Below are 57,304 nucleotides of genomic sequence, written 5' to 3' on the forward strand. Positions count from 1 at the left end.
CGCCCCACGTAACCCCAATTAGTCCCTATTGCAGAGTTGAATGCAATTACTCCGAACATGGGGGCAAAGAGATATAGCGACTTGGTGAATAGCTCCGTTCGCTGATTAAACGCGTCTAAAAAGCAAGCAAAGTGCAAATACGCTATGATAGCTATAGACGAGAACAACAGTGGCATCGCCCTTACGACCTCGAATGCCGCAGAGACCTTTTTGACTAACTCCCTTAGGTTGTCTTCGTGGTAGGGAGGCTGCATTTTGGCGTAGATGGTGTTAGGAACCCAATCCGAGAAAAGCCAGAGCCGCAGGGCCTCTGTCCCACCCAGCACTGCCGTGCCCGTAAGCGCCAGGATCACGAAGTCTTTGGTCCGGCGCTCGTATAAAAGCGGTGCAAGGATGAATGCGTAGTAGACCAATGCCTCAAAACGAGTAAGGAGGAACACACTCCCGAAGGCTGCAGCCTGCAACAGATTTGGGCGAAAATATAAATTCCGTACGACCCCAACCCCCGTGAAACACAAGAGCGGCATTTCCATTCCGTTCGCGATTTCGCTCAAAGACATTCCGAGAGCAGCGTAGGTCGAGAGCAACAGGGTCGAGGCGAACTTATCGAGTTTAAGATCCTTGGTTAGCAACCAGATCTGAAGGATCGAAAGGCAGAAGAAGAGCCCCGTCATGCCCTGAGCAACGGCGATGGCAGTAGCAAAGCTCGGCTGGAACAGGGCGACGAACGAATTAGTTAGGAACCACGCGATAGTGGAAAACCCCTCCACCTGTTCCGAAAGCGGCGTCAGTGCGATGCGGCCGGTCGCAGCGAAGGTCTTCGAGTAAGCGAGTGTGATCGCGCCGTCGTCCCATCCCCGTGTTCCGACTAAGAGGACTACAGCCATCGTGATCGCCACCTGCATTGCGATAGGCACTGCGATCGCAATTTTAGTGTTCGAGTTTCGAATCTCACGGTTCATCTCACGCCTGCCATGTCATCGAAAGAGGATCATTGAGGCAGTCCAGGACTAGCGCAGACGATCATGCTGGCGGGGCTCTTTATGGCACCGGCATAACAAGTTAGAGACTTTTTCACCATGAGACCTCAACGTCCATTTAAGTTGGCAGCGGGGGTGCGGATTGGCGATGAACCGAGATCTCAAGGAGTTTCATCGTCTCGAACGATTTTGCTTAGAGCTTGCGGCCGAGGCTTCCGATGATATTGAGCGGGCCGGACTATTGGCAGTTGCTGGCGATCTTCGAGTAGAGTCAGCAGGTTTGTCCCCCACGGCCCCGTCCCAAGAGCAACACTGACAGGTTCTCGCTAATGACGGACTAAGATCGTGGCGAGGCTGGCGCGCGATATGCTTAGGTTCAGCCGCCCCGCCGATCGTGCGGAACGACGCGGTATCGGCCGCAGGGGCCGTTCTTGTCCGACCTTTGCGGCCTTTCTGCTTGTCAGCAGACCTGTGTGAGTTTTGACACACATTCGGGAATATTCGGCAACAACGGAACGGTTGGCGTCGTGCTTTGGATTCGGTGAAGGCCTCAGTCCCATGAGGCAATAGCCTGTCCGGAGGCCCCAGCATCATGCCCCCCGGCCCGATGCTGGGGCCGCCACGGAGCGTGGGGGCTATTTGCAGGCTGGCGTATCTGGCCGCTGTTGAACATAGAATGCGAAAACTGATTTATTGCGGCCGTCGTGCTTCCATGTCCTTGTCAAATATCTGGCTTGGCTGGGGATAAGCAGACATACGCGGCGGCTCACCGGTAGCCCCTGAGATCAGGCGAAGGCCCTTGCGACCGGCGCGGCCTTCAATCCACACGAGGACGCGCAACTGATGCTCACGGGCGACCTGCATCAACGCATCTTCCACGGCCGCACGCGGGGCGTGAGGACCATGAAGGCGGCCCAATGCGAACCGCGTCCCTGCTTCCGGCCAACTTAAACGATCATCAGTTCCACCAAAGCTTTGCTAACCAAACAATCCTTCTGAGAGAAATTGCCCATGGCAGAACCGCTCCTTATGAAACTGGAAATGATTGCTCCTTTAGGTTGAAAGCAAAATGAAGTCGCAACGCCCTTCAAAGACTTCAAAAGCAAAAGCGATCGCGTGAAAAAAGAGACTATTGGCACGTCGGCCGATCCCGGCCTCTGCATCAGGCCTAACGAGACGTTGCACACGTACTCGCCGCTTGCGATCGGCCTAGTGATGGGGGCCGGATTTGCAGGCCTTGGGCTCCGTTACTTCGCCCGGGAGCACGCCACCGACGACGCCATTCAGTTCCTGATCCCGTGGTATGCCTTTGCTCGAGATCACGGTAATGCTGCACTGGCCGAACCTTTCACCAACTACACCCCGGTTTATAGCTATCTCCTGCTGATCGCCGCCCATTTTGATTGGCTGGGACAGCCACTGTCCCTCGTGAAAGCGATCTCGGGAGTATTCGAGCTGGGCTGTGCGCTCGTCGTCGCCCAGATGGTCTGGCGAGCGACAAAGGTACCGTTGCGCGCGTGCGTGGCCTTGTGCGCGGTTTGGCTTGCACCTACGGTGATCTTCAATGGCGCATTGTGGGGGCAGGCCGATTCGATCTGGACCTTCTTCACCCTGGTTTCCGTGGCGCTTTTCATGCGGGACCGAAATGGCGTTGCGCCATTTGCGATGGCGTGTTCTGTGAAGGCTCAGGGCGTGTTCCTGGGACCCTTCGTGCTCGGCATGATGTTGCGCCGCCGGATCCACCTGGCGTGGCTAGCTACCGTTCCCGGAATCTACGTGGTTCTCGCGATACCGGTTCTCGTCGCCGGCAGATCGTTAGTCTCCGTGTTTGCGGTCTATTTGGACCAAGCTCACACATTCAATCGCCTCACCATGAACGCAGCGAACATCTGGGTGTTGGCTGGAGGAATGCCGTACGCGATCGGGGTCGCCGTCGGCATGGTGCTCGCGGCGGCGAGCGGGCTCGCCTTATCGATTTTCATCGCGCGCTCTCAACGGGCGGGGCCGGAGTTTATTCTGCTGGCCGCATGTGTATCGCTTATGCTCATGCCGTATTTGCTCCCGAAGATGCACGAGCGGTACTTCTACGCGTTTGAGCTTGCGTCGATCGCGCTGGCCTGCCTCAATCCGCGCTATTTGCCCTTCGCGGTGATTGCTCAGGTCGACGGCGTGTTATCCTATCTCGCGTTTGAAACCGGAATCGTCCTGGGGGTGCTGCCGGCGGCACTCTGCAACAGCCTTCTCGCGTACTACCTCGTGCTTGATCTTTGGCGGAGCGAACGTCGATTTCGCCTACCGAAGCTAGCCTGGGTCGGCTTCATCGTGTCGGCCGCGGGATTATTCTCCTATCTGGTCTTCGAAGGACCCGGCTGGGACATATCCCCCGTGTACCTGCTCGCCACGGGTCTCGTCACGGCTGCGGCGCTGCGGCTCCTCAAAGACTCGCAACAGGCGCCCACCAGCGGTCAAGAAGCAGCAACGCTCTGATTGAGCAGAAAATTTCTGCTTAGATCTCAAAGCCGACGTCTGCGCCCTTATGAGTACACGCCCTAATATGGCGCAGCCGTTCAATGACGCAGGCTACTTGCCCTTCCAGTTCGGCGTACGCTTGTTGAGGAAGGCATCCATGCCCTCGCGAAAATCTTCGCTCATATAGGCCTTCAGGATCAAGTCCTCGCCCTCTTCGCGCGACAGCGTGCGGCGGATGCGGCGCACCGCTTCCTTGGTCGCTTCCAGCGTGAGCGGCGCGTGGCTGGCGACGAGCTTTGCGGTCTCGTCGGCGCGGCGCTGCAGCGTCTCGACGTCGGGCACGACCTCGTTGAGCAGGCCAAGCGCCAGCGCCTCCGGCGCCTCGACGAGCCGCGCCTTGAAGATCAGATCCTTGGTACGGGCGGGACCCACCAGCGCCACGACGCGGCTGATGTTGGACATCGACAGGCAGTTGCCGAGCGTGCGCGCGATCGGAAAGCCCATCCGCGTCGTCTCGGTGCCGATGCGCAGGTCGCAGCAGGCCGCGATGCCGGCGCCGCCGCCGGTGCAGGCGCCGGCGATGGCCGCGATCACGGGCACGCGGCACTGCTCGAGCGTGCCGAGCACGCGGTCGATGCGGGCCTCGTAGTCGAGCGCGTCCTGCGCGGTCTTGAACGCACGGAACTGGGAAATGTCGGTGCCGGAGGCAAACGCCTTGTCGCCGGCGCCGGTCAGGATCAGCGCCTTGATCGAACGGTCCGCGTTGATCTCCTGGCAGATCTCCGCCATGCGATCATACATGGCGAAGGTCATTGCGTTGCGCGCCTGCGGGCGGTTGAAGGTGATCCGCGCGATGCCGTCCGTGACGGAGTAGAGCAGGTCTTCGTTGGCAGTCGTCGGTGCGTTCATCGCGCGCTCTCGTCTCTTAAGTTCGTCGAGGCCTGCCGAGGCGTTAAGCCACCTGAGCCTTGGTCATCGGCACCGCGTCGCGTCCCTTCAGGACGTCCATGGCCGCCAACACGCCGCCGCTCCGGTGCGGAATTTTTGCCAGATCCAGACCCATCTCGACGCCGGCGAGCGTACCCATCAGCATCAGATCGTTGAAGTGGCCGATATGACCGATGCGGAAGACCTTGCCCTTGACCTTGTTCAGGCCGGTGCCGAGCGACATGTCGAAGTTCTCCAGCACAACCTTGCGGAAGGCGTCGGCGTCGTGGCCATCAGGCACGCGCACGCCGGTCAGCGCAGGCGAGTGCGCAGCCGGGTCGGCGCACTGCGTCTCCAGGCCCCAGACCTTGATCGCGGCGCGTGTCGCCGCGCTGTGGCGCTTGTGGCGGGTCCAGACGTTCTCCAGCCCCTCCTCCTCCAGCATCTTGACCGCTTCGCGCAGGCCATAGAGCAGGTTGGTGGCGGGCGTATAGGGGAAGGTGCCGAGCTTGTTGAAGTTGATGACTTCCTGCCAGTCCCAGTAGGAGCGCATGCCGGGGTTGGCCTTCGCCACGGCCAGCGCCTTGTCCGAGACGGCGTTGAAGCCGAGGCCGGGCGGCAGCATCAGGCCCTTCTGGGAGCCGGCGACCGAGACGTCGATGCCCCAGGCGTCGTGCTCGTATTCCATCGAGCCGAGGCCGGAGATGGTATCGACCATCAGCAGCGCCGGATGTTTGACGCGGTCGAGCAGCTTGCGCACCTCCAGTGGCGGCGTCACGCAGCCGGTCGAGGTCTCGTTGTGCACGACGCAGACGGCCTTGATCGCGTGCTGCTTGTCGGCGGCAAGACGCTTCTCGATCTCCGCAAGGTCGGCGCCGTGGCGCCAGTCGCTCGGGATGAAGTCGACGTCGAACCTGAACTTGTCGGCGATGCCGCGCCACAGCACGGCGAACTGGCCGGTCTCGCACATCAGGAGCTTGTCGCCAGGCGCGAACACGTTGACCATCGCCGCTTCCCAGGCGCCGGTGCCGGACGAGGGGAAGATGACCACGGGCTGCTTGGTGCGGAACACCCGCTGCATCGAGGCAAGAACCGCAAAACCGAGCTCGGCGAACTCCGGACCGCGATGGTCCAGGGTCGGCATGTCCATCGCCCGCAGCACCCGGTCGGGCACGTTGGTCGGTCCTGGAATCTGTAAGAAATGCCTTCCAGTGTGCACGGTCATCGGCGTCCTTCCCGGTCTTTGAGGCTTGTCTCGACGTGAGCGTCGGGAGGCCCGAATTCGGGGCTCCCGCGAGCCGCTCGCATATCACTATTCGCCGGGCTTGTCCCTCGCCCGGCGAGGTCCGTCAATGCCCAAGAAGCAGGGCTCGCTTGCCAAGGGCCGTGACGGGAGGCAAGACGGTGCCGGCGAACAGGCGAAAGCGGACCATGGCGGCGGAAGTGGCTGGAAAATCACCGGAATCGGCTCAAAAGGGCGGCCTGGCGGCACGCCTGGCCCGGGAAATCACCGGTGACGTCCTGTTCGACCGCTTCAGCCGCGGCCGCTACGCCACCGACGCCTCGTTCTACCAGATCGTGCCGGCCGGCGTGGTCGTGCCCAAGACCGTGGACGAGGCCTTGCTGGCACTGGCGATCGCCCGCGACGAGGGCCGCAAGGTCACCCCGCGCGGCGGCGGCACCTCGCAATGCGGCCAGACCGTCAATGACGGGATCGTGGTCGATCTATCGAAACACCTGAACCGCATCCTCTCGCTCGACGTCGAAGGCCGCACCTGCGTGGTCGAGCCCGGCATCGTGCTCGACGATCTCAACCGCCAGCTCAAAAAACATGGCCTGTGGTTCCCGGTCGACGTCTCCACGGCCTCGCGCGCCACCATCGGCGGCATGGCCGGCAACAATTCCTGCGGCGGACGCAGCTTGCGCTACGGCACCATGCGCGACAACACGCTGTCGATGGAGGCCGCCCTCGCCGACGGCACGCTGAGCCGTTACGGCGAGGTCTCGCGCGATCTCTCCGATCTCGACGCCGGCAACAGCGCACGCGCCCTATTCCGCGACATGCTCGATCTCGGCACGCGCGAGGCCGACGAGATCGCCGCGCGCTTTCCAAAAGTGCAGCGCCGCGTCGGCGGCTACAATCTCGATGCGCTGGTGCCGCGCAATGCGCGCAACAACATGGCGCACCTCCTGGTCGGCTCCGAGGGCACGCTGGCCTTCACCACCAAAGTCGAGCTGAAGCTGTGGCCCGTGATCCGCAACAAGGCGCTGGGCGTTTGTCATTTCGGCAGCTTCTACGAGGCGATGGATGCGGCCCAGCATCTCGTCAAGCTGAAGCCGATCGCGGTCGAGCTGGTCGACCGCACCATGCTCGCGCTCGGCCGCGACATCACGATGTTCCGCCCCATTATCTCCACCGCGATCAAGGGCGATCCGGACGCCGTGCTGGTGGTCGAGTTCGCCGAGGAGAACCAGGCCGATAATCTCGTGCGCCTGAAACAGCTCGGTGAGCTCATGGGCGATCTCGGCTTCGGCTGGACCAACGACAAACGCAAATGGGGCGGCGTGGTCGAAATCACCGAGCCTGGATTGCAGAGCGGCATCGCCGATTTCCGCGCCGCCGGCCTCAACGTCATGATGTCGATGAAGCAGGAGGGCAAGCCGGTCTCCTTCGTCGAGGATTGCGCGGTGCCGCTGCCGCACCTCGCCGACTACACCGCACGGCTGAACGAGGTGTTTGCCAAACACGGCACCAGCGGCACGATGTATGCGCACGCCTCCGAGGGCTGCCTGCATGTGCGCCCGGTGCTGAATTTGAAGCTGGAGAAGGACGTCAAGGCGATGCGCGCCATCGCCGAAGAGGCCTTCGCGCTGGTGCGCGAGTACAAGGGCTCGCATTCCGGCGAGCATGGCGACGGCCTGGTGCGCTCCGAGTTTCACGAGACGATGTTCGGCGAACGCCTCGTTGCCGACTTCAGGGAGGTGAAGCAGCGCTTCGATCCCGATGGCGTGCTCAATCCCGGAAAGATCGTCGATGCACCGAAGATGGACGACCGCTCGCTGTTCCGCTTCAAGCCCGACTATCGCGTCGGCGAGCTGAAGACGAAGCTCGACTGGTCGGCTTATCCCGGCGCCGGCGGCGGCTTCCAGGGCGCGGTCGAGATGTGCAACAACAACGGCGCCTGCCGCAAGCTCGAGGGGGGCGTGATGTGCCCGTCCTATCGCGCCACGCGCAACGAGAAGGACGTCACCCGCGGCCGCGCCAACACGCTACGCCTTGCGATTTCGGGCCAGCTCGGCCCGGATGCTTTGTCCTCCGACGAGATGATGGATACGCTGAAACTCTGCGTCTCCTGCAAGGCCTGCCGCCACGAATGCCCGACCGGCGTCGACATGGCCAAGATGAAGATCGAGGTGCTGGCCGCGCGTGCCGCCTCGCACGGCCTGAGATTGCGCGACCGCCTGGTCGGTTATCTCCCGCGCTATGCCGGCCTCGCATCGCGGCTGGCGCCGCTGGCCAATTTGCGCAACCGCAGCCCGCTGCTCCGAAAGCTGTTCGAACGCTTTGCCGGCATCAGCGCGCGCCGCGCCCTGCCCGCCTTCCGCAGCGACGTTTTTGCGCCAGCGGCTGACGTGGTCGGGCCCGTCGATGGCCGTGAGGTCGTGCTGTTCGCCGACACCTTCAATCGCATCTATGAGCGCGAGAACCTCGATGCCGCCCTGCGCGTGCTCGCGGCCGGCGGTTATCGCGTGCATCTGCCGAAGGCGCTGAGCGGCAGCCGCCCGCTCTGCTGCGGCCGCACCTTCCTGTCCGCCGGCCTCGTCGATGAAGCCAGGGTCGAGCTCGATCGGCTGGTCGCTGCCTTTGCGCCCTTTGCCGCGCGCGGCGTGCCGATCGTCGGCCTCGAGCCGAGCTGCCTGTTGACGCTGCGCGACGAGCTCGCCTCGCTGCGCAAGGACAACGACGCCAAGGCGGTCGGCGCGCACGCGCTGACCTTCGAGGAATTTCTGGTGCGCGAGGCCGAGGCCGGCCGGCTGCAATTGCCCCTCGGCACCGTCGCTGAGAAGGCCGTCGTGCACGGCCATTGCCATCAAAAATCCTTCGGCGCCTTCAAGCCGGTCGAGCAGGTGCTGCGGCTCGTCCCGGGCCTTGCGGTCGAGACCATCGAGTCGAGCTGCTGCGGCATGGCCGGCGCGTTCGGCTATGGCGCGGACACCTATGATGCCTCGATCGAGATGGCCGAGCTGTCGCTGCTGCCCGCCGTGCGGCGCGCAGACCTGACGACGCTGGTCGTTGCCGACGGCACCTCCTGCCGCCACCAGATCCATGACGGCACCCAGCGCGAGGCGCTTCACGTCGCGCGCGTGCTGGCGATGAGCCTCGATCGTACCGAGACCAATTCCACCTCAACTGCTGCAAAGGAAACCAGCCATGGCTGACCTCACCCTCGACACCGCCCGCAAGATCCTCGACGCCGCCTTCGCGAAGGCCGGCGAACTCAAGCTGAAGCCGCTGGTCGTCACCATCCTCGACGCGCGCGGCGTGCTCAAGCTCGCGGCGGCGCAGGACGGCACCAGCCTGATGCGCGGCGAGATCGCCCACGGAAAGGCCTATGGCGCGCTCGCCATGGGCATGGGCTCGCGCGCCCTGTTCCAGCGCGCCCAGGAGCAGGCCTTTTTCATTGACGCCGTGAACACCATCGCCAAGGGCGCGCTGGTGCCGGTCCCCGGCGGCGTCCTGATCATGGACGGCGCGACGCTGCTCGGCGCTGTCGGCGTCTCCGGCGATACCTCGGACAATGACGAGGCCTGCGCGGTGGCGGGTATCCAGGCGGCGGGGCTGAAGCCCAACGCGGGGTGACATGCCGTAGGGTGCGTTAGCACTGTGGGCGCGCAAAGCGCGACCCGCAGGGCGTAACCCACCTCTTCTTTCTCTACGGCAGCAGAAGCGGTGGGTTACGCTACGCTAACCCACCCTGCGAGTTGTGTGCGCGGTTGCGCCCCCTCACCTTCCCGTCCAGACCGGCTTCCGCTTCTCGCTGAACGCCTTCAACCCTTCCTTGGCGTCCTCGGTCATTGCCAGCAGCGCGATCTGGCTTTCGGTGTAGGCGATGCTCTCGTCGAATGACATCGAGGCGATGGCGCGCATGGCGTATTTGCCGCGGCGGATCGCGGTCGGGGATTTGTCGACGATGCGGCCGATCAGCCAGTCGACCTTGGCATCGAGCTCGGCGGTGGGCACGACGTAGTTGAGCAGGCCCGCGGCTTGCGCCGCCTTCGCATCGAACGGCTCGCCGGTGAGCGCCCATTCGTTGACGAGGCGCGGCGGCGCGATAGTTTGGAGCAGGCTCAGCACCTGCATCGGGAACACGCCGACCTTCACCTCCGGCAGGCCGAAGACGACGTGATCGGCCGCGACCGCCATGTCGGTCATGCAGAGCAGGCCCATCCCGCCGGCCATGCAAACGCCGCCGACCCGCGCAATCGCCGGTTTGGTGGCGTTCTGTGACAAACGTAACAGATCGGCATAGTCGACATTTGGTTTGGAATGATCCATCGCGAAAGCCGCGCCGGAATTCTGCAGATCGGCGCCCGCGCAGAACGCCTTGTCGCCCGCGCCCGTCAGCACGATGACGCGGACGTCCTTGTCGTCATGTGCGTCGCGATAGCCTTTGGTGATGCCGGCGATGACCTCGCCGTTCAGCGCGTTGCGTTTCTCCGGCCGGTTGATGGTGATCCAGAACGCCTGCCCGCGCTTCTCTGTGATGATTGCTGTGGTGTCGGTCATGATACGCTCGCTTCCTTGCCATCCGTTTTGCAGCCATTTGCGGCAGGACGGGCGGCGCGCGCAAGGGCAATCTGCAACGCCGTGTCACCATAGCGTGTGCGCGCAAATTCGCTTGGCGATTGAATTGAGGGTGACGACCGCTATCCTGACCGGAGATTTTGATCACCGATGAGCCATTTCATGCGCGCCGCGATGATTTCATTGCTGACAGGCATGCTCGCGCTGAGCGCAGCGCCCGCAAGCCACGCGGCCGATGCCGCAAAACTGGCACTGGTTGATCGGCAATGCGAGATATCCCGACAACGAGTTCGTGCTGAACGAGGTCGCCAACGACGCCCAGGACGTCACCGAAGAATTGAAGCGCGACGGTTTCGTCGTCGACCGCCAGAACAATCTCACGGCCGACGCCATGCGGCAGGTGCTGGATCGCTTCTATGCCCGGATCGAACGCGGCGCGGTGGCGCTGATCTTCTTCGACGGTTTTGCCATCCAGTCCAACCGGCAGACCTATTTGCTTCCGGTCGACGCGCAGATCTGGACGGAGCCGGATGTGGCGCGCGACGGCTTCAGCCTTGATGCGATCCTCGCCGAGATGAGCACGCGCGGCGCCGCGATCAAGATCGCGCTGATCGACGCCTCGCGCCGCAACCCGTTCGAACGGCGCTTCCGCCGCTATTCGGCGGGCCTTGCGCCGGCGATCGCGCCGAGCAATTCGCTCGTGCTCTACTCCGCCGCGCTCGGTGCGGTCGCGGCCAGCGGCAAGACCGAGCATGGCCTGTTCGTCGCCGAACTGCTGCGCGAGATGCGCGCGCCGAACGTCAGCGCCGAGCAGGCCCTGACCAACACCAAGAATGGCGTGGTCGCCGCGACCAAGCGCGAGCAGGTGCCGTGGCTGTCGTCCTCGCTGACCACGGAATTCTCGTTCGCAGGTTCGGTGACGCGGCCGCCCGACAACAAGATCGGCGACCTGACCAAGCCGGAGCCCCCGAAACCCGAGCCGCAGAAACCGGTCTGCGAGGTGGCGCAGGCAGAGCCGCCGCCGAGCGCCGACGATCTCGCCAGGGATCCGATCATCGCCGATCTCAGCCGCAAGATCGCGGCGAATGCTAATGATGTCGCCTCGCGCTACAAGCGCGGCCAAGTCTACGCGATCAAGCGCGCCTACGCGCTCGCCATGCAGGATTTCGACGTCGTGATCCGTCGCAATCCTGGGGATGGCGAGGCGCTCAACAATCGCTGCTGGACGCGCGCGGCGACCGGCGATCTGCAGGGTGCGCTCGCCGACTGCAATCTGGCGCTCCAGGTCGATCCCGGATTGAGCGATGCGCTCGACAGCCGCGGGCTCGTCAACCTCAAGCTCGGCCGGACCACTGAGGCGATCAAGGACTACACCGACGCGATCCAGCGCAACCCGCGCTCGTCATCGTCGCTGTTCGGCCGCGGCATCGCCACCCGCAAGAACGGCGGCGACGGCGCCACCGATATCGCACAGGCAAAGTCCATGAACCCGAACATTGCAAAGGAGTTCGCGGGCTACGGCGTCACCGAGTGCAGCCCCTAAGCGGTCGCAGCCTTCCTGATCCAGACCTTGTTGTCGTGGAACGCGGCCCCGCCGATCGGCGCCACGGCTTCGGCTCCGGTCAGCATGTTGATGCCGCGACCGCCGATGTGGTTCTTGTTGGGATGAACGGACTCCGCGATCAGCACGCCGCGCCGCACGCCGTCGAACAGCGTCGCCACCAGCGTGGTCTCGCCGCGGGGGTTGCCGAGCGTCACCGCATCGCCATCGGCGATGTCGAGCGCGGCGGCATCCAGGGGATGGATCATCACGCTCGCCTTGCCCTCGCGCGCCTGCGAGGACGGCGTCTCGTTGAAGGTGGTGTTGAGGAAGCTGCGCGAGGGGCTGGTCGCGAGCCGGAACGGATGGGTCTGGTCCGTGTGCTCGATCACCGCCCAATGGTCCGGCAGATCAGGCATCTTGTCGAAATCGCCCATGGTCACACCGAACGGCGGATGCGCCCAATCGGCCCTGAAGTGGAATTTCCCGTCCGCATGGGCAAAGCCGTCGAGATAATGCGAGGTGCGGAAGTCCGGTTGCAGGTCGCGCCAGATGTCGGCTTCGAGGCCGCCGATGTCGCCGTGGTTGCTCAGCCTCAAGGTCGCGTCGATCAGTTCGCGCGGCGTCATCTCGAAACCCTGATGCCTGGCACCGAGCCGCGGCGCCAGGGCCTGCAACACCTCGTGGTTGGAGCGGCATTCGCCGGGCGGATCGATCAGCTTGGGACCGACCGAGATGTGCTGATGGCCGCCGCCGTAATAGAGGTCGTCGTGCTCCATGAACATGGTCGCCGGCAGCACGATGTCCGCCATTTGCGCCGTCTCGGTCATGAACTGCTCGTGCACCGCGACGAACAGGTCCTCGCGCGCAAAGCCCTGCCTGACCAGCGCCTGCTCCGGCGCCACCGTCATCGGATTGGTGTTCTGGATCAGCATCGCCTTGACCGGCCCCTTGCCGCGCAGGGCCTCGGCATCGCCGGTGAGGATGCGGCCGATCTTGGACTGGTCGAGCGCACGGATGCTCTGGTCGATGGCGTCGTGGCCCTCGATGATGGATTCGTTGAAATGCCACAGCGCGTAATTGTTGAAGAAGGCGCCGCCGCCCTCATACTGCCAGGCGCCGGTCACCGCGGGAATGCAATTTGCCGCGTGCATCTGCGTCGCGCCGTTGCGGCTGCGCGTAAAGCCGTAGCCAAAGCGGAAGAACGTGCGCTTGGTCTCGCCAACCGCTTTCGCGAACGCTTCGATCTCCGCCACCGGCACGCCGCAAATCGCGGACGCCCATTCCGGTGTGCGCGTCTCCAGATGCGCCTCGAGCTCGGCCGGGCAATCCGTGTATTTGTCCAGATAGGCGCGGTCGGCATAGCCGTCGCGGAACAGGACATGCATGACGCCGCAGGCAAAGGCGCCGTCGGTGCCGGGCCGCAGGATGATCTTGATATCAGCCTGCTTCATGGTCTCGTTGTCGTAGATGTCGACCGCAGCAATCTTCGCGCCGCGCTCCTTGCGCGCACGAGAGGCGTGCGTCATCACGTTGACCTGGGTGTTGACGGGATTGGTGCCCCAGATCACGACGAGGTCGGACAGCGCCATCTCGCGCGGATCGACGCCAGCGATCTTGCCGGTGCCGATCGCGAATCCGATGCGCGCGACATTGGCGCAGATGGTCTGATAGAAGCGCGAATATTTCTTCACATGCGTGAGGCGGTTGAGACCGTCGCGCATCACCAGACCCATCGTGCCGGCGTAATAATAGGGCCAGATCGATTCCGCACCGAACTCGCGCTCGGCGGCGTTGAAGCGCTCCGCGATCTCGTCCAGCGCCTCGTCCCAGGAGATGCGCGCGAATTGCCCGGAGCCCTTCGGCCCAACGCGGCGCATCGGAAACGTGACCCGCTCGGGGTGATGGATGCGCTCGGCGTAGCGGGCGACCTTGGCGCAGACGACACCGGCCGTGTAGGTCTGCTTTTTCGAACCGCGGACACGGCCGATGCTGCGGCCTTCGATCACCTCGACATCGAGGGCACAGGCCGAGGGACAATCATGCGGACAGGTCGAATGGCGGATTTCGATTTTGGCGTGCTGGTTCATGTCCCAGTTCGTAACACCAAAATACCAGCCAGCCGAGCGCATTTATCCGGCACGGCCCATGCGATTTCCTCAAAGCGCGCGCCGCGGGTTCCTGCTGCAAGCGCGAAGGCGGCGCGGTCACACCGAAAACCGCGCGATATTCCCTGATACAATTAGCTTTGTGAGCCGTCGACAGTCCGCATTCCCTGCCGCTACAGTGCCGGCCAACAAGAACGATATCAGGGAGGTGGGCATGATCGCCCGAAGATCCGTGCTGGCATTGGCGGCCGGTCTGCTTGCCGCATTCTCCGCAGCCCCCTCATTCGCGCAGGATTATCCCAGCCATTCGGTCCGTATCGTCGTGCCGTTCGGCGCGGGCGGGCCGGCCGACGTCGCCGCCCGGCTGATCGGCAACGTGCTCCAGGAGAGTTTTGGTCAGCCCTTCGTGGTCGAGAACCGCACCGGCGCCGGCGGCGTCATCGGCACCGTGGAAGCTGTGAAGTCGCCGGCCGACGGTTACACGCTGCTGATGATGTCCAACACCCAGACCGCGAATGAATCGCTGCTGACGGCGGACAAACGCAAATACGAGCTGATGCGCGACCTCGCGCCGATCACGCCGGTGAATTATTCCGATCTCGTCATCGTGGTGAACCCGCAGGTCCCGGCGAAGACGCTGGCCGAGTTCGTCGCGCTCGCCAAGGCGCAGCCGGGCAAGCTGAATTACGCCTCCTCGGGCCAGGGCACGCCCTACCACATGGCCGGCGAGCTGTTCAAAGCCATGGCCGGCATCGATGTCGTGCACGTTCCCTATCGCAACAGCGGCGAGGCGCGCAGCGGCGTGATCGGCGGACAAGTGCAGATGATGATCGACGCGGTGCCGGCGATGGCGGCGAACATCGGCGAAAATCAGGTCCGCGCGCTCGCCACGACCGGCAAGCAGCGTTCGACCGTGCTGCCGAATGTGCCGACGGCAGGCGAAGCCGGTGTAGCAGGCTACGAGGCGACCATCTGGCTCGGCCTGATGGCGCCGGCCGGCACGCCGAAGCCCGTGATCGACAAGCTCAATGCAGCCGTCAACGCAATGGTGAAGCGGCCCGACATCGTCAAGCTCTGGACAGAACAGGGCGCCGTGCCCATGTCGATGACGCCGGAACAGTTCGACAAGTTCCTGCGCGGCGACATCGAGAAATGGGCCGACGTCGTCAAGAAATTCGACAAGTCCTGAGGCCTTTAGAGCGAGCATGCCGACCATTCATTTCCGGCTCAACGGCGCAGCCACGGCCGTGGGTGCCGAGCCCAATCAGACGCTGCTCGATGTGCTGCGCGGCCGGCTCGGCCTCACCGGTGCGCATTTCGGCTGCGGCGCCAACGAGTGCGGTGCCTGTTACGTCATGGTCGACGGCCGCGCGATGGCCTCCTGCGACATGCCGTTGTGGTCGGTCGCGGACAAGGACGTCATCACGGTGGAAGGCCTCGGGACAGTGGAGCAGCCGCATCCGCTGCAACGCGCCTTCATCGCCGAACAGGCGATGCAGTGCGGCTACTGCGTATCCGGAATCCTCGTCAGCGCGGCGGCACTCTTGAAGCGCAAGCCGTCCCCGACGGAGGCAGAGGTCAGGGCCGCATTGGATCGCAATCTGTGCCGCTGCGGGTCGCACAACCGCATGGTCCGCGCCGTGTTGCGTGCGGCGGCAGAGATGGCGGCCTCATGAGCTCGCCCTCCCCTGCCCCGAAACTGCTGGTCAGCCTCGTTGCCAATCCGAAGCTGTCGTCCTGGGTGCGGTTCACCGATCACGGCCGTGTGGCAATCTCGCCCGGCAAGGTCGAGATCGGCCAGGGCATCGTCACGGCGCTGGCGCAGATCGCGGCAGACGAACTCGACGTCGAGATCGTCAGGATCGAGATGATCCGCGCCTCGACGGCGACCAGCCCGAATGAAGGTGTTACCTCGGGCAGTCTCTCGATCCAGCAGTCCGGCCGCGCGCTGCGCCAGGTCTGTGCCGAGGTCCGCCAGTGCTTCCTTCGCGCGGCATCGGAACGTCTCGGCGTCGATGTATCGCTGCTCGATATCGATGACGGCACCATCTCGGGTCCCGGCAATGTCAGGACCAGCTATTGGGAGTTGATGGACGAGGTCTCGCTCGACCACGACGCCACCGCAGGCCCGACAGCGAAGAGTGCCGCCGGGCGCACCGTCGCCGGACACTCGGTCCAGCGTGTCGACATTCCCGACAAGGTGTTCGCGCGGCCGCGTTTCATCCACGACCTTGCGCTGCCGGGACTGGTGCACGGACGGGTGCTGCGGCCGGATATCTCGGGCGCCAGATTGATCGCATTCAATGAGGAGGCTGCACGCGCCGTCCCCGGCCTCATTGCGATCGTCCGCGACGGCGGCTTTGCCGGCGTGGTTGCCGACAACGAGGCGGCGGCGGACGCCGCGCTCAAGGCCTTGCGCAAGGGCGCGACATGGTCGGCCGGCGAGCCGCTGCCCGATGAAGACGATCTGGCGGGCTTTTTGAAGAGCCAACCGGTCGAGACCACCGTCATCGACACTAAGGCGGCGGGGCCGGCGGACAAGCCCGCCCAAACGCTCCGCCGGCAATACACCCGCCCCTACATCGCCCACGCCTCGATCGCCCCGTCCTGCGCCATCGCACAATGGGGCGGCGATCGTGTCCATGTCTGGACGCACAGCCAGGGCGTCTATCTGCTGCGCGCCGATCTCGCGATCGTGCTTAAGCTGCCGGCCGAGAACATCGTCGTCGAGCACATCGAGGGCGCCGGCTGCTACGGACACAATGCGGCCGATGACGTCGCGCTGGATGCCGTGCTGCTCGCGAAGGCGGTCGGTGGCCGTCCGGTGCGCGTGCAGTGGTCACGCCACGACGAGATGTCCCACGCGCCCTTTGGGGCGGCGATGGCCATCGAGATCGAGGCCGATCTCGACGCAGGTAACGAGATCGCCGGCTGGCGCCATGCGATCTGGAGCAACGGTCATGCAGCAAGGCCGGGACGCGCGGCGCAGCCGGCGCTGCTCGCGGCAACCGAGATCGCAAATCCCTATCCCCGCATGATCTCGACAAACCCCCCAGCCGCCAATGGCGGCGGCGGTGACCGCAACTCCGTCCCGCTCTATGACTTCCCGGCCTGGACGATCACGAGCCACCGGCTGCTGACCATGCCGGTGCGCACCTCGGCGCTGCGGACGCTTGGCGGGCAAGGCAATGTGTTCGCCATCGAATCCCTGCTCGACGAGATCGCTGCCCTGCGCGGCGAAGATCCGATCGCGTTCCGCCTGCGGCATCTGCGTGACGAGCGGGCCAGGGACGTCATCCGCGCCGCGGCGCGACGTGCCGGATGGAAGCCGCAGAGGCGATCGGGCATCGGTCACGGCATCGGCTTTGCCCGCTACAAGAACACGGGCGCCTATTGCGCCGCGATTGCCGAGATCGAGGGCACCGACGACATCCGCGTCAAGCGGCTGACGCTTGCAGTCGACGTCGGCGAGGCCATCAATCCGGACGGCGTGATCAACCAGATCGAGGGCGGCGCGATCCAGGCCACGAGCTGGGTGCTGAAGGAGCGCGTCCGCTTCGACCGCACCGGCATCACCTCGACATCATGGACTGACTATCCGATCCTGACCTTCAGCGAGGTGCCGGCAGTCGACGTCGAGATCATCCTGCGGCCGGAAATCGAGCCAGTCGGCGCCGGCGAAGCCGCGCATGGCCCGGTGACGGCGGCGATCGCGAATGCAGTTTACGATTGCCTCGGCGCGCGCGTGCGCGACCTGCCGATCACGCGCGACAGGATCATTGCAGCGATGGAGCGTGCGCCTTGACGACAGTGAACGTTTTGAGCGGAGGCGCGGCACAAGGCCTGGTGCATGGCGTCACCGAGGCCTTCAAGGCGCAAACCGGCCTCGGTATCGATGGCGAGTTTGGCGCGGTCGGCGTGATGGCGGACAAGCTGCGCGCAAGCACGCCGGCCGATGTCGTGATCCTGACGCAGGCACTGCTTGCGAGGCTGGCCGAGGAGAAACTCGTCGTCCCCTCCTCGATTACGGATGTCGGCCGGGTCGAGACCGCGCTGGCGGTCCGGAGCCGCGATGCCAAAGTGACGGTGAAGACCGAGGCCGATCTGCGCGAGGTACTGCGCAGCGCCGATGCGATCTACGTCCCTGACACCAAGGCCTCGACCGCGGGACAGCATGTCGCCAAAGTGCTGGACCAGCTCGGCATCGCCTATGAGGTGGCATCGCGCCTCAAGATCTTTCCGAACGGCGCAACCGCGATGCGAGAGCTCGCGGCATCCACAGCGACGCGGCCGATCGGATGCACGCAGGCGACCGAGATCATCGCGACAGACGGCATTGCACTCTCAGGGGCGCTGCCGCCCGGCTGCGAACTCGTGACGATGTACACGGCCGGCGTGACCGCGAGGGCAGCGCATCCGAAAGAGGCGGCCGCGCTGATCGCGTTGCTGACCGGCGCAGATCGGAAGGACCTGCGCCGGCGCGCCGGCTTTACCGGCTAGAGCCGATGACGTCCTATTTGTGCAGCTGGGTGAGGCCTGTCGGTGGGCCGTCGACGGCGGTCCAGCCGCCATCGACGAACATCGTGCTGCCGCTGACATAGCTCGCGGCATCCGAAGCGAGATAAGCCACGGCAGTCGCGACCTCGTCGGCGCTGCTCCAGCGGTTGAACACGGTATGGCCGGCGTAGAGATTATAGATGTCAGGCCGCTGCTTGAACGGGCCGGTCAGCGCGGTTTCGGCGATGCTCGGCGCGATCGCGTTGACGCGCACGCCGGCATGGCCGACCTCGGAGGCAAAGCCCTTCACCAGCAGGCCGATCGCCGCCTTGGTCGAGCCGTAGACGCCGAGGCCCGGCTCGATGGTCACCGCGCGCACCGACGAGCAGGCGATGATGCTGCCGCCCTTCTGTGCGACCATGATGCGGCCGAAGGCCTGGAAGAACCACACCGTGCCCTTGACGTTGAGGTTGAGGACACGGTCGAGATCCTCCTCGGTGTAGTCGAGGATGGTCTTGCGGATGTTGAGACCGGGCGTCGTCACCGCGATGTCGAGCCGGGGAAATTTCTGCATCACGACTTTGGCCAGCGCGTTGACGTCCGCAGCGCTTGCGGCGTCACAGCTGGCTGCTTCGGCCCAGCCGCCGTTGTCGCGAATGCCGGCGGCGGTCGCCTCCGCGGCGTCAAGCGCGCGATCGGCGCAGACAACGCGGGCCCCGAGCCCAGCCAGCGCCTCGGCCGACGATTTGCCGATGCCCGATGCGGCGCCGAGCACCACGGCCGTCTTGCCGGTGAGATCAAAGAGCTTGCGATAGTCAGTCACTGATAGCTTCTCCTGTAGCTGCTAGCCCTTGTAGCCCATCAGCAGGCGGGGCAGCCACAGCGAGAATGCAGGGACGTAGGTCACGAACATCAATGCTGCGATCAGCGCGGCGTAGAACGGCAGGATGGTGCGCATCACCGCGCCCACCGAAATGCCGCCAATGGCGCAGCCCACGAACTGCGTGGTTCCGACCGGCGGGGTGTTCAGACCGAGCGCGCAATTGATCAGCATCAGCATGCCGAACTGCACCGGATCCATGCCCGCCTTCATCGCGATCGGCAGGAAGATCGGGGTGCAGATCAGGATGGTCGCAGCCATGTCCATGAAGGTGCCAAGCACGAACAGGATGATGTTGATGAGCAGGAAGATGACCCAGGGTTGCGAGGACACCTTGCTCATGAGATCGCCGGCGAAGTCGGCGACTTCGTAGAGTCCCATCAGGTATTGGAACATGGTGGAGACGCCGATCAGCAGCAGCACCACGCCCGTCGTCTTCACCGCCTTGGCTGCCGCGCGCAGGAAGTTCGGCAGGGTCATGGTGCGGTAGATGAAGAACGTCAGCAGGATCGTGTAGGTGACCGCGACGGCGGCGGACTCGGTGGCCGTGAAGACGCCGGAGAGAATGCCAGCGAGGATGATGCCGACGATGAGCAGGCCCGGCAGCGCGGCGGCAAAGCAGCGGAACACCTCGGACCAGCCCGGGAACTTGCCGGCGGGATAACCGCGCTTCACCGCGACCGCATAGGCGGCAACCAGCATGCAGATCATCAGCACCATCGCCGGCAAGAGGCCGGCAGCGATCAGCGCGCCGATCGAGACTTTGCCGCCGGCGGCGAGCGCATAGATGATCATGTTGTGGCTGGTCGGCATCAGCGCACCCACCAGCGAGGCGTGGGTGGTGACGTTGACGGCGTAATCGGTGTCGAACCCTTCCTTCTTCATCATCGGGATCATCACCGCGCCCATCGCCGAGACGTCGGCCACGGGCGATCCGGAGACGCCGCCGAACAGGGTGCAGGCGACCACGTTCGACATGCCGAGGCCGCCGCGGATGTGCCCGACGAGATTCTTGGCGAGCTGCACGATCTTGTCGGCAACGCCGCCATGCAGCATCAGCTCACCGCTGAAGACGAAGAACGGGATGGCCAGGAACGAGAAGATGTTCATCCCCGACATCATCTGCTGGAAGATGACGGCGACCGGCAGGCCTTCATAGAGGATGGTGCAGATTGCGGAGAGGCCGATCGCGAAGGCGACGGGGACACCGAGGATCAGGAAGCCAAAGAACGTGGCGCCGAGAATGATCAGTTCCATGAGGGGACGACCTCTTCGCCGCGCAGGAGAGCAATGATGTGTTCAATCGAGAAGGAGACGATCATGACGCCGGAAGCGATCAGCGGCACGTAGCGGATCACCTCAGGCAACCCGAGATTGGGGATATGCACGGTGCCTACCGACGCCCCGAGGATCCAGCCGTTGTAGACCATCGCAACACCGAAAATCGCTACCAGAACGTGGATCACGATCTCGATCTTCTCGCGCACAAGATCCGGAAGCATGACCAGCAGGCTGTCCATGCCGATGTGCCCGGCATCGCGCACGCCGACGGCGGCGCCGATCAGCGTGACGTAGAGGATCAGAACGAGTGCGAGGTTCTCGGTCCAGGTCGGGCTGGAGTTGAGCACGTAACGTCCGAACACCTGGTAGAATACGATGGTGACGATGACGAGCAGCCCGGTCACCGACAGATACATGCCCAGGCGAGCGATGGGGGCATTGATCCGCGACAGCAAGCCAGTCGACGGAGGTCCGGCGACCTCCTGCTCGTGGCTTGCGACGTGTGGGTCTGTCATCGGCGTCTCCTTGCCAGCATCGCCTTGCGAAGATCCGGCGTCGCCCCGCGGCGACACCGGCCCCGGCGCGATGGTCTTACTTGGTGTCCTGGATGCGCTTGACGAGGCCCTTCAGCTTCTCGTCACCGGCGAACTTGTCGTAGACCGGCTTCATCGCATCGACGAACTCCTGCTTTGTGGCGATCGTGACGACCTGAACGCCGGCCGCTTCGACGGTCTTGCGGGAAGCCTGCTCACGCTCGTCCCACAGCTTGCGCATGACCGGCACCGATTCCTTTGCCGCCTTGCGGACCATCGCCTGATCCTCCTTGCTCAGCGTGTCCCAGACCTTCTTGGACATCACGAGGACTTCGGGCGCCAGCGAGTGTTCGGTGACGTTGTAGAACTTGGCGGCCTCGAAATGGCGCGACGACTCGTAGGAGGGCCAGTTGTTCTCGGCGGCGTCCACAAGGCCGGTCTTGAGCGCGGTATAGACCTCGCCATACGGCATCGGCGTCGGGTTGGCGCCAAGGCTCTGGATCATGCCGACCCACAAATCGGACTGCTGGACGCGAATCTTCAGACCCTTCAGGTCCGCGAGCGACTTGACCGGCGCCTTCACGGTATAGATGGACCGGGCGCCGCTATCGTAATAGGCAAGGCCGACCAGGCCCGCCGGCTCCATCGCCGCCAGGATCTCGTCGCCGATCGGCCCGTCGAGGACGGTGCGCATGTGCTGCGTGTCGCGGAAGACGAACGGCAGGCACAATGCGATGGTTTCCGGCACGAAGTTGTTGAGCGGCGACGCGTTGATCCGCATCATGTCGAGCGCGCCGATCTTGAGTTGCTCGATGGTGTCCTTCTCCGAGCCCAGGGCTCCGTTGGGAAACACCTTGACGCCGAGCTTGCCGCCGCTCGCCGTCGCGAGCTGCTTGCCCATGAACTTGACGGCCTCGACGGTCGGATAATCTGCGGGATGGATGTCGGCGGAGCGGAAGTCGCGTGCGGTCGCCAGCGGCGCTGAGAGCACCAATGCAACGGCTGCGATGATACCGGTGAGTGTCTTCATCTAGGCTTCCTCCTGGGTTGATTATGTCGTTGTCGGCAGGCTGCAGGCCGCCTTGGGTCGCTCCCCTTCAGGTGTGAAGTCAAGCGCCAATGTCGTCCCTAGGGCGCGCGGCATTCCATGTCCAAGCCAAATCCGGCATTGATCGATGCAGCAGTTGCATCAATCAATCTGGCGCATTTCGCGTCGTTGTGGAAGCCGGCAGGACGGCTTGCGTCGCCGGCACGTGACTTGACGCGACCAAGAGAGGCCCCTCAAGATGTCCGAAACAGCGGACAATTTCGAAGGAATGCCCATGCCGCGGAAGCTGATCGATATCTCGGTGCCGCTCAGAAACGACGTGACGGCCGATCCGCCGGGCAACCATCCGACCATCCAATACATCGATCACCAGCAGGGCCTGCCGCGCATGCTGCAATTTTTCGAAGGCCTCAAGGCGCAGGATTTGCCCGATGGCCAGGGCTGGGCCGTCGAGCAGGTCTCGCTGTCGACCCATAACGGCACGCATCTCGATGCGCCCTGGCATTTCCATCCGACCATGAACCGCGGCGAGCGGTCATGGACGATCGACGAGGTGCCGCTGGAATGGTGTTTTCAGCCCGGCGTGAAGCTCGACTTCCGGCGTCTGTCCGACGGCTACGTGGCGAGTGCTGAGGACGTCGAGACGGAACTGAAGCGCATCGGGCACACGCTCTCGCCGCTGGAGATCGTGGTCGTCAACACCAGCGCCGGCGCCAAATTCGGCAAGGCCGACTACGTCAATTCCGGCTGCGGCATGGGCTATGAAGCCACCATGTATCTGCTCGAACGCGGCGTGCGGCTGACCGGCACCGACGGCTGGAGCTGGGACGCGCCGTTCCTCTACACCGCGAAGAAATATGCAGAAACAAAAGATGCCGGCCTGATCTGGGAAGGCCACAAGGCGGGACGGCACATCGGCTATTGCCATCTCGAGAAGCTGCACAATCTCGACCAGCTGCCCTCGACCGGCTTCACGGTCTCATGCTTTCCGGTGAAGATCGAACGCGCCTCGGCGGGCTGGACCCGCGCGGTTGCGATCATCGAGGATTAAGACGGCGCCACTACTCGCCGTCGAGGCCGCTCTCGGCGAGTTCGCGCAGCGCGTCCGTATCGAGCACGACGATGGCGCCGTGCTCGAGGCGAACCCAGTTGCGGCCGGCCCAGGCGCGCAATTGCTTGTTGATGCTCTCGCGCGTCATCCCCACCATCTCGCTGATCTCCTGCTGCGTGATGGCGAGCGTGCCGCTGCCGGAGTCGAATTTGCGCTCCTCGGTGAGACCGAGCAGTGCGCTCGCCAACCGGCCCGGCAGATTCTGCAGGATGACCTGTTCGACCTGCTGGCTGGTCCAGCGCAGACGGGCGCAGAGCAGCTCGATGAATTTCATCGCCAGCGCCGGCTGGCTCTTCACGAACGGGAGGAAGTCCCGGCGATCGATGATGTAGAGCTCGCAATTGGTGTTGGCGGTCGCATCGGCCGACCGGGGAGCGCCGTCGAGCACCGCGATCTCGCCAAAGATTTCTCCGGGACCGATCAGATTGAGAATGGCGTTCCGTCCGTCGGGCGACGAGGAGGAAATCTTCACTGTCCCCGTGATCACCGCGAACAGATTGTTGCCGGGATCGCCCTTGGCAGCGATCGTCGCGCCGCGCTTGACGCTGGTGTGCTTGGCGTAGCGGCAAAGCTGATCGAGCGCTTCCGGCTCCAGATCCGCGAAGATCGGGTGCTTGCGCAGGACCGATAGTTTGTTGCCCGCCGACTGTCGGGGGTCGCCGGTCTTGTCCTGAGGCACGCCGCGGGGCTCCTAAGACTGCGAGGCACTGAGGTTCCTGCGTAGTCAACGTTATCAGGCTTTTCAACCGGAAAGCACCCGCGCGTTTTGTGGCAAATGCCGCGAAAAGGCCGCGTTCGAGCCGAAAGCCTGCATCCGAAGGCTGCGCCGATGCGGTCCGGTCGATGCAGAGTTGCAGGCAGCGCAAGCCCGCTTGCGTTGAGGCGCTGGCGACGGCCACGCCGGCCGAGCGTCGGCTGTTGGCGCGTCTGAGCAAATCAAGACCTCAGGAGGTCAGCGCTTGGTAGCCGGACCGAGCCGGCCTGCACTGGTTTGCCGGTCTGCCCAGGCCAGAGCTGCGGCGAATGCGACGAAGATCACGACGACGACAATGGTCACCAGCAACGCGTCAGCAGGCATTATCCCCTCCCGATAGTCTGGGGCATTATTTTGCTGCAGCAGGCCGGCGTCATTGATCGAGATCAAAAACGTCGGAACGTTGCGGACGGGCTATCAGGCTGCGGCCAGCGCCTCGGCACGGGCAGGATCGAGCAGGCTGATGCCGCCGTGAATGATCTCGATCACGCCGTGACGCTCCAGCTTGGTGAAGGTGCGACTGACGGTTTCGATGGTCAGGCCGAGATAGTCGGCGATGTCCTGACGGCTCATCGGAAGCGGGACCGTGTCGGACAGCCCCTTGAGCGCGACCTGCCGTTCCCGCCAGCCGAGCAGGAAGGTCGCGACCTTCTCGTCGGCGGACCGGCGGCCGAGCAGGACCATATGGTCGCGTGCCTGGCTCAATTCGCGGATGGCCAGCTCGTTGATCCGCCTGAGCAGAAGCGGCCGGTCTTCGATGAAACGGCCGAAGGGCGCCTTGGCGAACTGGCACACGGTTACCGCGCCGATCGCATCGGCCGAAAAATTGTGCCGGCCGGAGATGTTCATCCCCAGGAAATCGCCGGGCAAGGCAAAACCGACGATCTGCCGCCGGCCGTCGGGCAGCAGCTTGTACAGCCGCATGACGCCTTCGAGGAGATTGTAGAACGAGGTCGTCATGTCCTCCTCGGAGAACACGGTCTCGCCGGAGTCAAAATGAACGCGGCGTCCGAGATGCTCGAATTCCCTGAGTTCGGCCGCGTCCAGCGACGAACAAACCGCCGCGCCGCGTACGGCGCAATCGCTGCAAAAATGCCCGTTCGGCTCAATCGTGACCACGGAAGGCTTCATCCACCGCTCCCCGCGCCGGCTGCTCCCGACACCTGGCCGAGTCCACCGCGCGGGTGCATTTTACTGCACTGCGCCAGAGCCAATTGACAGAGATCAAATCTGAGTGGCATCCCCGTCATATTCTGCTTGCAGAGTTCGACGGGAATCACTGTCCATGCTGCAAGCCGCCCTGCGTCACGGCCTGATTGGGCTGCTTCTGCTTACGCCTGCTCTGGCGGCCCCGACCGCCGAACAACGCGGCAAGGGCTTCGCACGGGCCAATTGCGCACGCTGTCACGCGATCGACCGCATCTCCCGCAGCCCGCTCGAGGGCGCGCCTCCGCTGCGCACGCTGCACCAGCGTTATCCGATCGAGACCCTTGGTGAGGCGCTGGCCGAAGGGATCTACACCGGTCACGACGACATGCCGGCCTTCGAGCTCAGTCCGGACCAGATCCACGATCTCCTGTCCTACCTGAAGACGCTGGAATAGACGGCGTCACACTGCCTGCACGCTCCACCCGATCAGCTCCTTGGCGATGCTGGCAAAGGCTGCATCGAAGGCGGCGACTGCAGCGGCCGGCTCGACCTTGTCGAGCTTTTCGCTGGTCTCGACCAGGCGGGATGCCACCGCCTTGCCGTTCTTGTCGACGATCCGCGCCGACAGTTCGATCTCCACCCGTGTCTCGCCCTCCGTGGCGATCCGAAAGCGCCTGACGTCGATCAGGAGCTGGTAATCCGCCTGACCGAGGTCGCTCGTGCGTAGCGGGGCGTGGGCGATGTCGTAATTCTCAAAACTGTCGATCAGGCGTGCCTGCACCAATTTCGGAATGCTGTCGGCCCAGAGAAAGTCGGCAAAGCCCGGCCTGTCCCCGACGGGCGCGAACAGCATGCGCTGGGTCTGCAGCATTGCGACCGCGGTCGGCTCGGGAATGGCCAGGGAGGCGGAGAGCGTCTTGCCGGCCGGCCCGAGATTCTTCGGCGTGCGCAGGTCGTAGGTGATTTTTTGCGCGGGCGTCCCGCCGCCGGTCATCTTCTCCAGGCCCGCAATGATGCCGTCGAGCTTGCCGGTGTTGCGCGCCAGGCCGTCGGAGAACGTCTTGAAATTCGCGATGGTGTCCTTCAGCGGGCCGGAATTGTCCTGAAGCACCGTGTCGACCCGCCGCAGCGCATCGCGCGCCGCTTGCGTCATGCTCTGGCCGGCACCGGCCTCCGCGATCAAGGTCACGGGCTCGCCTGCTTTGGCGACGATCGCGCCACCCTCCAACGTCACCACCGGCACGCCGGTGAGGCCCTGGAATTCGAGGCCGACCCTGGTGTCGGAACGCACCGGCGTGGCGGTCGCAACCGAGATCGTCGCATTGACGAAGCGCGGGTTATCAGGCGCGAGCCCGAGCTGGGTCACCTCACCGACACGGATGCCGTTGAACAGCACGCCGGCGCCGACCAGCAGGCCCGGGACCGGCCCCTGGAATTGCACGTGGTAGTTCGTGCGCGGCCCGATGCCGCCGGTGTTGTTCAGCCAATAGACGAAGCCGAACACCGCGAGGATCGCGGCCAGCACGAAACTGCCGATCAGCACGTAGGGAGCGCGGGTTTCCATGTCTCATCTCATCTCGTGTTGCAGCATCTGCGAGCGCTTGCCGTGGAAATAGGCGCGCACCCAGGGATGCTCGGATTGCAGCAATTCGCGCATCGGGCCGATCGCCACGATCTTGCCGTCGGCGAGCGCGGCGACGCGGTCGCAGACCGTGGTCAGGCTGGCAAGGTCGTGGGTCACCATGAACACGGTCAGCCCCAGCGTCTTCTGCAGCGTCGTGATCAGCGCGTCGAAATCGCCGGCGGCGATCGGATCGAGGCCGGAGGTCGGCTCGTCCAGGAACAGGATCGGCGGATCGAGCGCGAGCGCGCGCGCCAGCGCCACGCGCTTGGTCATGCCGCCCGACAGCTCCGCCGGATATTTGCCCGCGTCCTGGGCGCGCAAGCCGACCATCTCGAGCTTGGCGATCGCGATCTCGTCCATCAGCTCCTGCGACAGGACGAGATTTTCGCGTAAGGGAAACTGGACGTTCTGGCGGACCGTCAGCGAGGAGAACAGCGCGCCCTGCTGGAACAGGATGCCCCATGTCGTGGCTGCGCCGCGGCCGTGGCCGCCGGTGGGCTGTCCCATGACCTCGATGGTCCCGCCCTGGCGCGGGATGAGGCCGATGATGGTGCGCATCAGCACCGACTTGCCGCCGCCGGACGCCCCCACCAGCCCGAGGATCTCGCCCCGGCGAACGTCGAGCGACAAATGGTCGAGCACGGTCTGGCGGCCGAATCCGACCACGAGGTCACGGACGCGGATCGCGAACTCGTCCTGCGATACGTCCATCGTCACATTCCGATCGAGGCAAAGAAGATCGCGAACAGGCCGTCGAGCACGATCACCAGGAAGATCGACTTCACCACCGACGTCGTGGTCTGCCGCCCGAGCGACTCCGCGCTGCCCTTGACGCGCAGTCCCTCGCTGCAGGCCACGATCCCGATCACCAGCGCCATGAACGGCGCTTTCAGGATGCCCACCTCGAAATGGGTGACTGAGATCGCCTCATGCAGCCGGGCGATGTAGATCGCCGGCCCCATGTCGCCATAGAACTGCGCGACGAGACCGCCGCCATAGAGCGCGGCGACCGATCCGATGAAGGTGAGGATCGGCAGCGCAATGACGAGGGCCGCAACGCGCGGCAGGATCAGGACGTCGACGGGATCGAGCCCCATGGTCGAGAGCGCGTCGATCTCCTCGCGCATCTTCATCGAGCCGAGCTCGGCGGTGTAGGCGCTTCCCGACCGTCCCGCGACCATGATGGCGACGATCAGTACGCCGAGCTCGCGCAGCACCAGGATGCCGACCATGTCGACGGTGTAGGACTCCGCGCCGAACCTGCGGAAGTGGAAGAAGCCCTGCTGTGCGATGATGGCGCCGATCAGGAAGGTGATCAGCGCGACGATGGGGATCGCCTGCCACCCGATGCGGTAGAGCTGATAAACCAGCGAGGTCAGCCGCAGCGAACGCGGCCGGCGCAGCACGCCTATCACGGCCATGAACAATGCGCCGAGCATCTGGAGGAAGATCGTGACGTCTTCCCGCGCGTCGGCCGTGGACTTGCCGAGGTCGCCCAGCCTCGCCAGCACCGGATTGAGCGCAGCCGTCGGGGCCGGCGTGTGGCGGTTGACCTGGCGCACCTCATCCAGCAGCCCGCTGAAATGATCGGCGACGCCGACGAATTCGGCCGATCTGCCCGATGTTGCGGCCCTGCGCGACAGCTTTTCCAGGACCCAGGCACCGAGCGTGTCGAGCGCACTGACGCCCGACATGTCCAGGGTGACGACGCGCGAGCGATCGACGTCCTCACCGACCGAGCGGGACAATGTCTCCAGCGTGACCACATTCGCGGCGGTCCAGGGCCCTTCAGGGCGCAGGTTCAGCGCGTCGCCGGACGGCGTCGCGAGCAACAGCGGTTCGTGGTTCACGCTTCCACCTCATCGGGACAATCGGTCCCCATTCAGACGGTATTTCTAGGCCAGCATATGGCGGCCGGCTTGACCTGTCTCAAGATGCGGACGGCGGCCACCGCTTGAGGCAAATCAAGCGCGAACGCGTAGGCGAGCCTTAGGCTCGCTTCCATTCAATGGGGATACGAGTCCATGTTCGACAGCGACAGGATGAGCGAAGAATTGCGGGCGCTGAAGGTTGACGTCACACGCTTGCTGAGCACCGCCGGCGAGGAAATGTTCGAGAGCTCGAAGGACCGCGCCGAGGCGCTCGCCGATCAGATCAGGGCCGCGCTGACCGAGCTCGGCGAGACCGTGGACGAAGAGCAGGCGCAGCTTCAGGGTCTCATTGCGGAGCGTCCGATCACCTCGCTCGCCTCCGCCTTCGCGCTCGGCGTCGTTGTCGGCTTCATGCTGAGGAGACACTAGGTGAATACCGAGAATGTGGTCAAACATCTGCGCGCGTTGTGGCGCACCGACAGGATCATCGCGGACATCAGGCTGCGCCATCTGCTTGTTGGCCTCGGCTTGCGTGCCTTTGCGGCCCTGATCGCGGCGTTCGGGCTTCTGATGCTGGAGCTGTCAGCCTATTTCGCGCTGGTCCAGATCTGGAGCGCGATTGCCGCGGCGGCCATCCTCGGCGCCGTCAATTTCGCCATCGCGGCCGCTCTCTTCGCAATCGCCGGCCGCGCTCCGTCAGGCCGGGATATCGAGCTTGCCAACGAAATCCACGACACCTCCATCGAGGCCCTGCAGCTCGAGGCGCGCGCGCTCCAGACCCAGGTGTCGGGCGCGGTGCATCATCCGCTCAGCACGATCGTGCCGGTGCTGGTGCCGCTGATCGCGATCATCATCAGGAACCTGCGGACGTCCTCCAAGACGTCCGCCTCAGCGAATTCGGCTGAAGCGCGCTCCTGAAGCAGGCGCGCTCAGAGCTTTAATTTGACGTCGCAGATATCGGGCTCGGCCGGATCGGGCTTGACCTCGAAGCCGAGCTGCCGGCACATTTCGAGCATCACGGTGTTCTCCTTGAGCACGTCGCCCGAGATGACTTTCAGCCCCTCCGACCTGGCGTAGTTGATGATGAGCTGCATGAGCGCCCAGCCGAGCCCCCTGCCCTTGAGGTCGGACCGCAGCAGGATCGCGTATTCGCCGCTCTCGTAGATCGAATCCGAATGGAGCCGGACCACGCCGACCATTTCGCCGGTGGCCTCGTCGAAGGCGATGAAGGCCATCGCGCGCGCATAATCGAGCTGGGTCAGGCGCGCGATGAACTCGTGGGTGAACTCCTTCATCGGCGCGAAGAAGCGCAAGCGAAGGTCGTGCGGCGTGACGTGACGCAGGAATTCGTGGATGGTCGGCTCGTCCTCGGGGCGCATCGGCCGCACGAAGATGCGCCAGTCGTCCTTGAGCCTGAGGCGGCGCTCCCATTGCGACGGATAGGCGCGAACGGCGAAATTGGCAGGGCCTGAGCCGACAAACTTTCGTTGCGGCGGCCCGACCGCGACGCGGGCGTCGACCGCGGTCACGCCGGTTTCGTCCGCCAGCAGCGGATTGATGTCGAATTCGCGGATCTCGGGAATGTCGGCCGCCATCTGCGCCAGCTTGACCAGCACCATGGCGACGGCGTCCTGCTTGACCGCCGGCACATCACGATAGGCCTTTAGCAGCCGCGACACGCGCGTGCGGTCGATCAAATCGCGAGCGAGCTGCAAATCCAGCGGCGGCAGCGCCAGCGCCTTGTCGTTGATGATCTCCACCGCCGTGCCGCCACGGCCGAACACCACGACGGTGCCGAACGTGGGATCGTCGGCGAGGCCCAGGATCAGCTCGCGCGCCTTCGCCTTGACGACCATCGCCTGGACGATGACCCCGCCGATGCGGGCCTCGGGCCGCAGCTTTCTCGCCCGGGCGAGAATGTCGGAGGTGGCCGCTCGCACGGCCTCGGGCGTCGTCAGATTGAGCACGACGCCGCCGACATCGGATTTGTGGATGATGTCCCGCGACATGATCTTCAGCACCACGGTGCCGCCCTGCGCGAAGATTTCCTTCGCATAAGCCACCGCCTGCTCGACATCGGTTGCCGCATAGGTAGGCACCATCGCGATGTCGTAGGCCTCGAGCAGGTGCTTGATCTCGACCGGCTCGAGCCATTCACGGCCGTCCGCAATCGCGGCGGTGACGATCTGCCTCGCCCCCCGGGCATCCGGCACAAACGTATCGGGCATCGCGGGAGGAATCTGGCTCAGCTCCTCCACCACTTCGCGGTGCCTGACCAGATGCATGAAGCCGCGCACCGCGTCGTCCTCGGTCGGATAGTTCGGCACGCCGGCCCCGGAAAGGGCCTGAATGATGTGCTGATCGGCCCCGACCCAGGCGGCCAGCACGGGCTTGGCCCATCGGCGGTGCTGCTCGCGATATTTCCCGACGATCTCGGTCACGGTCGTGGCGATCTCGGCGGCCGAGGCGATCGCCGTTTGCACGTTGAGAACCAGGACCGCATCATTGTCGCGATCGGCCAGCAGCACCTCCAGCACCGCCGCGTAGCGCGAGGCGTCAGCATCGCCCACGATGTCGACGGGATTTGCACCGGACCAGGTCGGCGGCAGGGCCGCATCGAGCGTCTTGCGCGCCTCCGCAGAGATGGTCGCCGGGATTCCGCCGAGTTCGACCAATCGATCGACGGCGAGGACGCCGATGCCGCCACCGTTGGTCAGGATGGCGAGACGCTTTCCCGTCGGCGATTCGACGCGGCCGAGCGTCTCGGCGCAATCGAACAGCTCACGCAGATCTGAGACGCGCAGGACACCAGCGCGGCGGAACGCCGCGTCATAGACCGCGTCCGCGCCGGCGAGCGCGCCGGTATGCGTGGCGGCCGCCTTCGCGCCCTGCGCCATGCGCCCCGACTTCACCACGACGACGGGCTTCACGCGCGCGGCGGCGCGCGCTGCCGACATGAACTTGCGCGCATCCTTGATGGATTCGATGTAGAGCAGGATCGCGCGGGTCTTGTGATCCATCGCGAAATAGTCAAGCAGATCGGCGATGTCGACGTCGATCTGATCGCCGATCGAGACGATGCCGGAAAAGCCGACGCCGCGCTGCGCAGCCCAGTCGACCATGCCGGCAGCGATCGCGCCCGATTGCGAGATCAACGCGAGGCTGCCTGCCCCCGGCATGTGTGCGGCAAAGCTGGCATTCAGGCTGACCCCCGGCATCATGATGCCGAGGCAGTTCGGTCCGATCAGCCGCATGCCGTATTTGCGGGCCGCCGCGATTGCAGCCTCGTGCAGAGATCCCGGTCCGTGGCCGAGCCCGGCGGAGACGATCAGCGCGCCTGCCGATCCGCGACGGCCGGCCTGGTCGATGATACCGGGAATCTCGCGCGCCGGCGCCGTGATGACCACAAGCTCGGGCACGAAGTCCAACCCGTCCAGATTTTTCACCGCCGCGACGCCGCCGATTTCGGCATGGCGTGGATTGACAAGGCCGAAGCGCCCCTTGAATTCGGCCTTGTGAATGTTCTCCAGAACGGCGCGTCCGACGGAGACCGGACGGGCGCTCGCGCCGACGAGCGCAACTGAACGCGGCGCCAGCAGATTGTTGAGGCGATAGGTTGACATGAAAGCAAATGCGCCGGGTCAGCGGCGGTTCCGATGGTTGACGATCAAGCCGGGAAAATGGCGAGCCTAGTGCGAGATCATAACCCAGCAGGGTGGCTGGCCAATGACGGTCTTTGTCACACCGCCCCAGACGATCTCGTTCAGGCGTGAATGATGGTAGGCGCCCATCACGATCGCATCCATGCCATGGGAATTCGCCCAGCTTCCCAGTACCTTGCCGATCGAGCTGCCGTTGCCGTTCACCGTTTCGAACGAGGCATAGACCCCGTGTTCCCTGAGATGGTCGACGAGAGCCGCGCCGGATTGCACGACTGCGTCATCCCTGTCCTGCGTTACTGTCACCACACGGACCACGCTGGCAGCCTGAAGAATCGGCAAGGCATCGCCGACCGCACGCGCAGCACGGGCAGAATGATCCCAGGCGATCATGACGTTCTCGAATTCCGGCCGCAACTGCTCCGCATGCTGCTCCGGGCAGAGCAGCAGCGGCCGTCCGCATTCGAACAGGAGAGTTTCGATGATGTGCTCCGTTCGGCTGTCGTGCGGCTTCACGGGAAACAGCGTGAGATCGCTGAAGCGGGCATGCTCGGCCAGGATCGCCGCGATCTGGTCAGCCGGCACCTTGCCCGTTCGGCTCTGGGCGCGGATGTTGGCGCGGGACGCCGCATTGGTGAAGGCATTGAGGAGCTGCTGCGTGTCGTCCGCCTCACGCGAACTGCCGGCCTCCGCGGAATCGCGATCATGAGGCAGCATCACCTTCGGCCGCTCGAAAACGTCTTCCTCGAGCGCAAGCGCCGTGATCCTGGCGCCGAGGTCGGCGGCGACGGCCACACATTTCTCGATCGCAATCAGGGCCGGTCCGCGGGGCTGGCCGACAAGCGGCAGAAAGACATCCTTGATGGGCATCGGGATTCTCCTTGGGCGTCAGAATACGCCCGCGTTCGTCCGGATGCTTGATCCTAGTCAAGCCAAGGGAACCTCGTCCAGTTCACCAGTAACAGGTGTTAACCGACGTCAAGGACTGGCCGCGATCTGCTGCTAAGGGTTACCTTGGTTGGCGGACGGGCCGCCTTCCGACGCATCTGGATGTGCCAGCGGGAATGACAGACGATTCTGCGACCCAGGACCGGACTTTGCGGCGCTCTCCGATTCGGGCAGGCATCCGGGCGTGAAGCGGGTCGACACGCACGCAGCTTCGGTCTTTCTCGAAGGCAAGCGAGCGCTGAAGATCAAGCGGGCTGTGCAGTTTCCCTTCCTCGACTATTCGACGCTCGAGAAGCGCAAGGCAGCATGCGAGGAGGAGATCCGGATCAACCGGCCGCTGGCGCCGCAGATCTATCATCGCGTCGTGGCGATCACGGAAGAGCCGGACGGCTCGGTGCAGGTCGACGGACCCGGCCGGCCGATCGAGTATGCGGTGGAGATGACACGCTTCGACGAAAATCGGACGCTCGATCATCTGGCAAAGGCCGGTCCGCTGGATGCGAAGCTGGCTTCGGCTGCCGCCGACGCGATCGTGGCTTCCCACGGCGCGGCGACACGCGCGGACGGCGAAGCATGGGTCGCCTCCATCCCCGGCCTGATCGACGGCAACGGTCACGGTCTGCGGGCCGGCGGTCATTTCAATGCGGCAGACATCGACAAGCTCGGCAAAGCCTCCCACGAGGCATTCCTGCGTGTTCGTCCGCTGCTCGCAGAGCGCGGCTGTCAGGGCTTCGTGCGCCGCTGCCATGGCGATCTGCATCTCGCAAACATCGTTCTGATCGATGACCGGCCGGTGCTGTTCGACGCCATCGAGTTCGATGCGCAGATGGCAACCGTCGACGTGCTCTACGATCTCGCATTCACGCTGATGGACCTGTTGCACCACGATCAGCCAAATGCGGCCAACATCGTCCTGAACCGCTATCTCGCCGCGACGCCGGCCGACAATCTCGACGCGCTCTCGACCCTGCCGCTGTTGATGTCCATCCGGGCGGCGATCCGCGCCCAGGTGGCCCTGGCACGGCTGAAGCCGCCGCATTCCGATGCCGCCGGCATCCTGGATGAGGCGGAGCGTTATTTTGAGCTCGCGGGGATGCTGATCCATCCCGCCGCTCCGCGCCTGATTGCGGTCGGCGGATTGTCAGGCACCGGCAAGACCGTCCTGGCGAATGCACTCGCGCCCGTCGTCGCACCGCCCCCGGGGGCCGTCGTGCTGCGCAGCGACCTCGTCCGCAAGCAGATGTTCGGGGTCGAGGACACGCACCGCCTGCCGCCGTCCGCCTACACGCCGGAGCACGCGGCCCGCGTCTACGACACGCTGGCTCAGCACGCCCGGCGGGTGCTGGCGCAGGGCCATTCGGCGATCATCGACGGCGTGTTCGCCCGCGAGGACGAACGGGACGCGATCGCCGCACTGGCGCGGGAGCGCAAGGTGCCGCTGAACGGCCTGTTCCTGGTTGCGGACCTCGCGACCCGGCAGATGCGGATCGGAGGCCGCCGGGGAGACGCATCCGACGCCACACAGGAGGTTGCTGCGCAGCAAGAGCACTATAATATCGGTCACGTCGGCTGGGCGACCATCGATGCATCCGGGACACAAGAGCAGACGCTCCAGAACTGCCGGGACGCCATCGCTGAAAGCAAATAAGGCAATCTGATTGGCGCGGGCAAAGATGGCGCGACCCACCACGACCTCGACGGCCGCTCGCGCCACGCCGGCGGCGAGGCGCAATGCCCTGCCCGGCCGCCTCAGCCCCGGCATGGCCTGCGATACGGCGTTCCGCATCATCGCGCGCCGTCACCTCGATGCCGTACTCGCCCAGCATGACGGCACCTGCCGCGGCGATCCCGACGCGCTGCATCAGATCCGGATCGCGTTGACGCATCTGCGAACTGCCATCCGCTTCTTCTCGCCGATGGTCGACGACGCCCTGCGCCCGAAGGTCTGGGCCGAACTGAAATGGCTGAATGGCCAGCTCGGCATGGTGCGGGATCTCGACGTGGCGATCGAGCGGATCGTCGCCGAGAGTGGCGACGATCTTGCGGTGGTTGCCGAGCTTCAGCATTGGGACGAAAAGCGCGCCGAGAGCCACCGCCTGCTGGCGCGTGCGCTGCAATCCGCGCGGTATCGCCGCCTTGTCGAGCAGACCTCGATCTGGATCGAGCGCGGCCCCTGGTCGACCCGGCGCAGCAAGGAAGCCATGCGATTGCGCCGCTGCACGCTCGCCGACCACGCCACGGAGCGGCTGACCGAGTGGGAGACGACGCTGCTCAAGAAGGCGCGAAAACTCCGCAAGCTCGACGTCGAGAAACGACACAAGCTGCGGATTCTCAACAAGCGGCTGACCTATTCGATCGGGTCGCTCCAGGACCTGTTCGCCGAGGAATCGCTGACGAAACAGAAATCGATCCTCAAGAAATTGCGCAAGGCGCAACGGTCGCTCGGACGATTGAACGACGATGCACGGGGACGAGCGCTGGCGGCCTCATTGAACGGCGCCGGCCTCGAAGCCAGCAATCGATTCCACAACCGCAGGCGCGAAAAGAAGCTGCTGCGGACGGCATCAATGGCCTACCGCAAACTGGACAAGACCAAACCCTTCCGCTCCTCGGACCTCGCACCGAATTCCGAGCCGGAGGTTTAAGTGTGGACGTAGTCCCCCGGCGCATCGGGCAGGCCGGGAGCGTCTCCAAGCCCGATCGACGGCGGATCGCAGGGCGCACCGGAGCGCGCCGCCAGCCATTTGATCCATTCCGGCCACCACGACCCCTGGACGCGCGGAGCCAGCTTCAGCCATTCGTCCGCACCGACATACGGCGCGTCCTCGGCCTTGCTCAGCACTTGATAGCTGTGGCCGGGCTCGTCGGGAGGCGCGACGACGCCGGCATTGTGGCCGCCACTGGTCAACAGGAAGGTCACGTCGGCATCGACCTGATAGTGGATCTTGTAGACCGATCGCCACGGCGCCACGTGATCGGCCAGCGTGCCGACCACGAACATCGGGGCGTGAATATCGGACAGCGAAACGTTCCTGCCGCCGACGTGATAGCGCCCGCCGGCCAGATCGTTGTCGAGGAACAGCTTTCGCAGATATTCCGAATGCATGCGATAAGGCAGCCGCGTTGCGTCCGCGTTCCACGCCATCAGATCGTTCAGTGGCGCGCCCTCGCCCATCAGATAGTCATGTGACAGACGCGACCAGATCAGTTCGTTGGAGCGCAGCAGCTGGAAGGCGCCGGCCATCTGGGTCGTGTCGAGATAGCCGCGCTGCCACATCATGTCTTCGAGAAAGGCGACCTGGCTCTCGTTGATGAAAAGCGTCAGCTCTCCGGCCTCGGTGAAGTCAGTCTGGGCGGCAAGGAGAGTAACGGTGCCAAGGCGCTTGTCACCGTCGCGCTCCATCGCGGCGGCAGCGATCGACAGCAATGTACCTCCCAGACAATAGCCGAGCGCATGGGTCTTCCGACCCGGCATGACGCGGCCGATCATGTCCAGCGCCGCCATGACCCCCAGCCTGCGATAGTCGTCGAAGGCGAGATCCCGATCCGTCGCATCCGGGTTGCGCCAGGAGATCGCGAACACGGTGAAACCCTGACCGGTCAGATATTTGACCAGCGAGTTCTGCGGCGAGAGATCGAGGATGTAGTACTTCATGATCCAGGCCGGCACGATCAGGATCGGTTCGGGTCTCACCTGCGCAGTGGTCGGATGATACTGGATCAGCTCGATCAGCTCGTTACGGTGAACGACCTTGCCGGGCGAAGCCGCCACCGACTTGCCGACCACAAACTGCTCGCCGTCCGCCGCTTTCGACGTGGAGAGCAAGCGCATCAGGTCGCTGCACCAGTTCTGCCATCCAAAAACGAAATTCTCGCCGCCACTCTGGAACGCCTTCTCCAGCACCTTCGGATTGGTCGCCGCGAAATTCGACGGCGCCAGCATGTCGAGCATCTGGCGCATCGAGAACTCGACGATGGCCTGATTTGCGTGCGACACGCCGCGCACGCCGGTCGTGGCATCGTGCCACCAGCGCTCTCCGAGCAGAAACGCCTGCGCCAGCAGATTGAACGGCGCGGTCTCCCATTGCGGTCCGCTGAAACGGCGATCCCGTCCCTGCGGCTGGATCACGGACCACGGCTTTTGCTCCGGCGATGCTGCATGCGCGGCGGCTTCGGCCAGCCGGCCGGCGTCACGCAGGACGTTGCGGGACATTTCCAGCTGGCGCTGCGGCGCCGCAGCCAGATGCGAGCTCCAGTCGAGCCAGGCCAGCGACAAGGCCAGCGGCGAAATTCCGCCGGTGAATCGCGCCAGCATCGCGTGAAATGCGCGGTCGAGCGGATATGGCTCCAATGCAGGCGGAGGATCGGCGGCGGCAGGCACTCCTGCGGGTGTTTCGGGGCTCACCGACGAGGCTTCGGGAGCAGCGACGGGATTGACGGGAAGAGCCTGCGCCGCCGGCTCTTCGGCCCGTGGAAGGATCTGCACGACGCTCATGACTCAATGTTCCCGAGGGCTTCTGATTTACGTCGGCAGCAGGATATGGCGAGGTTTCGCAGAGGCGTTGAGCTGCATCAAATCCGGAGCGCGGATCACGATTGCTTAATCGGGACGGACGGGCTTCGTCCAATTGACCTGAGTCAAGCCGCACCCCGATGCCCGAGCTAGTTTTCGGCGCATCGAAATTCGATAGAGCCAGCGGAGTTGTCCATGCGCGCCCACCAGATCATGACCCGGTCGGTCATCTCGGTCACCCCCGACACCAGCATCGTCGAGGCGGCAAATATCATGCTGAAGCGGCATGTCAGCGGTCTCACGGTGGTCGACGATACCGGCAAGCTGGTCGGCGTCGTGTCGGAAGGAGATTTCATCCGCCGAAGCGAAATCGGCACCGGGCGCAAGCGCGGCCGCTGGTTGCGGTTCGTCCTCGGTCCGGGCAAATCCGCCAGCGACTTCGTCCACGAGCACGGCCGCAAGGTCGCGGAGGTGATGACCGACACGGTCGTCACCATCACGGAGGACACCGCGCTCGCAGAGATCGTCGACCTCATGGAGCGGAACAACGTGAAGCGGCTTCCGGTGGTGCGCGGCGACAAGGTCGTCGGGATCGTATCCCGTGCCAATCTGCTGCAGGCTGTGGCGGGGCTCGCGCGCGAAGTGCGGGATCCGACGGCGGACGACGACCACATTCGCAGCCGCATCATCGACACCATGGAGAAGAACGACTGGTGCCCGTTCGGGCTGAACGTCATCGTCCGCGACGGCATCGTTCACCTCAGCGGCGTCATCACCGAAGAGCGCACGCGGCAGGCGGCGGTCGTCGCAGCGGAGAACGTCGATGGCGTGAAGAAGGTGCACGACCATCTGTGCTGGGTCGACACCATGTCGGGCGTCTATCTGAACTCGCCCGAGGACGACGAGCTCGCCAAGGCAAGCTAGCAAGACAAGCTAGCAAGGCAAGCTGACAAGGCGAGCTGAACCAGACGCGATTCAGCGCGGAATGACGGCGGTGGCCTCGATCTCGACGCGCGCCGCCTTCTCCACGAGGCGCACCACCTGCACCAGCGCCATCGCCGGGTAATTTGCGCCGAAGATGGCACGGTAGACCTTGCCGAGCTCCTTCAGGTTGGACAGGTACTCGTCCATGTCGACGACGTACCAGGTCAACCGCACGAGGTGCTCGGGCCTCGCGCCTGCCTCGGCCAGGATCGCGGCGATGTTGCTCAAGGTCTGCCCTACCTGTGCGACAAAGCCGTCGGCAAGACGCTCCTCGGCATCCCAGCCGATCACCCCGCCGGTGACGACGATGCGCCCCTCAGCGGCCATGCCATTGGCATAGCCCTTCGGCATCGGCCACCCCGACGGCTGGAGCACCTGCACCCGCGAACGGGTGTCATCATCGGCTGCTGTCGGCAGCACCGCGAGTTGCGGGCCTTTCGGCGTCGTCACGGACAATTCTTCATCCTCTTCTCATTCCGCCGCGACGCCTGAGGACGTTGCGGCAGCCTGCGCCAGTTGCCGCAGGGCAAAGCGCTTCAATTTTCCGGTCTCGGTCTTGGGGAGTTGTGTCACGAATTCGATGGCACGCGGATATTTGTACGGCGCGATCTCGCGTTTGACATGTTCCTGCAACTCGGTCACGAGCTGAGCGTCCGGCGTCACGCCGGGCGTCGCGACGACATAGGCCTTCACGATCATGCCGCGCGCCTCGTCGAGGGCGCCGACCACGCCGCACTCGGCGACCGCCGGATGCGTGAGCAGCGCCGCCTCGACGTCGGTACCCGCGATATTGTAGCCGGCCGACACGATCATGTCGTCGGAGCGCGACTGGTACCAGAAATAGCCGTCGCTATCCATCAGGTAGGTGTCGCCGGTGATATTCCAGCCGTTCTGGACGTATTTGCGCTGCCGCTCGTCGGCGAGATAGCGGCAACCTGTCGGCCCGCGCACCGCGAGGTTTCCCATCGTGCCCGGCGGCAAATCGTGGCCGTCATCGTCGACGATCTTGGCCTCATAGCCCGGCACGGGCTTGCCCGTTGCGCCGGGACGGATCTCGTCCTCGGTCGCGCTGATGAAGATGTGCAGCAATTCAGTCGAGCCAATGCCATCCATCAGCTTGATCCCCGTCGCTTTGAGCCAGGCGTCGAAGGTCGGCTTGGGCAGCGTCTCGCCTGCGGAAACACATTTGCGAAGCGAGGAGATGTCGCGGCCAGGCAGCTTGCCGATCATCGCCCGGTAAGCGGTCGGCGCCGTGAAGCAGACCGTGGTCTTGTATTGCTCGATCGCCGTCAGCATGTCGTCGGGCGTCGTCTTCTCCAGCACCACGAAAGAGGCGCCGATATGCATCGGAAACAGCACACCGCCGAAGCCGAACGTGAACGCGAGCGGCGCCGAGCCGACGAAGCGATCCTTCTGTTCGGCTCGCAGGATGTTGCGCGCATAGCCGTCGCAGACCGCGAGCATGTCGCGGTGGAAATGCATGGTGCCCTTGGGATCGCCTGTCGTGCCGGACGTAAAGGCGATCAGACAGACGTCGTCGGAGGCGGTATCGATGGCCTTGAACTCCGGGCTCGCGTCGGCGCCGAGCGCTTCGAGCGAGTCCGCCGCGCCATTGCCCCAATAAACTACTCGCTTGAGAATTGGCGCCGCAACCTTCGCCTTCTCCATCTCCTCGGCGAGCTTTCCGTCGCACAGCGCCAGCGCAATCTCCGCCTTCTGAATCGGATAGGACAGCTCCTTGGCGCGCAAGAGCGGCATCGTGGCCACGACAATGCCGCCGGCCTTGATGACTGCGAGATAGGTCGCGACCATCATCGGGTTGTTGGCCGAGCGCAATAGCACACGCCCGCCGGGGATGAGACCGAGCTTGTCGACCAGCACGTTGGCGATGCGGTTCACCAGCGCTTGCAGCTCGCGATAGGTGTAACTGACGGCGGGACTGACGACGCAGGGAGCCTCGCCATGTCCCTGCTCGACCCAGCGATCGAGGAAATAACTGACGCAGTTCAATCGCGGCGGATAGCGCAGCTCCGGCCGCGTGAAGATGAACTCCGGCCAGAGCTCGCGTGGCGGCAGATGCTGCCGCGCAAACGTATCGACATGGGCCGTCGCAGCGTTGCCGTCATGCGAGCCCGACACTTGAATCTTGGCGGCGTTGGCCATCGCACGCTCCTTTCAGCATGGATTGCACCCGGCAGCACGATCTGGGAAACATTTTAGGCTTAAAACAATTTGGCGCAATAGCGGATTTTGGGCACCCCGTGCTTTTTCCTGCGGCAAAAGGGATTGGGCGGCGGTTCTTACGGCCGGCGGCGCGCGGCCGATTTCTGCGCCGACGCCTTGGTCTTGGCGAGCAGCCGCATCAATTCGCGCACATCCTTCGGCGAGAGGTCGGCGAAGAGATCGGCGATCCAGGTCTCGTGCTCCGCAGCCATCTTGCGGAACTCGGCGCGACCGAGTTTCGTGAGACGGATCACCTGGACCCGGCGATCCGTCTCGGAGGTCCGACGATCGAGATGGCCGGATTCCACGAGGCGCTCGACGAGGCCGGTGACATTGCCGTTGGACACCATCATCCGCTTGGAGACATCGGACAGCGTCATGCCGTCAGGCGCCTTGTCGAGCTGAGCCATCAGATCAAAGCGGGGCAGCGTGACGTCGAACCGCTGCCGCAGCCGGCCGCGAACCTCGCCCTCGATCAGGGTGGTGCAGGTCAGAAGGCGCAGCCACAGCCGAAGCTCGTCGGCATGGTCTTCCGGCGTTTCGACGGCCTTGGTCTCGGAATCGAGCATCTCGGTGCGTTCACTCTCGGCGGGCATTGGCGCCGGCACGGATTCCCCAACATTTTGAGCTTCAAATAAATCGACGCCGGCCGCAAGTCAAAAGCTGCAACAATCGACCGCACGCTACTTTCTTTAGGCTTCAAATAATTGGCGCGCCGCTTGCATGCGCCGCTGCCGCGGGATGACGACACTTTGAGCGCTGCTTGCCGCGGCCGCCATCATCGGCATAAGCTTGGATTGGAGCACGCGGCTTGCGGCGCAAGCCTTGATGTCACGAGGGACAGATTATGAGAATGCAATCGACCTTGGCCGCAACCGCCTTGCTGCTCGGCACTGCCGTAACCCCTGCCTTGGCGCAGGAGAAGATCAAGCTGGGGGTGATCGTGACCCTGTCGGGACCCGCCGCAGCGCTTGGCCAGCAGGTTCGCGACGGCTTTGCGCTCGCCGTAAAGGACCTCGGCAGCAAGATGGGCGGCCGTGACGTCGAGGTCGTCGTGGTTGATGACGAACTGAAGCCAGACGCGGCGGTGACCAAGGTCAAGGGTCTGCTCGAACGCGACAAGGTCGACTTCGTGGTCGGCCCGATCTTCTCCAACATCCTGCAGGCGATCCACCGGCCCGTGACGGAATCGAAGATCTTTCTGATCAGCCCCAACGCGGGCCCGTCGACCTTTGCCGGCAAGGACTGCAACCCGTTCTTCTATGTGACCTCGTATCAGAACGATCAGGTGCACGAGATCCTCGGCAAGGTCGCGCAGGATCGCGGCTACAAGCGCATGTACCTGATGGTGCCGAACTATCAGGCCGGCAAGGATTCGGTGGCGGGCTTCAAGCTCGACTACAAGGGCGAGATCGTCGAGGAATCCTACATGCCGCTGAACACGCTGGACTTCCAGCCGGAGCTTTCCAAGATCTCCTCGCAGAAGCCCGATGCGCTCTTCACGTTCATGCCCGGCGGCCTCGGCGTCAATCTCGTCAAGCAATACCGGCAGGCCGGCCTCGCCGACAGCATTCCGGTGCTCTCGGCGTTTACGGTGGATGAATCGACCTTGCCGGCGCAGCAGGACGCGGCCGTCGGCATGTTCGGCGGCGCCAACTGGGCGCCCAATCTCGACAATCCCCAGAATAAGAAGTTCGTCGCGTCCTATGAAGCCGCCTATAACGTCGTGCCCGGCACCTACGCCTTCCAGGCTTACGACGCCGCGATGCTGATCGACAGCGCGGTCAAGGCCGTGAAGGGCGATCTGTCGAACAAGGACGCGGTCGGGACTGCACTGAAGAAGGCCGACTTCACCTCGCTGCGCGGCGCCTTCAAGTTCAACACCAACGGCTATCCGATCCAGGATTTTTATCTGACCAAGGTCGCCAAGCGTCCGGACGGCAAGTTCCAGACGGAGATCGTGCAGAAGGTCTTCGAGAATTACGGCGACCGCTATGCCAAGGATTGCAAGGCGGCGAACTGAGCCGAGCGTCGCGTCAAGGGAGGACTTCAATGAGCACCGAAATCACCGGCATCACGCGGGCCAACGAGGGAATCCAGGGCATTTCCTGGAACATCCTCGGTCAAACCTACGTGCCGAAGAGCAAGACCGAGCACAGTTTCTCCTGGCATGCGACCTTGCCGCCGGGCACGTTCGTGCCGCCGCATATTCATCCCGACCAGGATGAATATCTCTACATGCTGGAGGGCAAGCTCGACTTCATGCTGGGCAATTCGGAGTCGCAGGCCACCGCCGGCGACCTGATCCGCCTCGGCATGGGTGTGCCGCACGGCATCTTCAACAAGTCGGAGCAGACCGCAAAAGTGCTGTTCTGGGTGTCTCCGACCAAAAAGCTGTTCGACCTGTTCTGGGGCCTTCACAACATGAAGGAGCAGAAGCCGGAGGACGTGGTGGCGATGGCCGCCGAGTTCAACATCCACTTCCTGCCGCCGCCGCCCGGCGCTGGCTAGCGGCAGATCTCAAGCGCGCACCGCCGCGAGCCCCGGCACGGCGGCGAAACCCGCCTTAGTGGCGTAGCCGCGCACGATGGCCTCGCGCTGGGAATAGCTCAGCACGTTGTCGACATTGTCGAATCCATCAGGGGCGAGCTGCTCGACGGCGTCGATGACGCCCTCAGGGCCGCCGCGCCGGTTTGAGCGCACGATATCAGCCGTCATCGGCAGGCGCTTCTTCTCGTATTCGAGCAGCGCCTGGCGCGGATGCTCTGCGCGCACCAATGCGTCCGCAAGGCAGCGCGCATCGAGGATCGCCTGCGAGGCGCCGTTGGAGCCGACCGGATACATGGGGTGCGCGGCGTCGCCGAGCAGCGTGACGCGTCCGGATGACCAATAGGGCAAGGGATCGCGGTCGCAGGTCGGATATTCGTAGAATTCGGGCGTCGCCGAGATCAGGCTTTTGACGTCGACATAAGGCACCGAGAAGCGAACGACATGCGGCATCAGCTCCTCGCGGCGGCCCGGCCGAGACCAGTCTTCCTTCCGCGGCGGTGGCGCATTGCCCTCGCCCACCTTCACCAGCACCGCCCAGTTGGTCAGGCGGCTCGCCGGGCTCGATCCCTCCGCGATCGGATAGATCACCACCTTGGCATTGAGGCCGCCGGCCACGATCATGGATTTGCCGGTGAGGAACAGCGGCCAGTCGCGTGCACCGCGCCACAGCATCAAGCCGTTCCAGCACGGCGGCCCCTCGTTCGGGAACAGTGTGTCGCGAACCCGGGAATGAATGCCATCGGCGCCGATCAGGATGTCGCCGCGCGCGGTGTGGACATGCGCGCCGGCACGATCGAAAAAGTAAGCGGTGACGCCGCCCTCGTCCTGCGTGAAGGCGCCGAGGCGGCAGCCGGTGTGAATCGCCTCGTGCCCGAGCCGCTCCTCGACGGCGCGATGGATGACGCCCTGGAGCCGGCCCCGATGAATCGAGAATTGGGGCACGTCGTGACCGGCGTCGATGCCGCGGGCTTCGCGCCAGACCTCCTGGCCGTGGCGGTTGAGATAGTAAAGCTGGTCGGTGCGGATCGCGACATCGTCGAGCTTCTGGAGCAGGCCGAGTCCGGCAAGCTCGCGCATGGCATGCGGCAGCGTATTGATGCCGACGCCGAGCTCACGAATGGTGTCAGCTTGCTCGAATATCTCGCATCCGATGCCACGCGAACGCAGCATCAGCGCCGTGGTGAGGCCACCGATGCCGCCACCGACGATAATCGCCTTCATCGCCCTTACTCCACTCGAAACATGCCAGGCAATGAGGTTAACGTCGCACGGGCGGTTACTCCGCCGCAAGCGGCTTTGTCGCCTCCGCCTTGAGCTCGGCCCGGGTCTTGGGCTTAGCCTTAATGCGCAGCTCCTCCAGATCCTGCCGATCGCGGACGCTGTTGCGGAAAATCTGATCCATTCCGGGCAGATATTGCGGCGGGCAGAACGCGTCCTTTGCCCCGTACCAGGCCGCCGCCCTCATGGTGAAGAACGGATCGACCAGATGCGGCCGCCCAAGGGCCACGAGATCCGCCCGGCCAGCGGCCAGGATGGTGTTGGCCTGGTCCGCGGTCGTGATGTTGCCAACGCACATCGTGGCGACGCGCGCCTCGTTGCGGACCTGGTCAGAGAATGGCGTCTGGAACATGCGGCCGTAGATCGGCTGTGAATCACGGACGGTCTGCCCGGTCGAGACGTCGACCAGATCGACCCCCGCTTCGGCGAAGGCGCGCGCAACCGCCACCGCATCGTCGCCGGTGATACCGCCGTCAGCCCAATCGGTCGCGGAGATACGTACCGACATCGGCTTGTGCGACGGCCAGACCGCGCGGAGCGCCTCGAATATCTCGCGCGGGAAACGCAGACGGTTGTCGAGCGAGCCGCCGTATTCGTCCGTCCTGGTGTTCGTCAGCGGCGAGATGAAGCTGGCGAGCAGATAGCCGTGGGCGCAGTGCAGCTCCAGCATGTCGAAGCCGCAGCGCTCGCCGCGCTCAGCCGACGCAACGAAAGCGTCACGCACCGCGGTCATGCCGGCGCGATCAAGCTCGCGCGGCACCTGGCTATCGGGAAAATAGGGAAGCGGCGATGCGGAGAACACGTCCCAGCCGCCTTCGTCCAGCGGGCGATCCATGCCGTCCCACATCAGCTTGGTCGCGCCCTTGCGGCCGGCATGGCCGAGTTGCAGGCAGATTTTCGCGGCCGAATTGCCGTGGACGAAATCCACGATGCGCCGCCACGCCGCCTCCTGCTCGTCGTTCCACAGGCCGGCGCAGCCCGGCGTGATCCGGGCGTCGCGGCTGACGCAGGTCATCTCCGTGAAGATCAGGCCGGCGCCACCGATCGCGCGCGATCCGTAATGCACGAGATGGAAGTCGGTCGGCACGCCCTCCTTGGCCGAATACATGCACATCGGCGACATGACGGCGCGGTTGGCGATCTCCATCTCGCGCAGCCGGAACGGCTGGAACAGCGGCACTGCCGGCTTTTTGGTGTCGACGTCAAAGCCGCTGTCGCGAACCTGTTTGGCAAATGACTTCTCGACCTCGGCCACGAAATCGGGCGCGCGGAGCTTGAGATTGTCATAGGTGATCGCCTTCGAGCGCGTCATCACGCCGAAGGCAAACTGCACGGGATCAAAATCCCAGAAGCGGTCGACATGCTCGAACCAGACCAGCGAGACGTCGGCAGCATGCTGCGTCTTCTCGACTTCCTCACGGCGGCCATGCTCGTAGACATCAAGCGCCGCCTTGATGCTGGGAGCGTTCTGCATCGCTTCGGCCAGCGCAATCGCGTCTTCCATCGCGAGCTTGGTGCCGGAGCCGATGGAAAAATGCGCGCTCGCCTTGGCATCGCCGAGCAGCACCATGTTGTCCTTGACCCAGCGCTTGCTGCGGATCATCGGGAAATTGCGCCACATCGAACGGTTGATGAGCAGCTTGTGTCCATCGAGGAACCAGCCAAAAATCTCGGCCATCCGCGCGGCGGACTGCGTCTCGTCCAGCCCCGTGAGGCCAGCCCGCTCGAACGTCTGCGGATCGGTCTCGAAGATCCAGGTCGAGTGTCCGGCCTCATACTGATAGGCGTGGGCGATGAACGGCCCCCACTCGGTCTCCTGGAAGATGAAGGTGAAGGCATCGAGCGGCTTGGTCGAGCCCATCCAGGCGAACTTGTTGGAGCGGAGGTCGACCTCCGGCTGGAAATGACCGATGTATTTCTCGCGGAATCGGCTGTTGATGCCGTCGGAGATCAGGATGAGATCGGCATCGGCGAAGCGGGATTCGTCGTCGACATCCACTTCGAAATGCAGGACGACGCCGAGCTCGCGGGCCCGCTCCTGAAGGATCAGGAGCAGCTTGCGCCGCGAGCAACCGCAAAAGCCGTTACCGCCGACCCGGTGGACCGTGCCGCGAAAATGCACGGCAATGTCGTCCCAGTAGGCGAATTCCTGGGTGATGCGGCGATAGCTCGGCAGATCGTGTTTTTCGAAATTATCCAGCGTGGCATCCGAGAACACCACGCCGAAGCCGAAGGTGTCGTCGGCTCGATTGCGCTCATACACCGTGATGTCGGCGCCCGGGCGCTGCTTCTTGAGCAGGATCGCAGCGTAAAGACCCGCAGGTCCGCCACCGATGATCGCGACTTTCATGGGAGCCTCGCCAATTCACCCGGCCATGAAACTATTTTAAGCCTAAAATAATTTCGCGCAAGTCCCCCGTTGCTGGCCGGCTCGGACAAAGACGCCGTTTAGTCGCCCCTGAAGACCGGCTTGACCTTGTTGGCGAAGGCCTCGAAGGCGCGCTCGAAATCGGCCGTGGTCATGCACAGGGCCTGGGCAACGGCTTCCGCCTCGATCGCCTCCTCCACCGACATGGCCCATTCCATCGCCAGCATCCGCTTGGTCATGGTGTTGGCGAAGGTCGGCCCTTCCGCGATCTGCTTGGCCAGGACCTGCGCCTGGGGCAGCACCTGCTCCGACGTCACGATGCGGCTGAAGAAGCCCCAGCGCTCGCCCTCCTCCGCGGTCATGAACCGGCCGGTGTAAAGCAGCTCGGAGGCGCGGGACTGCCCGATGATCCGCGGCAGGATCGCGCAGGCGCCCATGTCGCAACCGGCAAGGCCCACCTTGTTGAACAGGAACGCAACCTTGGTCCCGCTCGCCGCGAGGCGCATGTCCGAGGCCATGGCGACGATCGCACCGGCCCCGGCACAGATGCCCTCGACCGCGGCTATGATCGGCTGCGGGCAGGCGCGCATCGCCTTGACGAGGTCGCCGGTCATCCGCGTGAACGCCGTCAGCCCCTTGGTGTCCATCTTTACCAGCGGGCCGATGATCTCGAACACGTCACCACCGGACGAGAAATTGCCCCCGGCGCCGGTGACGACGATGGATTTGACCTCGTCGTCGAACGCGCAAGCGCGGAAGAAATCGGTCAGTTCCCGGTAGCTTTCAAACGTCAGCGGATTCTTTCGTTCGGGCCGGTTGAGCGTGACCGTCGCGACGCCGTCGACCACCGCCAGCACGAAGTGCTGCGGCGAATAGTCCGCGAGCGGAATGGTGACGGGATTTGCTGGTCTGCTCATGCGATCTCCTTGGCTTCGTTGTTCCGCGCCTGCGCCATTCAGGCTAGACCTCGCCCCCGGCCACGGCAATCGCCTGCCCGGTAATCGCGCCGGCGCCCGCGCCGCACAACCAGAGCACCGCGTCTGCCACTTCCTGAGGCGCGATCAGGCGTCCTTGCGGATTGTGTTTCGCGAGCTCAGCGATCGCCTGCTCGCGACTACGCCCCGTCTTGTTCATGATGTTCTCGATGCTGCTCGCGACGAGATCGGTGTCGGTAAAGCCGGGACACACCGCGTTCACGGTGACATTGCTTCCGGCCATCTCGATGGCAAGGGAACGCACCAGACCGATCACGGCATGCTTGGCCGCGCTGTATGCGCTGACATAGGCGTAGCCCTTTAACCCCGCCGTCGACGCGACCGCGACAATTCGGCCATAGGGACGATCTTTCATGCCCGGCAGCACAGCACGGACGGCGTGGACCACGCCCATGAAATTGACATCCATCATGCGCGCAAAAAGAGCGGCGTCCGACTTCGCGAATGGCGCCGATTCGGCGCTTCCTGCGTTGGCAATCAGGATATCAATCGGCTGCCGCGCGCTGGCCTCGCTAATAGCGGCCTTCAACGACGCTTCGTCCGAAACATCGGCGACGGCCGCAAAATGCGCGGCGCCGGCGTCGACCACCTCTGCGAGGCTCGCCGCATTCCGGCCAAGCACCGTCACGATGGCCCCGGCACTGACGAGAGACGCCGCGATCGCGCGGCCGATGCCGCGGCCACCACCGGTCACCAGTGCGTGCGGCGAGTGCGGCAATCCGGACATGCGCTAGCTCCCTCGGATCCAATGATCGTTCCTCCGATATATTTTAACCTTCAAATTTTTGCAACGAAAGCGGCGCTCGCCACCTCAAACGTAACGGCACGAGAGGGCGGCCCGAAAATTGCTTTAAGTATAAAATTATCGCTTCCCATCCCCCACAGGCCTGTTAGCATCAAGGGCCAAGCAAAAGGATGTCGCGTGTCGCAGCCTGCGCCAATGATAACAAAGGACGGACGCTTCGCCTACGAAGCCGCGGGCGATCCGAATGCGATACCTCTGATTTTCCTGCATGGCATCGGCGGCGCAGCGCGGGCCTGGCGGCGGCAACTTGCCACGTTCGGTGACCGCTTCCGCGCGATCGCATGGGATATGCCGGGTTACGGCAGATCGGCACCGCTCGCCAGCGTCAGCATCGCTGCCCTGGCTGAGGCGCTCCAGCAATTCATCGAACAACTCGGCGCAGCCAGACCCATTCTGGTCGGTCACTCGATCGGCGGCATGATCGTGCAGAAGTGGCTGGTGCAGTCGCCAAAGCTGGCACGCGCGGTCGTGCTGGCGCAGACCAGCCCAGCCTTCGGCAAGGCCGATGGCGACTGGCAGAAATCGTTTATCGCTGCGCGGCTCGGGCCGCTTGATCGCGGGGAGACGATGAAATCGCTGGCGCCGTCGCTGGTGAAGGAGCTTGTCGGCGACGATCCCGATCCGAACGGGATGGAGCTTGCATGCGAATGCATGGGGAGCGTGCCCGAGGCAAGCTATCGCGCCATGATGCTGGCTCTCATCGGCTTCGACCAGCGCAGCACACTCAAGGACATCTCCGTCCCCACGCTGTTGCTGTCGGGTTCCAAGGACAACAATGCGCCCGCGCCGATGATGGCAAAGACGGCGAGCTACATTCCCTCGTCCGAATATGTCGAGCTCCCCGGCGTTGGCCATCTCGCCAACCTCGAGCGCCCCGAGGCCTTTGACGAGGCCCTCGGCCGGTTCCTGAACTCTCCCGCAACGTAAGGTGACTGCGCAATGACCATGCAAGTCAGCAAGACGATCGGCACGACCGACAAGGTTGCACTGGATGCGCCGATCTTCGATCCCGTTGCATTCCGCCTCAGCGACGAGCAGGCCGGCATCATCACCCGCGCAAGGGAGATCGGCCAAACCGTGTTCGCCGCTCGCGCCGCCACATACGATCGCGAGGCTACCTTTCCGATCGAGAATTATCGCGACCTGCACCGCGTCGGCCTGCTCGGCATTGCCGTGCCCAAGAAACACGGCGGGCTCGGCGCGAACTATCAGACCTATGCTTTGGCGGCCGCCGAGATCGGCCGCTATTGCGGCGCGACCGCGCTGACCTGGAACATGCACGTGTGCTCGACCCTGTGGTCGGGGCCTCTCGCCGACGACCTCGACATGGACGCAGATACCCGCGCCGAGCACGAGCGGCGTCGCGCAGTCCACTACAAGCGCATCGTCGAGGACGGCGCGATCTACTCGCAACCCTTCTCCGAGGGTGGAGCGGCCGCCGCAGGCGGTGTCGCCTTCGGCACGGAAGCAAGGCCGGTCGAGGGCGGCTGGATCGTCAACGGCAAGAAGATTTTTGCATCGCTCTCTGGTCACGCCGACTATTACGGCGTGCTCTGCACCGAGATTGAGGAAGGCGAGAAGGCGTCGCGCCGCAACACGCTTTACCTCGCGATCTCAGCCAAGTCCGAAGGCGTCTCGGTCGTCGGCGACTGGGACCCGCTCGGCATGCGCGGAACGGTATCACGCACGCTCCTGTTCAAGGACGTGTTCGTGCCGAACGACTCTGCACTGATGCCGCGCGGCGTCTATTTCCAGGCCGCGATGCGCTGGCCGCACATGTTCCTGACGTTGTCGCCGACCTATATGGGCCTGGCGCAAGCCGCCTATGATTTCACCGTACGTTATCTGCGCGGCGAAGTGCCGGGCATGCCGCCGGTCAAGCGCCGGATGTATCCGACCAAGCAGATCGCGGTCGCGCAGATGCTGATCAAGCTCGAACAGATCAAGGCGATCTGGTTTCAGGCAGTCACCGAAGCCTGCGCCAATCCGAGCAAGGAGCAGGTGCTGCGGGCCTATGCCGCGCAATATTCGGTGATGGAAGGCGCCAACGAGCTCGCTGCGCTGGCGATCCGCACCTGCGGCGGTCAGGCCATGCTTCGATCGCTGCCGCTGGAGCGAATCTATCGCGATAGCCGCTGCGGCTCGCTCATGTTGCCCTGGACCGCCGAGCTCTGCCTCGACCGGATCGGACGCGAGGCGCTGTATGAGACCGGCGAGACGGACGACTGACGGTGGACCTCTGCAGTCTGATCGATCGCAATGCGGCGTTCGCGCCAGACAAGACAGCCATTGCCTTCGAAGGCGAACGGCTGAGCTATGCGGCGTTCGCCGCGCGTATCGAACGCACCGCGACGGCATTGAAGCAGGAGCTCGGCGTCGGCCGCGGCGACCGCGTCGCCATTCTGAGCCTGAACCGGCCGGACTATCTGGTTCTGCTTTATTCCTGCGCGCGGCTAGGCGCGATACTGGTACCGCTGAACTGGCGGCTCGCGGTCGCCGAGCAGCTCTTCATTCTCACCGATGCAGGCGCCAAGGTGCTGGTGCTCGAACGGGCCTTCGAGGGCGTTCTCCCCGAGCTTGCGCCGGGGACGTCCGTCGTCGGCCTCGACTTCACGCCATCTCGCGGCACGACATTCGAAAGCCTGCTCGCGCGCAGTGACGGCACCAGCCGAAATCCGCACACAGATCTCTCCTGCCCGCTGCTGATCGTCTACACATCGGGAACAACCGGGCGGCCGAAAGGCGCGGTGCTGCGCCAGGAGGCGCTGTTCTGGAACGGCGTCATGAGCCAGCACATGCACAACATGACGTCCGATGACCACGTGCTGACCGTGCTGCCATTCTTCCACGTCGGCGGCCTCAACATCCAGACCACGCCGGCGCTGCAGCTTGGCGCGACCGTCTCGGTCCACGCGCGCTTCACGCCGGATACGGCGCTCGCGACCATCGAACAGGAGCGGCCGACACTCACGGTCATGGTGCCTGCGATCATCCAGGCGGTGAGCGAGCATCCTGCCTGGGCGGCCACTGATCTTTCGTCACTCAAGGCCGTCGCCACCGGCTCGACCATCGTGCCTCCGCATCTGATTGAGCGTTTCGTCGCCCGCGATGTGCCGGTGCTTCAGGTCTACGGCTCGACGGAAACCTGCCCGATCGCCGTCTACACGCGGCTCGGCGGTGACCTTTCGCGGGCAGGATCGACTGGCCTTGCCGGCCTGTGCTGCGAGGCAAAAATCATCGACCAGGCTGGCAACGAAGTGCCTGCGGGCACGCCGGGCGAGATCGCGGTGTGCGGACCCAACGTGTTCTTCGAATATTGGGGCAATACGGACGCCACGCGCGATGCGTTGCGCGACGGCTGGTATCGCACCGGCGACATCGGCCTGTGCGACGCCGACGGCTATTTCTGGGTCCGCGACCGCAAGAAGAACTTGATCATTTCAGGCGGGGAAAACGTCTATCCGGCCGAGGTCGAGCGCGTCCTGCTCGAACATCCCGATGTCAGCGAATGCGCCGTGATCGGCCGGCCGGACCCGCGCTGGGACGAGGTTCCGATTGCTTATGTGATCCGCAGATCCGGCTCCCGGCTCGAAGCGGATGAGCTCAGAAGGCACGTCCAGGCGCAACTGGCCCGCTATAAGGTGCCGCGCGACATCGTCTTCGTCACCGACCTGCCGCGCACCGCGCTGGGCAAGGTCCAGCATTTTCTGCTGAAGCAGCTCGATGCGCAGTCCCGCGCGCAAGGAGAAGCATCTTGAAGATTGCAGTTCTGGGTGGGGGAAACGGCTCTTTCGCGGCCGCCGGCGATTTTGCGCTGTCGGCGCATGAAGTGCGGCTCTGGCGCCGCGATGCCGATCAGGTCGCGGCACATCGCGCCGCCGGCTCGCGCATCCTGGTCAAGGATCACAACGGCCGCCACGACGTGAAGCTCGCGCTGGTCACGACCGACATCGCCGAAGCTGTCAACGGCACCGAGCTGATCCTGTGCCCCGCGCCTGCCTTCGCACAAACCGATATCGCTCGCCTGCTCGCGCCGCATCTGCGGGACGGTCAGGTCGTCTTTCTGCCGCCAGCGACATTCGGCTCGATGATCTTCGCAGAGGCCGCGCGGGAAGCTGGGAACCAGGCCAAGGCAAGCTTTGCCGAAACCGGCACACTGCCGTGGCTCACCCGCAAGCACGGACCGTTCGAAGTCGCGATCACCATCCGCGCCAAGCGGCTTCCGGTGGGCGTATTCCCGCTCGACCACGCACCGCACGCACTCGACGTGATCGGACGCGCTTTCCCCGATGCGATCGAGCCGTGCGGAGACGCGCTGTCCGGTGCGCTGATGAATGCCGGCCCGATCATCCATCCGCCGCTGATTGTGATGAATGCCGGCCCAATCGAGCATTTCGAGCGCTGGGACATTCACAAGGAAGGCACACAGGCCGCGATCCGCCGGGTGACCGACGCGCTCGACGCGGAACGCATCGCGGTGCGCGAAGCGCTCGGTTACGGCGCACCGCATTTCCCGCTCGCTCATCACTATGCGAAAGAGGGCGAGATCTGGATGTATGGCCGCGGCTCGCATGACCGGCTGACGGATTCAGGGGACTGGCGCGAACGGATCGTGCTGACCGAGCACCGCTACATGCGCGAGGACCTGCGGCTTGGGCTGTCGCTGCTGGTTTCCGTCGCCGGCCTGGCGGGTGTGGCCACGCCGCTGGCCAAAGCGTTCCTGTCGATCGGCGGCGCGGTCTGCGGCGAGGATTTTGCGCAAGGTGGCCGAACGCTCGAGACGCTGGGACTCGCTAATCTCAGCAAGGCTGAATTGCAGACGCTGCTTCGCAATGGATTTTGACTGATGACCAATCGCGCCAATATCGTCTGTCTGGGGGCTGGCCGGATGGGGCGCGGCATCGCCGTCGCGTTTGCCTACGCTGGCCATCAGGTCACAATGATCGACGTCAAGGCCCGTAGCGCAGAAGATTTCGCCAAGCTTGAGGCCGACGCGCTCGGCGAGGTCACGAAGACCTTTGCCAGCCTGTCCAAGCTGGGGCTGCTGACGGAGGCCGATGTCGATCCACTCATCGCGCGCGTTTCGGTGGTGCCCGCCAGCCAGAGCGAGGCAGCGCTCTCCGACGCCGGAATGGTTTTCGAGGGAGTTCCGGAGGTCGTCGAGCTCAAGCGCGAGGTGCTTGGGTCAGCCTCACGGCAGGTCCGACCCGACACGATCATGGCATCGACGACGTCGACCATCCTCGTCGATGATCTCTCCGGCGCGATCGTGAATCCTCGCCGCTTCCTCAACGTGCATTGGCTCAACCCAGCCTATCTGATCCCGCTGGTCGAGGTTTCGCCCGGCAGAGCCACCGATCCCGCCATCGTCGCGGAGGTCAAGAGGCTGCTCGAAGACATCGGCAAGGTACCGGTGGTCTGTGCGGCGACGCCCGGGTTCATCGTTCCGCGTATCCAAGCGCTGGCGATGAACGAGGCCGCACGCATGGTCGAGGAGGGCGTCGCCAGCGCCGAGGAGATCGACAAGGCGATCCGCTACGGTTTTGGCTTCCGCTACGCCGTGCTCGGACTGCTCGAATTCATCGACTGGGGTGGCGGCGATATCTTGTACTACGCCAGTCGCTATCTCGAAGGCGCGCTCGGCAGCGACCGCTACCGCGCGCCGGACGTCATCTCACGCAACATGCATGAAGGCCGGATCGGCTTGCGCACGGGTGCCGGCTTTCTCGACTATTCGGGCATGGACGTTGACGCCTATCGCGTAAAGCGGCTTCAAGCCATGGTGGACCTGCTGCGGCACTTCGACCTGGCTCGCCCACCCGTGCTCGACCGCAGTTAGCCGAAGACGTCCTGCAACACGCCTTCGCGGACGACCGCAACGCCATCGAGCTCGATGGTCGTTCCCATCATCGGCAGATCGAAATGCCCCGCCGTGTAGCGGCCGGCGAATTCGTTCGCGCCGGTCGAGAACAGGAAATTGCCGGAGACGGCCCGAATCTCGGTGCCGTTGGTGTCGCGCTGATCATACATCGACAGCGCTTCATAACGCGCGCCGGGGTTCATGCCGAAACCAACATGCGAGACGGCATAGGCCTCGCGATCGCCCCACGCAGCGAGATAGGCACGCATCATCGCGGCATCCGTGCCCTCGCCTTCCAGCTCGACGACATAATCGTCCTTCAGCGTCATCTTCACCGGCGAGGTCAGATAGCGTTTGAAGGTCAGGTTGATGTCGCCCGGCGCCATCACCAGCGTGCCGTTGATGGTCCCGCTCTTGGGGAAGCTGACGACGATTCCACCAGGCCAATGCGCCAGCGTGCCGGGCTTGTCGGTCCAGCCCCACACACCAACCGTGGAGGCGCCGACCATATCGACATCGAGCGCCGTGCCGGCCTTCGACGTCACCCGCATCCGCTTGGTCCCGCGCAACATCTTGGCCGCCGCACGGACGCGCTTCTCGAGCGCGGGATCCGGCACCATCCGCTCCAGCGCTTCGGGATGCTCGTTCGAGATCACCAGGATCCGCGCGCCGGCCTTGAGGATCTCCGGCGTCTCCACCGCGTGCATCAGGCCCTCGATGGTGCAATCCACCACGAAACCGGCCTGCTGAAGCGCGGTGATGACCGGTCCAAGCTTCTGGATCGCTTCGCTCGCCCCCGTTGAGCGAACCGGAACGATATTGCGGTTGCGCGGTGTCGGCATCACCACGTGAAAGGGCCGTGCGCCCATGCGCAGCAGCGCGAGCTCCGCCAGATGCACATTCAACGCACGCGACTGGGTTTCCGAGAGGATCGCCGCGGTATCGCCGGCCTTGACGGCGCAACGTTCAAAGATCTCGCAAAATGCGTCGATCCATTTTGCCTCGATGCGATCAGCCAGCATGGTTCACTCCCGGTCTTCTGGTTTCTTGTCAGTTCATGCCTCGGGAAAGCCTCGCAACAGGTACGAGCGCAGCGCCCCGAGCAGGCCATTCAAGATCAGGCCCAGCAGCGAGATCGTGATCAGCGGCACGAACATGTCGACGGCCTGGAAGGTTCGCGCCGCGGTCACGAGCGCGTGCCCCAATCCGTCCGTCGACGTGATCATCTCGGCCAGAAACACCACGATGCAGGAAATGACAAGCCCGATCCGGCATCCGGTCAAGATCGACGGCATCGCCGCCGGCAGCACCACCTTGAAGAGGATTTCGTAGCGCGACGTTCCCGCCGCCATCGCCGACCAGATCAGCTTCTGTTCGACAGTCGACGCGCCGTAATAGGTCGAGAGCAGAATGGGAAAGAGCGCGTCCGCGGCCACCAATGTGATCTTCGACCCGTGGCCGAATCCAAGCAACAGCAGGAGTGCCGGATAGAGCGCGACCTTGGGCAGCGGGGCCAATACGCGGACGATCGGCCGAACCACGGCATTGATCGCCGGACTGGCGGCGGCGGCAATGCCGACACTGACACCCAGCACGACCGCAATCGCGAAGCCTGCAAACAGCCGGATCAGGGTTGCGACGATCTCCTGCTGAAACGTCCACGTCACGAGTTGCTGGAGCAGCCGACTGAAGACGAAGCCCGGCGGCGGCAGCAAGACCGCGGGCGCGAAGCCGAATGACACCAGGCCTTGCCACAACGCGATGACCAGCACGATCGGGGCAATGCCGAGAAGGACGTTTGCGGACAGAAGGCGCGACATCACGAGAAGCTCAGCGGCATGTCGAACTGCGGCTCGGACCAACGCACGAGCCTGGCACGAACCCTTTCAAAAATAGCGTCGAGGCAGATTCCCATCGCACCCACGATGATGATCATCGCAAAGACGGTGTCGTATTGGCCCATGTCGAGCGCATTGAACAGGATGTTGCCGGCGCCGGACTGGCGGGCGATCATCTCGCTGGTGATCATCGTGATCAGCGCCAGCACCAGTCCCGTGCGGCAACCGGTCAGGATCTCCGGCAGCGCCGCGGGCAACACGATCCGCACCAGGCGCTGTGCCGGCGAAAGCCCCATCGCGGCACCTGACCACAGCATCTTCTCTTCGACAGCCTTGGCACCCTCGAAGCTGTGATAGATCACGGGGAGGCTGACGCCCAGGAAGATCACCAATGTCTTGGTGATGTCGCCGACGCCAAGCCAAAGCATGATGATCGGCATCAGGGCGGCCTTCGGCACCGGATAAATCACCATCAGGAGCGGATTGAAAAAGGCCGCGACACCGCGGCTGCGTCCCATCAACAGGCCTAGCGGAATCGAAACCAGCACCGCCACACCGAACCCGAGCGCCATGCGGCGAAGCGAGGCCAGGATGTTGATCAGGGATTCCTTATCGCCGAGAATATCCGGAATTGCCCTGATCGCCTCGGTTGCCGTCGGGAAGCTGTCGTTCTTGAGCGCAAGCGACGCAACCTGCCACAGCGCT

The 57,304-nt window shown here is 64.2% G+C and carries 49 protein-coding genes and 1 pseudogene (2 of these 50 running past the window's edge); 22 read left to right on the forward strand and 28 right to left on the reverse strand.

Annotation, left to right across the window (positions count from 1 at the left end; genetic code table 11):
- On the reverse strand, positions 1-962 hold the 5' portion of the coding sequence (locus RAD04_RS22215) for a hypothetical protein (RefSeq protein ID WP_461625463.1). It extends 712 nt beyond the left edge of the window; 962 of the gene's 1,674 nt are visible here — the first part of the coding sequence; it begins with the start codon at positions 960-962; its stop codon lies off the left edge, out of view.
- 1,134 nt (positions 963-2,096) lie between these two features.
- Here RAD04_RS22215 and RAD04_RS22220 point away from each other — a divergent pair.
- Entirely contained in the window at positions 2,097-3,467 is a 1,371-nt protein-coding gene (locus RAD04_RS22220) for a hypothetical protein (RefSeq protein ID WP_461625464.1), read from the forward strand.
- Positions 3,468-3,560: 93 nt separating this feature from the next.
- Here the strand turns inward: RAD04_RS22220 and RAD04_RS22225 are convergent, their stop codons facing one another.
- Together RAD04_RS22225 and RAD04_RS22230 are read right to left on the reverse strand one after the other, a co-directional pair.
- Positions 3,561-4,358 carry an enoyl-CoA hydratase/isomerase family protein gene (locus RAD04_RS22225; RefSeq protein ID WP_461625465.1) on the reverse strand — a complete coding sequence of 266 codons (798 nt, stop codon included), beginning with the start codon at positions 4,356-4,358 and terminating at the stop codon, positions 3,561-3,563.
- A gap of 43 nt (positions 4,359-4,401) precedes the next feature.
- Positions 4,402-5,601, reverse strand: coding sequence for a pyridoxal-phosphate-dependent aminotransferase family protein (locus tag RAD04_RS22230; protein WP_461625466.1), 1,200 nt, complete (start codon positions 5,599-5,601; stop codon positions 4,402-4,404).
- Between the two features lie 206 nt (positions 5,602-5,807).
- Between RAD04_RS22230 and RAD04_RS22235 the strand changes: the two genes are divergently transcribed.
- Together RAD04_RS22235 and RAD04_RS22240 are read left to right on the forward strand one after the other, a co-directional pair.
- Complete coding sequence (locus RAD04_RS22235; RefSeq protein ID WP_461625467.1) at positions 5,808-8,816, forward strand: FAD-binding and (Fe-S)-binding domain-containing protein; 3,009 nt, start codon at positions 5,808-5,810, stop codon at positions 8,814-8,816.
- On the forward strand, positions 8,809-9,237 hold the full coding sequence (locus tag RAD04_RS22240; protein WP_018319272.1) for a GlcG/HbpS family heme-binding protein: 429 nt from the start codon (positions 8,809-8,811) through the stop codon (positions 9,235-9,237). The genes RAD04_RS22235 and RAD04_RS22240 overlap by 8 nt, the downstream gene beginning before the upstream one ends.
- Before the next feature lie 144 nt (positions 9,238-9,381).
- On the opposite strand, the gene RAD04_RS22245 is transcribed toward RAD04_RS22240, so the two are convergent.
- Positions 9,382-10,164: an enoyl-CoA hydratase/isomerase family protein gene (locus tag RAD04_RS22245; protein ID WP_461620727.1), complete on the reverse strand. Its 783-nt coding sequence runs from the start codon at positions 10,162-10,164 to the stop codon at positions 9,382-9,384.
- 253 nt (positions 10,165-10,417) lie between these two features.
- Between RAD04_RS22245 and RAD04_RS22250 the strand changes: the two genes are divergently transcribed.
- Positions 10,418-11,725, forward strand: coding sequence for a caspase family protein (locus RAD04_RS22250; RefSeq protein ID WP_461625468.1), 1,308 nt, complete (start codon positions 10,418-10,420; stop codon positions 11,723-11,725).
- Here RAD04_RS22250 and RAD04_RS22255 read toward each other — a convergent pair.
- Positions 11,722-13,812, reverse strand: coding sequence for a molybdopterin oxidoreductase family protein (locus RAD04_RS22255; protein WP_461625469.1), 2,091 nt, complete (start codon positions 13,810-13,812; stop codon positions 11,722-11,724). The genes RAD04_RS22250 and RAD04_RS22255 overlap by 4 nt on opposite strands.
- 232 nt (positions 13,813-14,044) lie before the next feature.
- Between RAD04_RS22255 and RAD04_RS22260 the strand changes: the two genes are divergently transcribed.
- Genes RAD04_RS22260 through RAD04_RS22275 form a run of 4 tightly spaced genes read left to right on the forward strand, consistent with a single transcriptional unit; the run spans position 14,045 to position 18,330 of the window.
- Complete coding sequence (locus RAD04_RS22260; RefSeq protein WP_461625470.1) at positions 14,045-15,019, forward strand: tripartite tricarboxylate transporter substrate binding protein; 975 nt, start codon at positions 14,045-14,047, stop codon at positions 15,017-15,019.
- Between the two features lie 16 nt (positions 15,020-15,035).
- Positions 15,036-15,506, forward strand: coding sequence for a (2Fe-2S)-binding protein (locus tag RAD04_RS22265; RefSeq protein ID WP_461625471.1), 471 nt, complete (start codon positions 15,036-15,038; stop codon positions 15,504-15,506).
- Complete coding sequence (locus RAD04_RS22270) at positions 15,503-17,635, forward strand: xanthine dehydrogenase family protein molybdopterin-binding subunit (RefSeq protein ID WP_461625472.1); 2,133 nt, start codon at positions 15,503-15,505, stop codon at positions 17,633-17,635. The genes RAD04_RS22265 and RAD04_RS22270 overlap by 4 nt, the downstream gene beginning before the upstream one ends.
- Positions 17,632-18,330 (forward strand): molybdate ABC transporter substrate-binding protein, encoded by a 699-nt coding sequence (locus RAD04_RS22275; RefSeq protein WP_461625473.1) that lies wholly within the window; start codon positions 17,632-17,634, stop codon positions 18,328-18,330. Before RAD04_RS22270 ends, RAD04_RS22275 begins: the two co-directional genes overlap by 4 nt.
- Before the next feature lie 13 nt (positions 18,331-18,343).
- Here RAD04_RS22275 and RAD04_RS22280 read toward each other — a convergent pair whose 3' ends face one another.
- The 4 genes from RAD04_RS22280 to RAD04_RS22295 all read right to left on the reverse strand — a co-directional run bounded on the left by RAD04_RS22280 (position 18,344) and on the right by RAD04_RS22295 (position 22,051).
- Complete coding sequence (locus tag RAD04_RS22280; protein ID WP_461625474.1) at positions 18,344-19,150, reverse strand: SDR family NAD(P)-dependent oxidoreductase; 807 nt, start codon at positions 19,148-19,150, stop codon at positions 18,344-18,346.
- A gap of 21 nt (positions 19,151-19,171) precedes the next feature.
- Positions 19,172-20,464 (reverse strand): TRAP transporter large permease, encoded by a 1,293-nt coding sequence (locus RAD04_RS22285; RefSeq protein WP_461625475.1) that lies wholly within the window; start codon positions 20,462-20,464, stop codon positions 19,172-19,174.
- Positions 20,455-21,003 carry a TRAP transporter small permease gene (locus tag RAD04_RS22290; RefSeq protein ID WP_461625476.1) on the reverse strand — a complete coding sequence of 183 codons (549 nt, stop codon included), beginning with the start codon at positions 21,001-21,003 and terminating at the stop codon, positions 20,455-20,457. Before RAD04_RS22290 ends, RAD04_RS22285 begins: the two co-directional genes overlap by 10 nt.
- Before the next feature lie 76 nt (positions 21,004-21,079).
- A complete protein-coding gene (locus RAD04_RS22295; RefSeq protein WP_461625477.1) occupies positions 21,080-22,051 on the reverse strand; it encodes a TRAP transporter substrate-binding protein in 972 nt (323 codons plus the stop codon).
- A 292-nt stretch (positions 22,052-22,343) separates the two neighbouring features.
- Here RAD04_RS22295 and RAD04_RS22300 point away from each other — a divergent pair, with 292 nt between their 5' ends.
- On the forward strand, positions 22,344-23,120 hold the full coding sequence (locus RAD04_RS22300) for a cyclase family protein (protein WP_461625478.1): 777 nt from the start codon (positions 22,344-22,346) through the stop codon (positions 23,118-23,120).
- 10 nt (positions 23,121-23,130) lie between these two features.
- Here the strand turns inward: RAD04_RS22300 and RAD04_RS22305 are convergent, their stop codons facing one another.
- From RAD04_RS22305 to RAD04_RS22315, 3 genes are all read right to left on the reverse strand, one after another.
- The gene (locus RAD04_RS22305) at positions 23,131-23,859 is read right to left on the reverse strand and encodes a Crp/Fnr family transcriptional regulator (RefSeq protein WP_461625479.1); all 729 of its coding nucleotides are present in this window, start codon (positions 23,857-23,859) and stop codon (positions 23,131-23,133) included.
- 273 nt (positions 23,860-24,132) lie between these two features.
- Positions 24,133-24,258, reverse strand: coding sequence for a hypothetical protein (locus RAD04_RS22310; protein WP_461625480.1), 126 nt, complete (start codon positions 24,256-24,258; stop codon positions 24,133-24,135).
- 93 nt (positions 24,259-24,351) lie between these two features.
- Positions 24,352-25,065, reverse strand: coding sequence for a helix-turn-helix domain-containing protein (locus RAD04_RS22315; protein WP_461625481.1), 714 nt, complete (start codon positions 25,063-25,065; stop codon positions 24,352-24,354).
- Positions 25,066-25,219: 154 nt separating this feature from the next.
- Between RAD04_RS22315 and RAD04_RS22320 the strand changes: the two genes are divergently transcribed.
- The gene (locus RAD04_RS22320) at positions 25,220-25,537 is read left to right on the forward strand and encodes a c-type cytochrome (protein ID WP_461625482.1); all 318 of its coding nucleotides are present in this window, start codon (positions 25,220-25,222) and stop codon (positions 25,535-25,537) included.
- Between the two features lie 6 nt (positions 25,538-25,543).
- Here the strand turns inward: RAD04_RS22320 and RAD04_RS22325 are convergent, their stop codons facing one another.
- Genes RAD04_RS22325 through RAD04_RS22335 form a run of 3 tightly spaced genes read right to left on the reverse strand, consistent with a single transcriptional unit; the run spans position 25,544 to position 28,557 of the window.
- Positions 25,544-26,647 carry an ABC-type transport auxiliary lipoprotein family protein gene (locus tag RAD04_RS22325; RefSeq protein ID WP_461625483.1) on the reverse strand — a complete coding sequence of 368 codons (1,104 nt, stop codon included), beginning with the start codon at positions 26,645-26,647 and terminating at the stop codon, positions 25,544-25,546.
- A 3-nt stretch (positions 26,648-26,650) separates the two neighbouring features.
- Positions 26,651-27,418 (reverse strand): ABC transporter ATP-binding protein, encoded by a 768-nt coding sequence (locus RAD04_RS22330; protein WP_461625484.1) that lies wholly within the window; start codon positions 27,416-27,418, stop codon positions 26,651-26,653.
- 2 nt (positions 27,419-27,420) lie between these two features.
- Positions 27,421-28,557 (reverse strand): ABC transporter permease, encoded by a 1,137-nt coding sequence (locus tag RAD04_RS22335; protein ID WP_461625485.1) that lies wholly within the window; start codon positions 28,555-28,557, stop codon positions 27,421-27,423.
- A 174-nt stretch (positions 28,558-28,731) separates the two neighbouring features.
- On the opposite strand from RAD04_RS22335, the gene RAD04_RS22340 reads away from it, so the two are divergent.
- Both RAD04_RS22340 and RAD04_RS22345 read left to right on the forward strand, forming a co-directional pair.
- Positions 28,732-29,007, forward strand: a complete 276-nt coding sequence (locus RAD04_RS22340) for a hypothetical protein (RefSeq protein WP_092260902.1) — start codon at positions 28,732-28,734, stop codon at positions 29,005-29,007.
- A complete protein-coding gene (locus RAD04_RS22345; RefSeq protein WP_461625486.1) occupies positions 29,008-29,496 on the forward strand; it encodes a phage holin family protein in 489 nt (162 codons plus the stop codon).
- Between the two features lie 11 nt (positions 29,497-29,507).
- Here the strand turns inward: RAD04_RS22345 and RAD04_RS22350 are convergent, their stop codons facing one another.
- Both RAD04_RS22350 and RAD04_RS22355 read right to left on the reverse strand, forming a co-directional pair.
- Positions 29,508-32,201: a bifunctional acetate--CoA ligase family protein/GNAT family N-acetyltransferase gene (locus RAD04_RS22350; protein ID WP_461625487.1), complete on the reverse strand. Its 2,694-nt coding sequence runs from the start codon at positions 32,199-32,201 to the stop codon at positions 29,508-29,510.
- Between the two features lie 66 nt (positions 32,202-32,267).
- A complete protein-coding gene (locus RAD04_RS22355) occupies positions 32,268-33,107 on the reverse strand; it encodes a universal stress protein (protein ID WP_461625488.1) in 840 nt (279 codons plus the stop codon).
- A gap of 194 nt (positions 33,108-33,301) precedes the next feature.
- Here RAD04_RS22355 and RAD04_RS22360 point away from each other — a divergent pair.
- A pseudogene (locus tag RAD04_RS22360) lies at positions 33,302-34,833 on the forward strand (bifunctional aminoglycoside phosphotransferase/ATP-binding protein).
- 25 nt (positions 34,834-34,858) lie between these two features.
- A complete protein-coding gene (locus RAD04_RS22365; protein WP_461625489.1) occupies positions 34,859-35,830 on the forward strand; it encodes a CHAD domain-containing protein in 972 nt (323 codons plus the stop codon).
- On the opposite strand, the gene RAD04_RS22370 is transcribed toward RAD04_RS22365, so the two are convergent.
- On the reverse strand, positions 35,827-37,680 hold the full coding sequence (locus RAD04_RS22370; protein ID WP_461625490.1) for a PHA/PHB synthase family protein: 1,854 nt from the start codon (positions 37,678-37,680) through the stop codon (positions 35,827-35,829). The two genes, RAD04_RS22365 and RAD04_RS22370, sit on opposite strands and share 4 nt — an antisense overlap.
- 213 nt (positions 37,681-37,893) lie before the next feature.
- On the opposite strand from RAD04_RS22370, the gene RAD04_RS22375 reads away from it, so the two are divergent.
- Positions 37,894-38,622: a CBS domain-containing protein gene (locus RAD04_RS22375; RefSeq protein ID WP_461625491.1), complete on the forward strand. Its 729-nt coding sequence runs from the start codon at positions 37,894-37,896 to the stop codon at positions 38,620-38,622.
- A gap of 51 nt (positions 38,623-38,673) precedes the next feature.
- Here the strand turns inward: RAD04_RS22375 and RAD04_RS22380 are convergent, their stop codons facing one another.
- The 3 genes from RAD04_RS22380 to RAD04_RS22390 all read right to left on the reverse strand — a co-directional run bounded on the left by RAD04_RS22380 (position 38,674) and on the right by RAD04_RS22390 (position 41,501).
- Complete coding sequence (locus RAD04_RS22380; protein ID WP_461625492.1) at positions 38,674-39,132, reverse strand: RidA family protein; 459 nt, start codon at positions 39,130-39,132, stop codon at positions 38,674-38,676.
- Positions 39,133-39,153: 21 nt separating this feature from the next.
- Positions 39,154-40,845, reverse strand: coding sequence for a benzoate-CoA ligase family protein (locus tag RAD04_RS22385; RefSeq protein WP_461625493.1), 1,692 nt, complete (start codon positions 40,843-40,845; stop codon positions 39,154-39,156).
- Between the two features lie 137 nt (positions 40,846-40,982).
- Positions 40,983-41,501, reverse strand: a complete 519-nt coding sequence (locus RAD04_RS22390) for a MarR family winged helix-turn-helix transcriptional regulator (protein WP_018319244.1) — start codon at positions 41,499-41,501, stop codon at positions 40,983-40,985.
- A 251-nt stretch (positions 41,502-41,752) separates the two neighbouring features.
- Here RAD04_RS22390 and RAD04_RS22395 point away from each other — a divergent pair, with 251 nt between their 5' ends.
- The gene (locus tag RAD04_RS22395; RefSeq protein WP_461625494.1) at positions 41,753-42,928 is read left to right on the forward strand and encodes an ABC transporter substrate-binding protein; all 1,176 of its coding nucleotides are present in this window, start codon (positions 41,753-41,755) and stop codon (positions 42,926-42,928) included.
- Positions 42,929-42,957: 29 nt separating this feature from the next.
- Positions 42,958-43,416 (forward strand): cupin domain-containing protein, encoded by a 459-nt coding sequence (locus RAD04_RS22400; RefSeq protein ID WP_461625495.1) that lies wholly within the window; start codon positions 42,958-42,960, stop codon positions 43,414-43,416.
- 9 nt (positions 43,417-43,425) lie between these two features.
- On the opposite strand, the gene RAD04_RS22405 is transcribed toward RAD04_RS22400, so the two are convergent.
- From RAD04_RS22405 to RAD04_RS22420, 4 genes are all read right to left on the reverse strand, one after another.
- Positions 43,426-44,676 (reverse strand): flavin-dependent oxidoreductase, encoded by a 1,251-nt coding sequence (locus tag RAD04_RS22405; RefSeq protein ID WP_461625496.1) that lies wholly within the window; start codon positions 44,674-44,676, stop codon positions 43,426-43,428.
- 55 nt (positions 44,677-44,731) lie between these two features.
- Positions 44,732-47,083, reverse strand: a complete 2,352-nt coding sequence (locus tag RAD04_RS22410; RefSeq protein ID WP_461625497.1) for a bifunctional salicylyl-CoA 5-hydroxylase/oxidoreductase — start codon at positions 47,081-47,083, stop codon at positions 44,732-44,734.
- 98 nt (positions 47,084-47,181) lie between these two features.
- Positions 47,182-48,018, reverse strand: a complete 837-nt coding sequence (locus RAD04_RS22415; RefSeq protein WP_091959430.1) for an enoyl-CoA hydratase family protein — start codon at positions 48,016-48,018, stop codon at positions 47,182-47,184.
- A gap of 43 nt (positions 48,019-48,061) precedes the next feature.
- On the reverse strand, positions 48,062-48,823 hold the full coding sequence (locus RAD04_RS22420) for an SDR family NAD(P)-dependent oxidoreductase (protein ID WP_461625498.1): 762 nt from the start codon (positions 48,821-48,823) through the stop codon (positions 48,062-48,064).
- A gap of 195 nt (positions 48,824-49,018) precedes the next feature.
- Between RAD04_RS22420 and RAD04_RS22425 the strand changes: the two genes are divergently transcribed.
- The 5 genes from RAD04_RS22425 to RAD04_RS22445 are packed head-to-tail and all read left to right on the forward strand — an operon-like array spanning position 49,019 to position 54,740.
- Positions 49,019-49,828 carry an alpha/beta fold hydrolase gene (locus RAD04_RS22425; protein ID WP_461625572.1) on the forward strand — a complete coding sequence of 270 codons (810 nt, stop codon included), beginning with the start codon at positions 49,019-49,021 and terminating at the stop codon, positions 49,826-49,828.
- Between the two features lie 12 nt (positions 49,829-49,840).
- On the forward strand, positions 49,841-51,130 hold the full coding sequence (locus RAD04_RS22430) for an acyl-CoA dehydrogenase family protein (RefSeq protein WP_461625499.1): 1,290 nt from the start codon (positions 49,841-49,843) through the stop codon (positions 51,128-51,130).
- Between the two features lie 2 nt (positions 51,131-51,132).
- The gene (locus RAD04_RS22435) at positions 51,133-52,659 is read left to right on the forward strand and encodes a class I adenylate-forming enzyme family protein (RefSeq protein ID WP_461625500.1); all 1,527 of its coding nucleotides are present in this window, start codon (positions 51,133-51,135) and stop codon (positions 52,657-52,659) included.
- Positions 52,656-53,744 carry an NAD/NADP octopine/nopaline dehydrogenase family protein gene (locus RAD04_RS22440; RefSeq protein ID WP_461625501.1) on the forward strand — a complete coding sequence of 363 codons (1,089 nt, stop codon included), beginning with the start codon at positions 52,656-52,658 and terminating at the stop codon, positions 53,742-53,744. Before RAD04_RS22435 ends, RAD04_RS22440 begins: the two co-directional genes overlap by 4 nt.
- Before the next feature lie 3 nt (positions 53,745-53,747).
- A complete protein-coding gene (locus tag RAD04_RS22445) occupies positions 53,748-54,740 on the forward strand; it encodes a 3-hydroxybutyryl-CoA dehydrogenase (RefSeq protein ID WP_461625502.1) in 993 nt (330 codons plus the stop codon).
- Here RAD04_RS22445 and RAD04_RS22450 read toward each other — a convergent pair.
- The 3 genes in view from RAD04_RS22450 to RAD04_RS22460 are tightly spaced (at most 33 nt apart) and all read right to left on the reverse strand, a layout consistent with a single transcriptional unit that may run on beyond the window.
- On the reverse strand, positions 54,737-55,783 hold the full coding sequence (locus RAD04_RS22450) for a M29 family metallopeptidase (protein ID WP_028142594.1): 1,047 nt from the start codon (positions 55,781-55,783) through the stop codon (positions 54,737-54,739). The genes RAD04_RS22445 and RAD04_RS22450 overlap by 4 nt on opposite strands.
- Positions 55,784-55,816: 33 nt before the next feature.
- Positions 55,817-56,581, reverse strand: a complete 765-nt coding sequence (locus tag RAD04_RS22455) for an ABC transporter permease (RefSeq protein ID WP_461625503.1) — start codon at positions 56,579-56,581, stop codon at positions 55,817-55,819.
- On the reverse strand, positions 56,581-57,304 hold the 3' portion of the coding sequence (locus RAD04_RS22460) for an ABC transporter permease (protein ID WP_461625504.1). The gene runs 62 nt beyond the window's last position; only the last 724 of its 786 coding nucleotides appear in the window; its start codon lies beyond the right edge, outside the window — the gene reads right to left on this strand; it ends in the stop codon at positions 56,581-56,583. Before RAD04_RS22460 ends, RAD04_RS22455 begins: the two co-directional genes overlap by 1 nt.

It is taken from the genome of Bradyrhizobium sp. 25ACV (genome assembly GCF_054863005.1).

Excerpts from the sequence above, each read along its gene's own strand:
- RAD04_RS22385 (WP_461625493.1), bottom strand. The coding sequence starts at position 40,845 with ATGGCCAACGCCGCCAAGATTCAAGTGTCGGGCTCGCATGACGGCAAC.
- RAD04_RS22315 (WP_461625481.1), bottom strand. The coding sequence starts at position 25,065 with ATGAAGCCTTCCGTGGTCACGATTGAGCCGAACGGGCATTTTTGCAGC.
- RAD04_RS22450 (WP_028142594.1), bottom strand. The coding sequence starts at position 55,783 with ATGCTGGCTGATCGCATCGAGGCAAAATGGATCGACGCATTTTGCGAG.
- RAD04_RS22225 (WP_461625465.1), bottom strand. The coding sequence starts at position 4,358 with ATGAACGCACCGACGACTGCCAACGAAGACCTGCTCTACTCCGTCACG.
- RAD04_RS22265 (WP_461625471.1), top strand. The coding sequence starts at position 15,036 with ATGCCGACCATTCATTTCCGGCTCAACGGCGCAGCCACGGCCGTGGGT.
- RAD04_RS22290 (WP_461625476.1), bottom strand. The coding sequence starts at position 21,003 with ATGACAGACCCACACGTCGCAAGCCACGAGCAGGAGGTCGCCGGACCT.
- RAD04_RS22240 (WP_018319272.1), top strand. The coding sequence starts at position 8,809 with ATGGCTGACCTCACCCTCGACACCGCCCGCAAGATCCTCGACGCCGCC.
- RAD04_RS22285 (WP_461625475.1), bottom strand. The coding sequence starts at position 20,464 with ATGGAACTGATCATTCTCGGCGCCACGTTCTTTGGCTTCCTGATCCTC.
- RAD04_RS22245 (WP_461620727.1), bottom strand. The coding sequence starts at position 10,164 with ATGACCGACACCACAGCAATCATCACAGAGAAGCGCGGGCAGGCGTTC.
- RAD04_RS22405 (WP_461625496.1), bottom strand. The coding sequence starts at position 44,676 with ATGAAGGCGATTATCGTCGGTGGCGGCATCGGTGGCCTCACCACGGCG.
- RAD04_RS22270 (WP_461625472.1), top strand. The coding sequence starts at position 15,503 with ATGAGCTCGCCCTCCCCTGCCCCGAAACTGCTGGTCAGCCTCGTTGCC.
- RAD04_RS22235 (WP_461625467.1), top strand. The coding sequence starts at position 5,808 with ATGGCGGCGGAAGTGGCTGGAAAATCACCGGAATCGGCTCAAAAGGGC.
- RAD04_RS22320 (WP_461625482.1), top strand. The coding sequence starts at position 25,220 with ATGCTGCAAGCCGCCCTGCGTCACGGCCTGATTGGGCTGCTTCTGCTT.
- RAD04_RS22410 (WP_461625497.1), bottom strand. The coding sequence starts at position 47,083 with ATGAAAGTCGCGATCATCGGTGGCGGACCTGCGGGTCTTTACGCTGCG.
- RAD04_RS22350 (WP_461625487.1), bottom strand. The coding sequence starts at position 32,201 with ATGTCAACCTATCGCCTCAACAATCTGCTGGCGCCGCGTTCAGTTGCG.
- RAD04_RS22445 (WP_461625502.1), top strand. The coding sequence starts at position 53,748 with ATGACCAATCGCGCCAATATCGTCTGTCTGGGGGCTGGCCGGATGGGG.
- RAD04_RS22355 (WP_461625488.1), bottom strand. The coding sequence starts at position 33,107 with ATGCCCATCAAGGATGTCTTTCTGCCGCTTGTCGGCCAGCCCCGCGGA.
- RAD04_RS22230 (WP_461625466.1), bottom strand. The coding sequence starts at position 5,601 with ATGACCGTGCACACTGGAAGGCATTTCTTACAGATTCCAGGACCGACC.
- RAD04_RS22310 (WP_461625480.1), bottom strand. The coding sequence starts at position 24,258 with ATGCCTGCTGACGCGTTGCTGGTGACCATTGTCGTCGTCGTGATCTTC.
- RAD04_RS22330 (WP_461625484.1), bottom strand. The coding sequence starts at position 27,418 with ATGGACGTATCGCAGGACGAGTTCGCGATCCGCGTCCGTGACCTCGTG.
- RAD04_RS22415 (WP_091959430.1), bottom strand. The coding sequence starts at position 48,018 with ATGAGCAGACCAGCAAATCCCGTCACCATTCCGCTCGCGGACTATTCG.
- RAD04_RS22260 (WP_461625470.1), top strand. The coding sequence starts at position 14,045 with ATGATCGCCCGAAGATCCGTGCTGGCATTGGCGGCCGGTCTGCTTGCC.
- RAD04_RS22255 (WP_461625469.1), bottom strand. The coding sequence starts at position 13,812 with ATGAACCAGCACGCCAAAATCGAAATCCGCCATTCGACCTGTCCGCAT.
- RAD04_RS22325 (WP_461625483.1), bottom strand. The coding sequence starts at position 26,647 with ATGGAAACCCGCGCTCCCTACGTGCTGATCGGCAGTTTCGTGCTGGCC.
- RAD04_RS22430 (WP_461625499.1), top strand. The coding sequence starts at position 49,841 with ATGACCATGCAAGTCAGCAAGACGATCGGCACGACCGACAAGGTTGCA.
- RAD04_RS22375 (WP_461625491.1), top strand. The coding sequence starts at position 37,894 with ATGCGCGCCCACCAGATCATGACCCGGTCGGTCATCTCGGTCACCCCC.
- RAD04_RS22250 (WP_461625468.1), top strand. The coding sequence starts at position 10,418 with ATGCCGCAAAACTGGCACTGGTTGATCGGCAATGCGAGATATCCCGAC.
- RAD04_RS22295 (WP_461625477.1), bottom strand. The coding sequence starts at position 22,051 with ATGAAGACACTCACCGGTATCATCGCAGCCGTTGCATTGGTGCTCTCA.
- RAD04_RS22420 (WP_461625498.1), bottom strand. The coding sequence starts at position 48,823 with ATGTCCGGATTGCCGCACTCGCCGCACGCACTGGTGACCGGTGGTGGC.
- RAD04_RS22365 (WP_461625489.1), top strand. The coding sequence starts at position 34,859 with ATGGCGCGACCCACCACGACCTCGACGGCCGCTCGCGCCACGCCGGCG.
- RAD04_RS22370 (WP_461625490.1), bottom strand. The coding sequence starts at position 37,680 with ATGAGCGTCGTGCAGATCCTTCCACGGGCCGAAGAGCCGGCGGCGCAG.
- RAD04_RS22390 (WP_018319244.1), bottom strand. The coding sequence starts at position 41,501 with ATGCCCGCCGAGAGTGAACGCACCGAGATGCTCGATTCCGAGACCAAG.
- RAD04_RS22400 (WP_461625495.1), top strand. The coding sequence starts at position 42,958 with ATGAGCACCGAAATCACCGGCATCACGCGGGCCAACGAGGGAATCCAG.
- RAD04_RS22340 (WP_092260902.1), top strand. The coding sequence starts at position 28,732 with ATGTTCGACAGCGACAGGATGAGCGAAGAATTGCGGGCGCTGAAGGTT.
- RAD04_RS22455 (WP_461625503.1), bottom strand. The coding sequence starts at position 56,581 with ATGTCGCGCCTTCTGTCCGCAAACGTCCTTCTCGGCATTGCCCCGATC.
- RAD04_RS22300 (WP_461625478.1), top strand. The coding sequence starts at position 22,344 with ATGCCGCGGAAGCTGATCGATATCTCGGTGCCGCTCAGAAACGACGTG.
- RAD04_RS22395 (WP_461625494.1), top strand. The coding sequence starts at position 41,753 with ATGAGAATGCAATCGACCTTGGCCGCAACCGCCTTGCTGCTCGGCACT.